The organism is Candidimonas nitroreducens (assembly GCF_002209565.1).
Taxonomy (GTDB): Bacteria; Pseudomonadota; Gammaproteobacteria; order Burkholderiales; family Burkholderiaceae_B; genus Candidimonas; species Candidimonas nitroreducens.
Map to the genome: position 1 here is coordinate 396,847 of NZ_NJIH01000004.1, position 57,671 is coordinate 454,517.

Here is a 57,671-nt window from a genome sequence, read left to right on the forward strand (position 1 = left end):
TGTTTTGCCTGCAATGCAGTAACGGTATTGAAACGTTCCACGAAACAGAAAGAGACTCATCAATAGCGTTCGCACTGCGCATTTCGGAAGATGAATTGGCCGAGACGAAAGCTGTATTTGTCCGGCGCGGATTCATCAATGAGGACTGGACATTGATCAATTGGGAAAGTCGCCAATATGTCTCAGACTCAAGCACAGAGCGGGTTCGCAAGCATCGGCAGGCTAAGAAACAGGCACAAGAAACATGTGAAACGTTACCGGAACGTTCCGGTAACGCCCTAGAACAGATACAGAACAGAACAGATACAGAACAGAAGAAAAACAATAAACCCGCAACGCGTTCCGCGTCGCTGTCTGTTGCTGACCTGAAAACTCAAGACGTTGACGAACAGGTCGCCACGGAATTTCTGGCTATCCGAAAACGAAAACGAAGCCCGCTTACGCCGCTGGCCCTCGATGGCATCTGCCGGGAGGCTGGCCGGGCCGGCATGACGCTGGACGCAGCGCTGCGCAAATGCGTCGAGCGCGGCTGGCAGGGATTCGAGGCCGGATGGGTGAAAAACGAAGGTGCGGGGATGAGCCGGCAAGAAGCGCTTGAGGCGAGAAATCAGGCTGTTGTCAACGAAATGATGAGGACGGCGATATGACCGAATCGGACAAAAAACAGTTCTACACGCTGATGGGCAACGTCTACGCCTTCTATCGCCAGGATACATCGAGCTTCGCCCTGGGCGTGTGGTGGGAGGCTATGAAGTCATTCGACTTCGCCGCCGTGGCTGACGCCCTAAATCGCCATTGCGTGAACCCAGACTCTGGCCAATTCATGCCCAAGCCCGCCGATGTCGTGAAGATGTTGCGGGGCTCTACCCTGGATGGCGCCATGATGGCCTGGTCGAAGGTGGATAAGGCAATCCGGCAGGTTGGTACCTACGCCAGCGTCGCGTTTGATGATCCGGTCATCCACCGGGTACTGCAGGACATGGGCGGCTGGATGGCGCTGGGTTCGAAGGATGAGCGTGAATGGCCGTTCGTCGCGAAGGAGTTCGAAACTCGCTATCGCGGCTACCGCGTGCGCAGCGAGATTCCTGAATACCCCAAGGTGTTGATCGGCATTGCGGAAGCGCAGAACAACCAGAACGGCCTGAAATCGCAGCCGCCAGTGCTGATCGGAAACAGCGAAACCGCAAAGCGCGTGTTGCTGGGCGCCTCAGATAAACCCGCGGTCGGGTTTGAACGGTTGGGCGACGCTGAAATGCTGGCGCTGGCCGCGCCGAGGGCGCAGGCGGCATGACTCCGGGCCACATTCAACTTCTCTGTACCCACGCACCGGCCTATCAAAAAGGCTGCGTGGCCTGCGGCGTCCGGTACATGAAAATGCTCAGAAGCCCGGATGCTCGAGCAAGCCGCAGGCTTCAGGATCAATTCCTGTCGACGCTGCCGGCGCCCCTGAGCGAGCAGATCAAGGAAATATTAAGGGCAGAAAAATGATGCAGATAATCCAATACTTCGAGCGAAACAATTGGGGTCGAGACTTCGCGGTAGGCGATATTCACGGTCATTTCACTCGGTTGCAAAAGGCACTAGATGACGCGGGGTTTGATCCATTGACGGATCGCCTGTTCAGTGTCGGCGATCTCGTTGACCGCGGGCCGGAATGCCAGTCAGTGCTGGAATGGCTTGCCAAGCCCTGGTTTCATCCTGTGCAAGGCAACCATGAAGACATTGCCATTCGCTGCGCTCGGGGAAACCCAATCGACGAGGGCATTTACAGCCGGAATGGCGGCGATTGGTTTATGGCTATGGACTACCGGCATCGGCAGGAATTTGGCGCGGCATTTGAGGCGCTCCCGACTGCGATTGAGGTCGAAACGCGTCAAGGCCTCATCGGAATTGTCCACGCTGACTGTCCCGTTGCAGATTGGAGTGATCTGGAAACGGAATTATTGCTCAATCGTGTCGCTCGGGATCGAGCAATGTGGTCGAGGGGCCGCATTGAATCGGAAGATCGTACTGGCGTTTCTGGAATACGGGCCGTCGTGGTTGGACATACGCCCCTGCGCCGTCCGGCGGTTCTGGGCAATGTTTGGCACATAGACACTGGCGGCTGGCTACCTGACGGCAGTGGTCATTTCACACTTCTGAATTTGGACTCGTTGGAGGCCATCCCGCCGGTGGCGCCGAAACTGCAATGGGAGTCGGCATGATGCGCCTGCCTAAGGCCCAGGAGCGCCTATACGCGCTCGGCCGCCTGAAGCCGGGCCAGATGAACAAAACCGAGCAGGCCTACGCCGCTCACCTATCGGCATTGCAAGCCACCGGCGGCATCCTCTGGCACAAATTCGAGGGCCTGAAGCTGCGCTTGGCCGACAACACGTTCTACACGCCAGATTTCGCCGTCATGAAACCGAACGGCGAAATCGAGCTGCACGAAGTCAAAGGCTTCTGGCAGGACGACGCCCGGGCCAAGATCAAGATCGCGGCCGACATGTACCCATTTCGATTTGTCGCGCTCAAGGTTCGCCCGAAGAAAGACGGCGGCGGTTGGGCCGTCGAGGAGTTTTGACATGCCCAGCACACCGAAAACCGCCCGCATGTACGCAACCCGCCACGTCAAGACGCCCGGCTCCGGCCAGATCGCGCAGCCGCCTTACCATCCAAAGCCGAAGCCCTATCGGCCTTCACCGCATCTGCGGGCTGCGGAGATCGATGCGCTGCCGCGGGCGGTGAGCATGGGGCGCGTTGCCAATGATCGATCCTGACTTCGAGCGGCGGTTGGAAAACTGGGGCGCCTATTACCGGCGCGATGCGGGCGGCGCAGTTTCGAGCCCCACCGCCGAAGTCTGCGAACTGCTCGCGGTCGCGCATGGCCGACAGATCCGCGACGGCTACCGCGAAGTATCGGCCAAGCCAGAAATTGATGAGTCGGACGCGGAAACCATCGAATGGTGCTGGTGCCGCGCTGCCTATCGCATGGATGCGAAACTGCGAGCGCTGCTCAAGGCCCACTATGTGCACGCCAGCGACATGCGCTTCACTTGTCGGGTGCTACAGATCCGGTTTCGGTCGTATGAGCCAATGCGCGCGGATGCGGTGGAGCAATTCCAACGGGTAGTTGCGCTTGCCGAATGCATGGGTGATAATTGCGCCAAGACAATCTGACTACCTGCACGCTGGTGCAGCGACCGAGCCCTTTGGCGGTCGGTTTGCGTCCGATAGAAACGAAGCCCCATGTGAAAACGTGGGGCTTTTGCTTTGGGGCTTGGCTTTTCGGAGTTCCCATGGCTCTCACAACTCAAGATGGTAAAGACTGGTTCCGCGAAGCCGGCCTCAAGAAATCCACGAAATCCAAGGTTTCGCGCCCAGTCCCGCTGCGCCCTCATTCCAAGCATCGCGCCTCGACTCGATCAACGTCCCCCCGCGCCGCGCGCCTGGGAGAGCCCGCATGAGCAAACTATCCACCGCCGCTCGCGAAAAACTTCCCTCTGGCAAATTCGCCGGCCCGGCGCGCAGCTACCCCATTCCCGATAGAAGTCACGCCGCGAATGCCAAAGCCCGAGCCTCGCAGGCGGTCAAGGCCGGACGCATGTCTGAGTCGGAGAAATCCAAGATTGACGCCAAGGCTGACAAGGTGCTAGGCAAGCCCGCGAAGAAATCCGCACCGCTCCCTGGTAAGAAAGTGGGCGAGCGTCTGGCGCAGATGGGGCGATAAATGGCGCGCACAGGCCGCCCCACCCAATACACGGATGCGGTAGGCCAAGCCGTCTGCGAACGCATCGCGCAGGGAGAAGCTGTCCATCAATTCGCTGGGACGGATTGGATGCCGCCGGAGCGGACGATCTATGGATGGCTGGCGGCTCATGAAGACTTTCAGCAGAACTACGCCCGCGCGCGCGAACGGCAAGCCGACAAATTAGCTGCGGAAATCATCGAAATCGCCGACGATGCGAGCGGGGACACCGTCACGCGCACCAATGATGACGGCAGCGAGTATGAAGTCGCCAATCACGAGTGGATAGCCCGGTCGCGGCTCCGCGTGGATGCCCGTAAGTGGGCCGCGTCGAAGCTCGCCCCCAAGAAGTACGGCGACAAGATCGAGGCCACGCATACGGGCGAAGTGGGTCTCACCGTCAAGATCATCAAGTTCGGCGATGCCTGAAATCACCCTTCCCCACAACTGGCAGCCGAGGCCGCATCAGCGCAAGCTGTGGGCCTATCTGGAGTCAGGGGGGCGCTACGCTTACGAAATTGCGCATCGCCGCTGGGGGAAGGATGACGTGGCATTGCGCTGGACAGGCTGTGCTGCATTCGAGCGCCCCGGCAGCTACTGGCACCTGCTGCCCGAAGCTGCCCACGCCCGCAAGGCCATCTGGTCGGCGGTCAATCCTCACACCGGCAAACGCCGTATCGACGAGGCCTTCCCTGTGGCGCTGCGCAAGACGACGCGCGAGCAGGAAATGTTCATCGAGTTCGTGAACGGCGCGACGTGGCAGGTCGGTGGCAGTGATCGATTCAATACCCTGGTGGGCTCCAGCCCGGCCGGCGTGGTGTTCTCGGAGTGGGCGCTCGCGAATCCTGCGGCATGGGCGTACGTACGTCCGATCCTGTTGGAAAACGGCGGCTGGAGCATGTTCATCACCACGCCGCGCGGCCACAACCACGCGGAGAGGATGTACAAGGCAGCGCTGAAAATGCCCGGCGCGCACGCTGAAATCTCGACAGCCACACACACCGGCATTTTCACGCCCGAGCAACTCGAGCAGGAGCGGCTGGCCCTCATTGCCGAGTTCGGCGAGGACTTCGGCAGCGCCATGTTCGAGCAGGAGTATCACTGCTCGTTCGACGCCGCGGTCATGGGCAGCTACTACGGGGCGTGGGTCGCGAAGATCAAAGCCGAGGGTCGCATCTGTCGGGTGCCCGTCGAGCCGGAGCTGCCGGTGCACTTTGCATTCGACTTGGGGCGCACCGACGACACCAGCATCTGGCCGTTCCAAGTGCCCTGGCGCGCGATCCATGTCAACGGATTCCACAGCAGCAACGGCCAAGATGTGGCGTTCTACCTCGACTGGCTGTGGAAGTGGCTCCAGGCTCACGGCGCGAAGCTGGGCAAGCTGTATCTGCCGCACGACGCGAAGGCCAAGACCCTGGCCAGCGGCGGCAAGAGCGTGCAGGAGCAGCTTGTCAATGGCGTCGAAAAGGACGGCCAGCGCATCCCTGGCGTGGGTTGGGATCATGTCGAGATCGTGCCCAGCCTGTCCGTGCAGGACGGCATCCAGGCCGTGCGCGAGATGCTGCCCCGCTGTTGGTTCGACGAAGCATGCGACGTGGATGACGGTGCGGGATTCAGCGGCATGGAGGCCCTGGGTCAATACCGGCGCGAGTGGGACGAGGACAAGAAGGTGTTCCGCGAGCACCCCCTGCATGATTGGTGCTCGAATCCTGCGGATGCGTTCCGCATGCTCGCCGTTTCCCACAAAACCCAGAAGGTCGAGCCGCCCAAGCCCAAACCACGCTGGGAAACGCAACTCACCATTGATGAATTGATCGCCCGGCGCACCGCAAAGCGCCGGGAAATGGAGAACGCATGATGCAGCTCAATGTGGCAACTTACCAGACCGCGGCCGCCATCACCCCCAGCGACACTGCTGTGCAGTCCTACCGCGCCATCTATGTGGGCGGCACAGGAGATCTTACTGTGCGCACGGCCGGCGGCAACGTGGTGACGTTCAAGGCCGTTCCCGTGGGCGCCGTGCTTCCCATCGAGGTGTGGCAGGTGCATTCCATCAACACCACGGCTACCGACTTGGTGGGGCTGGCGTAAGTGGCCGAGTACAACAGCGGCGCCATCAACAGCGTCGATACTCCCGCAGCATTCGGCCAGGGCCAGGATGCGATCGTGCGCCGCTGGATGGTGGAACTGTCGCTTGCCAAAAAGCGGATGAAGCCGTGGCATGATCGCTGCAAGAAGCTCTGGGATCTGTATCACGGCTCATCGGTGGGCCGCAAGAAGAACAGCTACAACTGCCTGTACGCAAACACCGAGATCCTCGCGCCCGCCGTTTACAACTCGCTGCCGCAGCCCGACGTGCGCCGGCGCTTCGGCGATACGGACGCCTTAGGCAAAGCCATTGCCGAGGTCATGAACCGTTCGCTCATGTTCCAACACCAGACCACGGACTTCGATACCGAAATCCGCTACGACGTGTTGGAAATGCTGGTGCTGGGCCGTGGCATTTCGCGCGTGCGCTACGTGCCGGATCTCGTGCAGGTGGGCGACACGGCGCAGACCGGCAAAGAATCCGACGAAACGCAGTGGGATCATGAAGCGCAGGAGGGCGAGCAGAACGAAGAACTGGCTTGGGAGAATGCACCCATTGAGCATGTGGCATGGGACAAGTATCTCTGCGGCCCGGGACGCACGTTCAAGGAAATACCCTGGTGGGCATTCCGACACGACCTCAACCGCGAGGAACTGATACGCCGGTTCGGTAAAGGCATCGGCAATACCATACCGTTGAACGGCGGCCCGGATGACCCTGAACTGCAGCGTGTGACCGATGATCAGACAATGGCGCTCTTCAAGACCGCCGAAATCTGGGAAATCTGGGACAAAGAATCGCGCACGGTGATCTGGGTGTGCCAGCAGTATCCGAAAAACCCCTGCAAAACCGAAGAAGACCCGCTGGAGCTCGACCACTTCTTCCCGCTCCCCGAGCCGCTGCGCGCGCTGGATGATTCCGACACCTTCAACCCCACGGCGCTGTATGACCAATACCGGGAACAGGCCGAAGAGCTCGACCGCATCTCCACGCGCATCAATAAGCTGGTGGACGCCTGTAAGGCGAGGGCGATCTATGACCCGTCGCTGGGCACCCAGATCTCGGAACTCTTCCGGGGTGCGGATAACGACCTGGTACCAGCGGCCGAAAGCGTGCGCCAGCTGTACGAAAACGGGGGCATCGAAAAAGCCATCTGGTTCGCGCCGATTGAGCAGATCGTCGCGGTGGTGAAGACGCTTTACGAGCAGCGCGCGGAATGCAAGCAGGTCATCTTCGAGCTCACCGGCATTGCCGACATCATGCGCGGCGCAACAGATCCAGCGGAAACCTACGGCGCGCAGGCGCTGAAGACCCAATTCGGCATGACGCGCCTGGCGCGCATGCAGCGGGCCGTACAACGCTACATCCGCGACATCATCCGACTGCAGGCCCAGGTGATCTGCAACAAATTCGGACTGGATACGCTCAGGCAGATGACGGCGCTCCCCTTCCCCACGCAAGCGCAGGTCGCCATGCAGCAAGTGCAGTTGATGATGGCAGCCCAGACAGCGCGCGCACAGGGGCAGCAGCCGCCACCCATGCCACCGAAGCCCATTACCTGGGAGGATATCGACGCGGCTCTGAAAAACGACCTGCAGCGCACCTTCAAGGTGGATATCGAGACCGACTCGACGATTGCCGCCATTCAGCAAGAGGATGCGAGCGATCTGGAAACCGTCATTTCCGCCCTGGTGCAGTTGACCAAAGAGGTCGGCCCCCTGGTGCAAATGGGTATTCTGCCCTTCCCTGCCTTCAAGGAAATGATGTTGATGGTGGCGCGCAAGTTCCGCATGGGCAACGCCGTGGAAGACGCCATCGAGACGATGCAGCCGCCGCCCAAGGGTCAACCCCCTCTCCAGCTGCAAGTCGAGCAGTTGCGCCAGCAGGGCAAGCAAGCCGAAATCGCGGCAGAAACACAGGCCGCTGAGCACAAGGCCGCGCTCGATGCGCAGACCGCGCAGGCCGAACAGCAGGCCCAGGCCGCGCAGGCCGCGCAGGAGACCAGCCTCGAAGCCCAACGCAATCAATTGCAGATGGAGCAGGATGCCGCCCTGGAACGCATGCGCGCCGCCAACGAAATGGCACTGGAGCGGTTTAAGGCCGAAATGCAAGCCGCTGTTCAGCAGCAGACCCAGGCCATGCAACAGCAATTCCAGCTGCTCATTGCGGTGCTGAACAACCGTGCCAAGGTCGAAGTGGCTGAGGTGGCCGCTGGCGCCCAACTGGCCGGCACCCAGATCGCCGCTGCGAACGCGGCCAGCGCCGAATCGGAGAACGCATAATGCCCATGTACACAGTCCGCTGCCACGCATGCGGCAAATACGACACCATTTTCCGGCGCATCGCGGAGCGTGACGCCAATCTGCCGCAATGCCATGGGGCCATGCATCGAATCATCGAAGCGCCGACCGTGCAGGCTGATCTGCCCGGCTACCAGTCCCCCATCGACGGCCATTGGGTGGAAGGACGGCGCCAGCGCACCGAGGATCTGCGCCGCAACCATTGCCGTCCCTGGGAAGGTATGGCCGCGGAGAAGCAGGAAGCGCACCGGCGCGCCGCGGAAGCTGACAAAGCCTACGGGGCGGCCGTGGAGTCGGCCATCGTGGACACCTACCGCAATATGAGCCCAGCGAAACAGCGCGCGCTGGAGGGTCTCGCGTCGTGAGGTGCGCCCTCGCCTCGATTTATCCCAACACACCGCCCGCAGAGGCGGTTTTTAACGCCCTGGAGCCCATGAAATGAGTGATATTCCCGACATCGACGAAACGCTGGCCGAAACCTACCGAGAACTGCGCGCCAAGGGCGCCTTTGGCGGTGATTTCGGCGAAGAGCCCCCGACGCCCGCTGAACCGCCGGCGGCTGCTGCGGCGGAAACGCCGGCGCAAACCGATGATGCCAGCGAAGCGGATACGAATGCCGAGAATACGGTCGCCGAGCCGCCTGACGAGGGCGCAGAAGCCAGTGCGGAGAATGGAGAGGAAGACGCAGCCCCGCCAGAATCCGCCTTCCGGCCGCCTTGGAAGAAAGCCGCCCTGGCTGAGTTCGAAAAGCTCTCGCCGGGCGTGCGCGCGGAGATCGAGCGCCGGGAAAACGACTTTCACAAGGGCATCGAGCAGTACAAGGCCGGCGCCGAATCATCGAAGGAATGGGATCGCACGGTGCAGCCCTACCTGGCGACCATCCAGGGCTTTGGCGTGACGCCGCAGCGCGCCGCGCAGGAGCTTTTCAAGGCTGACCACCTGTTGCGCTACTCGCCGATGCCGCAGAAGGTCGGAATGCTCCTGAAAATTGCGGGCGATTACGGTATTGACCTGCCGACGCTCGCCCAGGGCCTCCAGAACATGGCTGGCCAACAGGCCTGGCAGCAACAGAATCCCCCGGATCCGCGCGTGCAGCAACTGCAAACGCAGATCCAGCAAATGCAGCAGCAACAGTTTCAAGCGCAGCAACAAGCCTCGCAAGCCGAGAACTCGGCTATCGACGATGAAATTGCCGCGTTCGCCGCAGACCCTGATCACGAGCATTTCTCGGTTCTACAGCCTGATATGGCCCTGCTTTTGCAGGGTGGTCGCGCCAAAGACCTTGAAAGCGCCTATGAAATGGCAATGCGTGCAAACCCTCAGACGTACCCCATTTGGCTGGCTCAACAGCAGCAGAAAGCGGACGAAGAGCGGCGCAAGAAGGTTCAGAGCGCCAAGAAAGCAGCAGCGAACAATGTGCGACCCAACGGCCGCGCAAGCATTCCTGCCGCACCGGCACACCGAACCATGGAAGAGGACATCGAGGCCACGGCGCGCGAGCTGGGCCTCATCAACTGATATAGGAGCCAACCATGGCATCTCCGGGTCAGTCGAGCCTGTTCACCGCTTTCACCGAACTGGTATCGACCACTTACAGGAACCACCGCAAGACGGTGGCCGACAACACCTCCAAGCACAATGCGCTTTTCCGCCGGCTGACGGAAAAGGGGCGCGTACGCATCGAAGATGGCGGCCTGTCCATCGTCGAGCCCCTGGACTATCAAGCCAACTCGACGTACCAGCGCTACAGCGGCTACGACGTGCTCAACATCAACGCGGTCGATGTGCTGACTGCGGCCGAGTACCCGTGGCGCCAGATCGCGGTCAACGTCGCCGCCTCGGGGCTGGAACTGCGCACCAACGCAGGTGCGCAGCGCATCATCAACTTCACCAAGGCCAAGATCACGAACGCTCAGCGCTCGCTCGCCAACGGCATGTCGGTCGATATCTACTCGGACGGCACCGCGGCGAACCAGATCAACGGCCTGCAGGCGATTGTGGCCGATTCGGGCCAGGGCACCGTGGGCGGCATCAATGCGGCCACCTGGGCCTTCTGGCAGAACCTGGTGCAGTCGGCCGCAGCGCCGATTCAGGGCGGCGGCGCAATCACCCCGAGCGCCACGACCATCGAATCACTGATGCAGCCAACTTGGGTGAAGCTGACCCGCGGCACCGACATGCCTGACATGATCGTCATGTCCGACGATTACTTCGGCATGTACGAAATGTCGCAGACCAGCCTCAAGCGCTATGCGCCCGAGGACAACGGCCAAGGCGGCATGATCTCGATGAAGTACAAGAACGCGGATGTGTTCTTCGATTCGTCGGGCGGCATTCCCGCGGGCCACGCGTACTTCCTGAACACCGACTACCTGGAACTGGTGGCGCACCGTGATGCCAACATGACCATGGAAGACGAGCTACGGTCGGTAAATCAGGATGCCGTGGTCATCCCCATCCTGTGGCAAGGGAACCTGGTTTGCTCGGCCCGGTTCCTCCAAGGCGCCATGCACGCGTAATCGGAGGAAACCATGACTACCGCAGCAACTCAATTCCCGCTGATCGGCTCCCAGCCCATCGGCAATTTCTTCGCGCCCGACAGCACGCAGCGCCAGCCGTTAGGTGCGATTGTCTCGGCCAATGACCCCTATTGGGGCGGCGGCGAGTATATCTACCTGCAGGCGAATGCCACGCTGACTCAAGGCGCGGCCGTCACATGGAATGGCGGCGTGGGGTTCAAGGCCATTGCGCTGCCCGATACGGCCAACCAAGCCGCCGCAGTGGGTTTTGCCATCTACCCGATGGCAAGCGGCCAGTTCGGCTGGTTCAAGATTTCCGGCCAGATCCTGGCCAACTGCACGGCCTCTGTCACCGCAGGTTCGGCTGTCGGCATCACCGCCGCCGGCCAGCTGGGCGCGAGTTCGGCCGGCAAGGAAATCGAAGGCGCCAGCGTCCTAGCTCCTGCCACCACCACCGTCACCAAGGCGAACGCGACCACTCGCGCAGGCTCCAATTTGGTGATCGTATCTGATGCCGACGGCCTCTTCGTGGGCTGCCCGGTATCTGGCACCGGCATCGCGGCTTCCAGCTACATCGGCGCGATCAGCTCGGACGGTCGCACTCTGTCGCTCACGGCTTCGGATCTGACCACGGCGAAAAACGCCACGGCCAGCGGCGCCATCACGCTCACGGGCACCTACAACGACGGTACCACGTACTACAACGTGTTGTACGCAGACCGTCCGACCGCCCAGGGCCGCATTACTTAATTTTCCCTGTCACCTCCAGGGGCCTTTCGCGCCGCATTCCTTTGGGTTTGCGGCGCTTTTTTTGGAGTTACCAGAATGACCGACGAAACCCAAGACGCCGCCCAACAGACCGCCGCAGTCCAGGGGGCAGATACTGCAACGCCAGCGATTGATGCCTCTGCCACGCAGGCCGACGACCCAAACGGCGCTGCCTCGAATGCGGCCGCACCCTCCACCGGCGCACCGACGGCCTCTGCCGAAGCTGCACCCTCTACCGCTGGCGCATCGCCCAGCGACGGAAATTCCGACGATGAATCGCTGACCTTCGAAGAACGGGTGGAAAAACGCTTTGTTGAGCTCGAGCACTTCCTGCTGAAGTTGCCGCGCTCGATCATGCACGCCCTGCATGGCGGCAGCGGTACGCCCGAAGAAGTCGCGCAGCGCGCCACCCAGCACCTGCTGGACAAGAACCAATAACCCGTTCCCTGGAGAATGACATGGCAAACATAGGCATCCAGCAGGCCACGCGCCCGCATGTACGCTTTGAGTCGCGCCCCGAAGAAGACCGGGCTGCCTCCATCGAGGCGGGCCGCAAGATCTACAAAGACGTGGACTGGGTGGTCATCACGCCGGTGGGCGGCCGCGACGTGGTTGAAAACCGCGCCACACTCTGGCTCGCCAATATCCGCGACCGCGCCCAGGTCGGCCAGTACGACGCGGAATGGGTCGAGCACTTTCAGCGCATGTACGACATGTACAAGCAGGGAAAGGAACTGCCCGAGGATGGTACCGCATTACGCATGTGCACCACGCTCTTCACGCCGGCCGAGATCGAAAACTGTCTGTCCGCAGGCATACGCACCCTGGAACAGCTTGCGTCGATTAACGAAGAAGGCATGGGGCGTCTGCACATGATGGGCCGCGCCCTGAAGCTGCGCGCGCAAGAGGCGATCACGCTCGGCGAAGGCCGCGGCGATGCCATGAAGGTCGAAGCCCTCACACTGGAGAATGCCCAGCTCAAGGATAAGGTTGGCGAGTTGACGGAAAAAGTCTCTGCGCTCTCGGAGATCGTCACCGAACTGCAGGCCGAGCGCGCGCTGGAGCCACCCAAGCGCGGCCGACCGGCCAAGAATGAGGCGCTGGCAGCGTAAGGCGAGGCGAGCATGAGCAACTGCCTGTCCATCATCCAAGATGTCTGCCAGCGCGTGGGGCTGCCTGCGCCCAATGCGGCCGCGCAATCCACTGATCCACTCGTTTTGCAGATGGTGGCACTCTCGACCAAAGAGGGCGAATGGCTGTCCAACCAATATGACTGGCAGGCGCTCACGCTCGAGGCGCATTTCCTCACCGTTGCCGATCAGGTGCAGGGGCAGCTTTCCACGATCTGTCCCAACCTGAAAAACATCATCAACGACACGATGTGGAACCGCGATCTGCGCCGGCCGGTCTTCGGGCCGCTGGCGGCGCAGCGCTACCAACAGCTGCAGGCCATGGTGATGCAGGGCCCCTGGAATCAATTCATCATCCAGGGCGACAACATCCTGTTTTTCCCGGTGCCTGTAGCTGGGCAGAACATCTGGTTTCAGTACACCACTTCCAATTGGTGCCAGTCCTCTGGTGGTATTGGTCAGGGCCGATTCAAGGCCGATACGGACATCCTGCTTCTGCGCGAGGACGTGTTCAAGCTCGGCTGTGAATGGCGCTGGAAGAAGGCCAAAGGCCTCGATTACGCCCAGGATTTTGTTGACTACGAAACGATATTGGAAACCGCGAAGGCACGCGACGGCTCGAAAGACGTGATCAACATGGGGGACGTGAAGTACGACATTTATCCCGGCATCCTCGTGCCGTCCGGGAGTTGGCCGGTATGATTCGCCGACCGGTCGCCGCAGTTCGGGCTCAGCAGACAGCGCGAACAGCCATTATCCCCGCACCCGTGGGTGGTTGGAACGCGCGCGATCCGCTGGCGGCCATGGCGCCGGGCGATGCGATCATCCTGAACAACTTTTTTCCGCAGCCGGGCGGGGTGGCGTTGCGCAATGGGTCGCTCACGTGGGCCACGGGCCTGGGTAACCAGGTCAACACCATCATGGGCTACAACCCCGCTGCGGGAATGCCCAAGCTCTTCGCCGCCGCGGGCGGCAGTATTTTCGATGTGACCGCGGGCGGTGCTGTCGGCGCGGCAGACGTGTCGGGATTGTCCAACTCCATCTGGAGCCACCTGAATTTCGCCACCCCAGCAGGCCCGTTTCTGCTTGCGGTGAACGGCCAGGACGGTTACTACATCTACAACGGTTCGGCATGGCAAAGTGTCACAGCAAGCTCATCGCCGATTTCGATTACGGGCGTGGATCCAATCTCGCTGTCAGCAGTTCAGAGCTACGCCAGCAGCGTGTGGTTCACTCAGAAGGATTCGCTAACCGCCTATTATCTGCCCGTGGTAAGCGTCGGGGGTGCTGCGACCGCGTTCCCCATGAATCAGATCTTCCGCCGCGGCGGCCGGCTGGTGGCCATGGGTGTCTGGACTGTGGACGGCGGCTATGGCATGCAGGATTATCTCTGCTTCGCCACGAGCGAAGGCGAGATCGCCATCTATGGGGGCACCGACCCTTCGCAATCGTCCACATGGTCGCTGGTGGGCGTCTATCAGGTGGGCACGCCCATGGGGGCGCGCTGCTTCATGAAGTACGGCGGCGATCTGCTCTATATCGGTAAGGATGGTCTGGGCCCCGTTTCCAGACTGCTTGGGTCTTCTCGCGTGAACACGGAAACGCAGCTCACGTACAAGATTCAGGGCGCGATCTCGCAGGCGACCGCCAGCTACGCCACGAATTTCGGATGGCAGATGATGCTGCATCCGCTGCAAAACCAACTCTTTCTGAACGTGCCGATTGCGCTGGGCCAGCAGCAGCAATATGTGATGAACACAATCACGGGCGGTTGGTGCAACTTCACCGGCTGGCCGGCGAACTGTTGGGAACGCTGGCAAGACCGCCTCTATTTCGGCGCGAATGGAAAGGTAATTCAAGCCTGGACGAATAACCTGGATGACGACGGCGAACAGATCCAAGGGGAGGCGTTGCAGGCGTTCCAGACCTTCGGTAGTGGCCAGCTCAAGCAATTTCTGATGGCCCGACCCATTCTGCAGGGGTCTGGCAATTTCGGCACGCTTCTGGGCGTGAACGTCGATTTCGATACCGGCTCGCCGGTCGGCAATCCATCGTTCACACCATCCACGGCGGGCCTGTGGGATCAAGGCTTCTGGGATCAAGCGCTCTGGGGTGGTCAGTTCGACATCGCCAAGAATTGGCAGCAAGCCAATGCCATGGGCACATGGGGTGCCGCGCATCTGCGCATTTCGGGCCTGGATGCTTCCATCAACTGGACGGCCACGGAATACCTGCTTCGTGATGCGGGGGTTCTGTGAAGCGCATCCTCTGGAACGAGCCGGAACGTGTTGAGCGCTTTGTGCGCGAAAGGCTCGATTGCCGGCCATTCAAGGAATATGCGGCCATCGGCATCGAAGATGACGGCGAACTGATCGGAGGCATCATCTTCGACAGCAAGTGGGGCGCCTCCATTCAGATGCATGTGGCCTCCAACGGCTCGCGCCATTGGATGACGGCTGCGGGGCTGGCCGCATGTTTCGGCTACGCCTTCAATCAGGAAAAAGTAAACATCATCGTCGGCCTCGTGAGGGCCGACAACATCGAGGCACGGCGCTTCGATGAGCATCTCGGATTCAAGCAGTGCGGACAACTCCCGCTGGCCTGTACCGATGGAACGGACTTGATTGTCTACGGCATGCGCAAAAGCGACTGCCGCTATCTCCAAGGTAAATACCATGCGGAACTTATTGCTGAGCTGCGGGATTCCGGATCTTCCGGCCCGCGCCTTCCGACGTAGCCCTCGCGGAGGCGTGTCCACTCTCGAGGGTGGCGGCAAGGGCGGAAGCGCTCCCTCCTACCCCGATCCCTATCAGGTCGCGGATGCGACGACGCAAACCAATCAGGCGAGCGCCGCCTATAACAAGGCGTTGAACCTGAACAACAATACCAACGCGTTCGGGTCGCAGACCACCACACAAACGGGCACCGATCCCAACACGGGCGCGCCGATCTACACCACCTCCAATCTGCCGAACTCGCAGCTCGCGGGGCAGATCAATTCGTTGTTGGGACAGGCCGGCAACAGCGGCGCGATCAACAATCAAGCGATGGGGCTGCTCAACGGCTTGACGGGCACCTACGGCCAGAACAGCCAGAACGCGCAGACCCTATTCAACAACGCCCAGAACCTCCAGGGGGGCCTGCTCGGACTCGGTTCACAATACTCGGGTCTCAATTCCAGTCTCGCTGGCTTAGGCTCGACACTGAGTCCAGAGGCCGCGCAAAATGCCCAGCAGCAAGGCCAGGATGCCGCCTACAAGGCCTCCATGGGATACCTGCAGCCGCAGTTCAACCAGCAGACACAATCCCTCTCCGCACAGCTTGCGAATCAGGGCATACAGGCCGGCTCTCAAGCCTACACGAATGCCACGCAGAACCTGGGCCTCCAGCAGGGCCAGCAGCAACAGGAAGCGCTGAACAATGCGGTTCTGACCGGTTCCCAGATGGGTACGCAGAACCTGCAAAACCAGATTGCCGGCATCAATACCCAAGCGGGTCTGCTGGGGCAGCAGGCCTCGAATCTTGCGGGTCAAGGCGGCTTGTACACGGGCGCCGGCCAGATCAACAGCGGTAGCGCGCTTGGCATCAATGCGGGCAACAGCTCGGCCGCGGGCTTGGCTGGGCTCGCGGGCCAGATGTCGGGGCTCGGCCAAGTGCCCTATTCAGATCTAGGTTATCTGAGCAGTCTCGTGCCAGGATACTCGGGCACCGGCAGTTCCTCGTCATCGCCTGCTGACATCGCGGGCTACACCAACAACGCTTACCAATCGCAGTTGGCCAACTACAACGCGAATGTTCAATCCCAGAATTCCATGATGAATGGGCTTATGGGCTTGGGCGCGGCCGGCATGCTCGCATTCTTATAGGAGAACATGATGGCAGGCTTATTTCAAGCTGGCGTGCTTCCGCAATATGCAGGAACCGCCTACGGCCTGAGCCAGCAGCAAATGCTCGCCCAGGCCCTCATGCGCAACGCCATGCAGGGACAGCAGTTGCCGGCGACGGTGGGCTCTGGCGGCTCGCAGAATTATCAAGTGGCACCGCGCTATTCGCTGGGTGCCGGGCTCGCGCAATTGGGCCAGGGCGCGCTTGCCGGCTCGGCCATGAACAATGTGGCGCAGGGCATGAACAATCTGGGCGCGGCGCAGTGGCAGTACCTCACGGGCGCCAACCCCTACGGCGCCAGCATGGGGGGCTCATCCTCCCCTCTTCAGCAACCCCCAGCAGGTCAACCCGCAAGCGGGACTGCTGGGGGCGCAGGCGTATCCGGTGGCTCCGCAGGTCAATCCGCTGGCGCGGCCGCTGGGATGACGCCGCGGCCGTTTCTGGCTCCCGGTGGCGCAATGAACCCGGGCGGCATGCCTGTGAATCAAGCCGCCATGCAGTATTTGACGCTGGGCCCAGAGGAATACAGCAAAGAGTTCGTCGCGCCCTACTACCAGCCGACCGAAATCGCACGCAACATGCGCGCTGCGGGCATCGATCCTAATTCGGCGCTCGGACGCCAGATTATGCAGCAGCAGGTGGCCAAACAGAATTACATTGCGCCCACGTCGATCCGTGCCAATGGCGGCATGTACAACCCCGCGACCGGCGAAATCACCATGCTTCCCGCCGCGGCGCCCGCTGGATACCAGAGCGTTCGGGATCCACAAACCGGGCAATGGAGCTACCAGCCCGTGCAAGGTGGCGCTGCCGCCGTGGCTGGCGCGGAACAGGCCCACCAGACCGGCAAAACGTTGGGCTCCCCGACGGAGGTGTATTCGCCGAATGCGGACGGCCAGGGGCATCCCGGGATGGTGCGCGTACTCGGCTCGCAGGTGTATGGAGCGCTTGGCGCCCCGACCGCACCGGGAAATCCTACACTCCCCGCGCCGCTACGCAACAACAACCCCGGCGCGCTGATGCCGGGCGGCAAATTAGCACAGTACCCGACGATGGAAGCCGGCCTCGCAGCTTTGGATGGGAATCTACAGTCTTACGGCAAGCAGGGTGTCGACACGCTCTCGGGCATCATCAAAAAATGGGCGCCTCCGAACGAGAACAATACCCAGGCCTATATTCAGGACGTGAGCCAGCGCCTGGGGCTCTCACCGGCCCAGAAAATAGATCTTTCGAGTCCGGCGGTTCGTCAGGCGATCGCCACGGGCATCATGCTGCATGAAAATGGCGCGAACGGTGTGTTTGCGGCGCCGACAGCGCCCACAGCTTCTACCCCCATGGCCGCACCGCCACTGGGCGCGACGCCAGCCGCCAATGCCGCGCAGAGCGCCGCACCCGAGTCGATGCAGAAAGACTATGAAGGCATGCTGGAAGATGGCCCACAGCAGCAACAAGCCATCGACGCGCTCAATACCATGATGCAGTTGGCCAAGCAGAAAGGGCCGCTCATGGTGGGGCCTATCGGGGCCTACGCTGGCAATACGGGCCTGAGCACCAGCGCAGCCGAGTACGACAAACAACGCGCGAACGTCATTGCATTGCTCGGCAAGAGCCTGGGAAGTGGGGGCACAGACGCGGGCCGGGCCAACATCGCCGAGTCGATCCCGGACTACGGCAAGCCCCAGCACGCGATGATCGAGGGGATCCAGACCCAGATCAATCAGCTAACCGCCGGTCTTCTGCGGCGCCAAGTGCTCACGAACGCCTACAACGCAGGCAACTCGACCAACTACACCGCATTGGCCAACGGCTTTGACCAGAACATCAAGCCGTCGATGATGCCCATCTTGAGGATGTCGGGTACGGCGCAGCGCACAGCCGTTCAGGCAGCCCTCAAGGCCAATCCCGCGCTGCGGTCGAGCTTCGAGTGGGCCTACAACCACGGACTGCTGAAATGAGCGGATTCGACGACTACCTGAATACGGCGCCCGCAGCCACGGGCGCGCCCTCTTTCGATGCGTATCTGGGGGCGCCGGCTCAGGCTGCGGCTCCAGTGGGTGCGGCGCCTTCTGCGGGCGCACAACCCGGTTGGCTTGCTTCCTTGGCTGCTGGTCTAGGGCACGGCGTGGGTGAGGGAATTCTTGGGCTCGGGCAAACCGCCGGGGACCTCTTTGGCAAGACAATAAGTCCCGAGGCCGGGCAACTTGTCATGGACACTACCAACACCGGACTCAAGAATTTGAATTCTTGGTACTCGCCCTATCAAAGCGCAAACCCTACTGCCGCCGCAATCGGAAACGTTACAGGCCAAGTTGCCTCGACTGCCCCCCTTGCGTTGGCGGCTCCCGAAATGGGGGCTGCCTCCTTTCTGGGTCGAGCGGGAACGGGTGCGGCTTTGGGAATGGGGTCGGCGGCATTTTCTCCCGTAGATCCATTGCAACCTGGACAAAATTTCACTGACCAGAAGTTGGGCCAGATCGGTACGGGCGCCGCAATTGGCGGCATTGCGGCTCCTCTTGCCGGCATGCTGGGAGATGTAATTCAGGGCGCAGGAGGGCCAGCTCAGCGCGCACTCGCGCAAGCTGGCGTTCCCCTTACTCCAGGCCAGATTCTAGGAGGGAGACTTGCCACCATGGAAAGCAAGGCTACGAGTTTGCCTCTCATCGGCGACATGATTAAAGGGGCTCAGAATCGCTCTGTGCAGGGTTTTAACCGGGCAACCTATGATCAAGTCCTCGCCCCGCTGGGACGCACCTACAGCGGGCCGGTGGGTCAGGATGGCGTCAATGCCGTGCGCCAGACCATTGGGGATGCCTACAATTCGGCACTCTCAAATATGACGTTTCGGGCGAATGATCCGCAATTTAAGACCGACATTCTCCAATTGGGACAAATGGCGGAAGGACTGGGAGCACCCCAGAAGCAAACCTTCTTGAACACAGTGAAAACGCAGATATTCGGCAAACTCAGTCCTCAGGACACCATGGACGGCCCGCAACTACAGGGCGTTCAGTCCGAGCTCGGCAGGCTCGCACGTGGGTACCAAGGCGATCCCTCGTTCGATAATCGCCAGCTCGGCGCAGCGATTGGGGAAGTCAAGAATGCAATCGACCAATCGCTGCCACGCTACAACCCACCGGAAGCCGTCGAAAACCTCTCGAATGCGAATGCGGCTTGGTCCAATTTCACGCGCTTGCGCACAGCCGCCGGATCTCAGGGCGCCATGAATAATGGAGGGGTATTTACGCCGGCTCAACTGCAGAACGCCGTGCGTGCTGGCGACAGATCGGTGGGAAAAGGTGCTACAGCAGCCGGAACGGCTCCGATGCAGAATTGGTCGCAGACTGGCATGGAAGTGTTGGGGCGTGGATATCCCGATTCAGGGACGGCGGGGCGCCTAGGGACGGCTGGCGTGATCGGCGCCATAGCGGGACACCCCGAAATGTTGCTGAACCCAGCGACCTATTTGGCAGCAGCCCCCGCCATGGCTTATACCCCCTATGGACAGAAACTAGCCCAGGCGCTTCTTATGAACCGTCCCGCCAGTGCGCAGGCGTTGGGCGCCGCTGTCAATCGCTTCGCTCCCGCTGTTTCTGCCCTGGGCCTTCCTGCGTTCGCGGGCCTCCCGCAACAGTGACCGAACGGTAGGAATAGATGCCACGATGGCCACTGCAATCATTCGTTGAATATCCATTGAATCTCTCCAACGGCTGCCATGTGTGGCCGTTTTCATTGTAGGAGACTGAAAAATGCCTCGCAACGGCTCCGGACAATATTCTTTGCCTGCTGGCAATCCAGTGGTGACCAATACGGTCATTTCATCCTCAGGATGGGCCAACCCGACGCTTTCTGATTTGGCGGCTGCCATTACCGATTCTATCGCAGCAGACGGCCAGACGGTACCCTCGGCCAACTTGCCCATGGGAAACTACCGGCACACGCAAGTTGCCAACGCGCAAGCGCGTGACGACTATGCGGCCGCCGGCCAGGTGCAGGACGGCGCATTCACGACACTGGCGAACGTTGCCGGAAGCGCTGATGCGATTACCGCGACCGTCGGGCCCCCTATCACCAGTTACGCTACCGGCGCGAAATTTACCTTCACAGCTGCAGCAGCCAATACCACGACGACGCCCACGCTCTCCATCGATGGATTGCCGGCCGAAACCTTGGTGCACGCGGATGGATCTGCGTTGGCAGCGGGAGACATCCTCGCTGACGCCACGGTGGAGGTTTATTTCGACGGCACGAACTTTCGCATACTCGGCATGTATTCGCAGAGTGCCGAATTTGATCGGATAGTGGCGCCGGGTGGTACCGTCACTGGCGACATTTCGATGAGTGGAAATCTCACGATATCGGGAAGCGGCTCATTGACTGACCCCAATGCGCAGTGGCTCGGCAAAGCTGTTGGCGAAGTTTTCCCGCTGATGACCTATCTTACTGGCGTCACGGAACCTCCCACGACTAGCAGTCTATTTCGATTCATCAAGCTCACCGCCAGCGACAGCTACAACGCCGGCGTATTGACCAGCGAGAGCGTCAGTGGCAGCGACCCGACCATTACGGCAACGGCGGTTGTTTCACTTACCGGCAGTCCATTGAACGGCAGAACGGTGCATTTACTGAACACTGAACGGTATTTTCTGCGTCCAGGAACATCGGGGGTCGGGGAGAACAGCGCGAACCTATCTCACTCCCACACTGGCGGCGCCGTTTCGGCAGGAAACCACGCGCACACAGGAACGACGGATTCTGCGGGCAATCACAGCCATACAATCCCCAACACCAACATCGGCCAAGCGGGGGGCGGCTCGCTCATTCTTGGCAGCACGGACGTTAGTTATACAGGCAATGCGGGCGCGCACACGCACACGTTTACGACGGGCGCAGCCGGCACTCACACTCATGACATCACCATCACCAGCTCGGGCGGCTCAGAATCTCGGCCTCGCTATATCGGCGCAACTTACTACATGAGGATCTTATGACCTATTACGCATCCGCTGGTGCCATCAGCACCGATCCCCTCGAGGGTGGCATCGAAATCAGCGAAGACCAGTATCGCCAAGCACTGGCCGCGATGATGGACGGGAAAGCCGTGGCCATCGATGGCGGCTTTCATCTGGTCGAGCCGCCCGCGCCAGCGCCCACACCGGCGCCTCAGCCGTCCACGGTCATGTCCACGCTGGACTATTTCAACCGCTTTACGGACGCCGAGTACGCGGCAGTCAAAAGCGGCCCGATGGCGATTCAGCGTGGCTTGGACATGCTGATTGCGGCGCAGTACATCGATGTGACTGACCCCAGGGTGACCCAGTACCTTGATGCGCTGGTGACTGCGGGCATCATCAACGAAGCGCGCAAGACCGAGCTGCTCGCGCCGCCGGCGTGACGTTACCCGACCGAACCTGACAGCCGCCCTCGAGGCGGTTTTTTATTAAGGAACCCGCAATGAAACTGGACGCGGCAATACTGGATGCCACGGTAACCACGATAGCGAGCCGCACGACTTATGGCGGGGCGGGCGCATCAGCTGTCGGCTGGGCGGCGAATATCGACTGGCTGACCGTTGTCGGCGTGGCCGTGGCGGTGATCGGCTTGGCCGTGAACGTGTATTTCCAGATCCGACGCGACCGGCGCGAGTCCGTACTGAATCAGGCGCGCATCGCGGCGCTGCGGGAAAAGCAATGATCCCGGCCAGTCTGAAGGCGACTCTCCTGCGCCTGATCGCTACAGGAGCGCCTGCCGTTCTCATTGCGGCGGCGCTGATTGGACATTCCGAGGGCACGCGCTACACGCCCTACCGGGATGTGGGCGGGGTGCTCACGGTCTGCGAGGGACACACAGGGCCTGATGTGATCGAGGGCAAGACCTACACGCCGGGCGAGTGCGCAACCCTCAGGAACCGCGATATCGCCGCCGCGGAAGCGGCCGTGGATCGCCTTGTGAAGGTGCCCATCAGCACGACCGAGCGCGCGGCGCTCATCGACTTTGCGTACAACGCGGGCGCGGGCAACCTTGCACGCTCTACGCTGCTGCGCAAACTGAACGCAGGAGACCATGCCGGGGCCTGCGCCGAGTATCGACGCTGGGTGAATGCCGGCGGCCAGGTGCGCGCCGGGCTCGTCAACCGCAGGGAGGCCGAGACATGGCTCTGCTCAATAAATACACCATAGCCACGGCCGCGCTGCTACTCGCCCTGGCCGCCCTATGGGGCTACGGACGCTACCGATACCACGAGGGCGTCACCGACACTCAGACCGCCGCCAAGATCGCCGCAGCGGCCCAATATGCCCAGGACGTGGCTCGCATCAATGCGCAGGCCGCAACCCTGCAAGCCAAGCTCACGGAGTTGGAAAATGCTTCCCCCAAGATCGTCACACAATACCGGGATCGGGTTATCAAGGTTCCTCTGCCTGCTGATTGCCGCATTGATCCTGACCGGCTGCACAACCTGCAGGCTGCCGTCCAAGCCGCCAACGCTGCCCGCTGATCTGGCCGCGCCGTGTCCGCGGGTGCCCGGGTTCGATTCCGAGTCGTGGGATGATCTCGGGCTTGCATATATTGGACTGACGACGCAGTATGCGCAGTGCGCCGCGCGGCATGATGCTGTAGTGGGGGCTTGGCCGAAGTGAGGCTATACTGGACGCTCATCGGCCGCACGTCGTTCGCAAGCATTACGCAAATGGTGCCAAAACCCGCATGGATTCAAGCAATTCGATTCCGGCCCCGGGCACCAACGACTTGTCCCATACAGGTTCAAGTTGCACCAAACTCTCAAGAAAATCATGTGGCTAGAATAGAAACTTAGCCCATGAGGTTCCATCAAGTTTCAGTAAATCCCGACGTTGCGTGCCCCCCCAAGGTGTACCTAGACTGGTCGTACCCAGTTTTCTTTTTGCAGGGGTACACCTATGGGATTCCCGACTGACCTGAAGATCCGCACCCTCTCGTCCGACGCCAAAGAGCAGTTGCTGAATGACGGCGATGGCCTCTACCTGCGCGTGCGCGCATCCAGTAAAAGTTGGCTCTACCGCTACAAGTCCGGTGAGAAGCAGATCAAGATCGGCCTGGGTGCCTATCCCACCGTCACCCTCGCGATGGCGCGCGCACTCACCAAAGAGGCAAACGCGCTACGCGCTCAAAGCATCCACCCACAGGACGCTCGGTGAGAACAGCAAGAGCAAGCCAAGATCGCCAAGATGAATACTTTCGAGCTGATGGCGCGCGCCTGGCTCGAAAGTGCAAGTAAAGATCGCGTCTGGTCTGCCGGCTACAAAAGCAAGGTGACTCGCCACCTGGCGCACGTATCGAAGGAAGAGCTGGGCGCCAGCTACGACCGCGCCACATTCCTGGCTCAGAGCAAGATGATGGTGCAGCAGTGGACGGATTTTCTGGATGAGCTGGAAGCCGGCAAGATGCCCAAGCTTGCGGAAAACGTCCTTTGGCTCAAGCAGGCGTAGAACTGCCTTGGGTTGCAATCCGTAGCCTCATCATCCCAGAAATGGTATATTTACATGAAGCCTTCCACCACAAAGCCGCTCTTCTGGCTTGGCAGCAGCAAGAAAGACCTGCTGGCCCTTCCCGTCGCTGTACGAAAGTTTTTCGGTCATGCACTTGATTTCGCCCAGCGTGGCGAACAGCACGAAGCGGCGAAAGTGCTAAAGGGCTTTGGCAGTGCCGGCGTACTGGAAATTGTTGAAGACGACACCGGCGGCACTTACCGAACCGTCTACACCGTGCGCTTCGCTGAAGCCGTCTTTGTGCTGCATGTCTTCCAGAAGAAAAGTAAGCAGGGGATTGAAACCCCTAAGCGGGACATGGACATCATCCATCAGCGTCTGAAGGCGGCTGCAATCGTTGCGCAGGAGTTGAGAAATGAATAAACGCATCGTTGCGGGTATAGAAGTCGAAGCCAGCACAGGTAATGTGTTTGCCGACCTGGGCCTGCCCGACGCCGAAAAGCTGCAGATCAAATCAGGGCTGACCGTCGAGATTGCCAAGGCCATTCGTGAACGAGGACTCACCCAGGCCGAAGCCGCACAACGTATGGGCCTTACCCAGCCCAAGGTGTCGAGTCTGCTGCGTGGCGAATTCTCGAACTTTTCCGAGCGCAAACTCATGGACTGCCTGAATCGGCTGGGTTATGACATAGAAATCCGCGTGCGGAAAACGCCGGAACCGGTCGGCCACCTGGTGCTGACTCACGCTTGAGGCGCTGACTCGTTTGTGGCCGCAGCAACGCGCCTGACGCACCCGCCGGCAGAGCCAGTTTCTTGCACACAATGTGTCAACGGTCGATAACCACTGCATCAGGCAGGGCGATCACGGATCCGTCGCCAGTACCCCCTCGACACGCCGTTGTGGCGCGCACTCCGCCGGAGGGTCGGAAAAAATTCCAGTGGCGAAGGAAGAGCGGCTCACTCCAGATTTCGAGCAACTACCATCTGCGCTTAAGCTCCAGCATACGTATTGCATTGCAAAGTGCGTCACCGCCTCCGAAGAGATAAACACAAACATCCACGCCCACTTCTCGACAACGCTTGTCATCTGCGGGGAAATCCGAAACGAAAACAACGGCCTGTTCATTAGGGAGACTACTGACTGCTGCCGTGATGGCAAATACATCAAAATCCGGATCATCTGTGCTGCCGTCAATTACTACCACACGCCAACGTTTGCTTGGCCTATAAATTTCTTCAGCACTTGTGGCTATCGACGTGTGATAGCCCGCGTTGAAAACGAAATCGTGCAGGTTTAAATATGCGTCATATTTCCCCTGAGACCGTGTACTCAGGAGCAAAAACACCACATCGAAATCGCTCATAATTTCTTCATCACATCCGCCTAATAACACAGTATTAATGAAAGCCCTTGCCTTCCTCTGTCCACCAAAATCGTACACGCCACATTCCTCGCCATCGACAAATTAGTTATGGCGCAGCGACGATGTGACCCTCTAATGGAATTCCAGGTGCGGGATACTGTTTTTATAAATTTCAGTCATGCCCATTCCAATTCGCACGACGATCGTTCCCCAATCGTTTGGATGCGGCTCGATATGATGCCCGCCCAATCAATGCTACGGGTATGGTTTGGGTTAAAAATTGAGTTACATTCACACCGGCAGAATGACTGTCAACGTAACTATTACCGACTAGATGTTAGAGGCAATTCGTAGTTTAAATAGTGAACAATATCAACGTGTATGTTCTTCAGTGTCAGCCGTTCCCATTTGATTTCATGAAAATTCCCCGCGGGTCTAGGCTGAATTTCATGTGGCGCTCAGATGTGCCTCTCTTCCGTCGCGCCCTCTCGATTATCGGAAAAGCGGCTTAATTTCCTAGGCGAAGCAGTAGCGCTAGCGACGTCCCGCATCGACACCCAGACGGGCGCAACGGCTTTCATACAGACTGAACACGAAAACACCTCAGACAGTGGGCACGACGCTCCGATGTCTTGGATGACAGATCTGTACCGAGACATCCAAGGCGCTCTTATCGAAGCGCAGCGGGAGTGCCGCGTTATGCCATGACCCCGTCTATCTGGAAAATGGCATTGATTTGTGCCTGAAGCGAGTCCTTGCCGAACATGCCTCTGAACAAAGCGCTACCCACCGTAAAACCCCAGGCCTTGGCCTCAATCACGGCCCTAACGCGCTCTTCGCCGTCGATACTACCGGCAGCGATAACCGGAATCCGTGCCGCCTTCCGTACTCGCCGCAGCAGCTCCGCCGGTTCACCCGCGCCAGCAAACCGGTAAGCAAGCAGATCGAGCCCGTGCACACCAGGCATGGACGCAATGCGACGTGCGTCCTCGACGATCTCGTCCATTGTTCCTTCAAGCACTGTCGGGTGCCCCACTGTACGGCCAACAAAAGGAAAATACTGGATAGGAGAACCTTGCAGCATCGCCAATGCCTCCTCCAAGTTACAGCCACCAAGTAAGTAGTCGACATTCATATCAAGCGCCGCTCTAATCGAATCGAGCTCGCCCTCACGATTCGTCGCTACTACTTCGAGCATGGCCTTTCGGCCATCTGCGCGAATGCGTTGGGCCAATTTCTTGAGCGAGCGCACGGGCAAACCAATATCCTTGAAGCCGACATAGAAAACGGAACTATCGCGCAGACCGTCATAGACCTCCAGCGCGTCAGGCACCGTCGCGTCGTTTTCCGTCAGCATCAGGATGAAATGGGAAGACACGTCAAACTCCTTTCGAACAAGGGAGATTGGCCCGGAAGCCAACAAATTGATGAGCGGTTTGAAGCGCAGTCCGAAAGTCAGGCAAGAGCATCGCATCGGGGGGCTCAAGCACGTCAAGTACGTCGGGCCGCATACGGGCATCGGCCAACATGTTTATTTTGCGAACTTCCAGCGACAGGCCGAGCGTCGAGACAGTTCGCGACAATACGCTCGCATCTCCTATGACGAACGAAGGATGCGCTGCGATGAAATCCTCATCGGCAAAAATTTCCGCGATGATTTCCAGGCCAATACCGGCGGCATCGCCCATCGTGATGGCTATTGGGAAAATATCCACGTTAGGACTCTCATGGAAGGCTCGAGACATCAAGGCGTGCTCGCAGCACATGCTTGTCGCCAAATCCCCCAGCCTTGACAATCATCGGAAAGACACGGCCTGCCATACAGACTCCACGAGGGGAACGCCTGGCATGACCACGGGCGCAGGCGATATCGAGCTATGCTCGCGACTGCGGATTCAAGCTACCGACGACAAGCCATGGCGCGCTGCAGCGCCGGGATGGAAAGTTGCGGCGTCGGTTCAGGCCTTGGTAGCATGCGGGCAAGCGCACGTAACAGTCCGGTGGAACCGGCGAACTACACGTCGCGTGAACCCGCGAATAAATCCACCAACTCATCGAGATCACTCCCAACATGAGCGCCTATGACAACGTGGTCGTACTGGCGCAGCAGGATTTTCGCAGGTGCCGCATTCCGCGCGATAGCGACTTCTACGCCTTCTGCGAAAAACACGCTTCCGCTAAGGCCATAGGCAAAGGAGTCAGCTCGTCGACCCGAGCTGACTCCCTTATGGGCTGCCCAAACAAATAGCCCTGAACGAAAGGCACGCCCAGATTTTTTATGGCAGTCCGCTTTTCCTCCGTGTCAATATTCTCGGCCACGAGCTTTCCGCCGCGACCGTCAGTGGCCAGGCGCAGATGGTTAAAGCGCTGTGCGTTGGCCTTACCGGCTAAAACGAGATCGACAGTCCTGCCAGAAACCTTCACGAAATCTGGCTCCAGTTCGTGTATGTGCTTTATTTGGAAATGTCCGTTTTCAACATCGTCAAGTGCCACTCGCGCATTAGCGCGTTTGACGCAATAAATGAAGTTTTTAAGCGTGTCGCTGTCGGTAATCTGAACGGTTTCCGTTAGTTCAAAAATCATCCTATCGACTACATCCACATGTTGATAGAACTCTCCCAGGAGCAATCCCAAGTGACGTTCAACTGTCAAGATCGAGATGTTAACCCCGGCAACTAGATCGGGTTGCAGACGAAGCCGCGCCGCCACCTTGCGGAACATCGCCTTATCTATCAAATGAATAAATCCGAATTCTTCGCCCGCTGCGATAAATTGCCTATGCCGGGTTTCATCTTCACCCGATTCGCGTATTCGAGCCAGCGCCTCCCAGTAAAGGACATTGCCACCGTCTGATTCGACTACCGGCATGTACGCCACTGAAAGTAAATTTTCCATCGAATGGCCTCACCGCATTCAGCGTATATATGACCCAATCTGAATTGACAGAGGTTCAATGAGTGACCTGACCGACCCATCGCAAATGGTACGGAAAACCCTCCTCTTGCTCAGCGACGGCTGACCTCACTGGCATCAAACGGAATCCCTGCCCGTAGACACTGCTCAACTGCAAGCCGTTCTCGGGCTTCAGGGACAACTTCATCCTCAAGCGGTAGATATGTGTGTCCAATGTCTTGGACTCAAACTCCAGAGCACGCCCCCAAATGGCTTTTTCAAGCGCAGTGCGCGGCACAATGCGCCCTATATTGCAGAAAAAGTACAGCCCCAAATCAAACTCGAGGCGCGATAATTTCAAGGGCTTGCCCCGAAGCATGATCGTACGATACGCGGGATCGAACACATAGTCTCCGACCCGAATGAGATCGGCCGAAAGCATTGACTCCGGATAGGCCCGACGCAGCAACGCAGCAACCCGCGCCGCGAACTCCCCGGCACGCACCGGTTTGCTCACGTAGCCGTCCGCACCGACTGTAAACATCTCAGCGACATTGCTCTCATTGAGATCTCTTGCTGTCAGGAGCAAGATTGGTTTTATCCAACCCGCGACGGCTCGAACCCTGGCAACCATCGCCATGTCCATACTGTCGGCGCCAACGTCCAAATCGATAATGAACATGTCGTATTCGGTGACATGGCCTGACTGCAAGAATAGATTTCCCTGCGTCTGGATTGAATATTCGTGCCCCATTGCACTGAGCTGAATGGCCACATGCTCAACCTGCCCATGCTTGCCACTCAACACTGCTATTTTCATGACTTCACCTCTAAACACCGTACATATGGGACGATTGACCCGATGCTCACAACTGCAGCAAAACCGCGTAATCGAAGCCCAATTCCTTGCCGCATAAAAGCATCCCAACTGTCAAGAATCGATAAGAGTGAAAACTCCCAATCGGGAACAGCGGTATCCCGCTATGCGTGACAGCGACGAACAACAAATCACATCGAAAAACTGCGATTACACCGCCGAGGAATAGGCCGCGACACGCCAAAACAACAGGGCATAGCAATATAATGACGTTCAATTAGACGCCGCATTTTTTACGACCGTTTGTTACTCACGAGCCACTACTCTAAACAGAGTGATGCATCGCAACAATCGACAATGCAGCCCCCTCCTATGACCTGACGGAATAGCTTTCTGGCCACTTTCATGAGACTGCAACTTCCTTCTATGCCCGAACTCCATGCCTTTCTCGCGGTCGCAAGCACGGGGAGCTTTTCCAGCGCAGCACAAACGCTATTTGTCACGCAAGGAGGGGTCAGCCGTTGTGTGCAGCGCCTGGAAGACCATTTGGGTGCTCCGCTCTTCATGCGCAACGGCCGAGGCGTGTCGCTGACGCCAACCGGACAACAGTTCTATGAAAAAATTGCACCCGCCATGCAGGCGCTGGCCGATGCGGTCGCTGGCGTCCAAGGCCATGCGGATCCTAGAGGTGTTCTGCGCCTGCGTACCGTGTCCACGCTTTCCTCGCGCTGGCTGGTGCCTCGCCTGCCGCGATTCAATGAACGCCTACCCGGCGTGCGCGTAATCATCCAGCCCAATCTACTGGATGACGATTTTCTGGATAAGGAAGTGGACTGCTGGCTCCACTGGCGTAAATCGGCTAATAGTCCCTGGCCCAGGCATATACGGGCGACGTACATCAGCGGCCACGAGATAGTGCCGATCTGCCATCCCTCCGTACTGGCCGCCATCAAAACGCCGGCAGATCTGCTTCGCTATCCCTTGCTCTACCATGTCGAGGCGCCCGAACTCTGGCTTCAATGGTGCAAGGCCCACGAACTGCCGCCGCCGAAAACGTTGGACTCTCAATTCAACATCATGGCCGTCGCCATCGACGCTGTCGCGAATAATTTGGGCATTGCCTTGTCTCCGAGCTGCCTCGTCCAGCAGGACGTTCAGTCAGGCCGTGTCGCCGTACCACCCAAAATGACCTATCACAGCCGTCGCGGCTACTATTTGTGTACGCCGAAGGCCCGCGACGACGACCCAGTCATCGACGCGTTCCGGGACTGGCTGCTGGAATGCGCCGCCGCCGACTTTCAGGAGAAATAGAAAACTGGATATATCCCGCGCCGCTCTTACAGGCAGCGTCGGGAGATTCTGTTAGTTGAACTGAACGTGGCAGCCAAAACGCCATGCGATCTGCTGGTGAATCGAAAGGCAATGCATGTCGAGACCGGTCGTCGACGCCGGGAAATGATTTTCGGAAGAAGCCTCACTAGGGCCCAGCAAGATTGCAATGCCGCATCTTCGCTGGGCCGTATCGCTGTACTTCTCTTGACCTGGTTATCTCACGTCCGAGCAGAGCGTGGAAGCGGTTCTGGATGCGTACTGCCCCAACCTGTTTCCTATTTTCCAGGTCGCGTTTTCGCAAGTTTCCCCAGAAATTACCGGCACGCCGCCGCGCTCATGACTGCGCGGCAGCCTCGCGTGTGGGCTTGTCGGCGGCCGGGACGCCTGTCGCCGGTTCCTGCTCGGTCATGGAGAGACGATTGCGCAGGTGCAGCAGGAACTCTTGGATCAGCCGATCCCACAGCTCGATCGTCGAACGCAGGTGGCGCTCCGACACGCCGCCTGCGACAACTACATCCATCTCCAGCGCGAGAAACTGCCCGTGGCTCGCGAGCCGTGCGAATCGCTTGCTGCGGTTCCAGTCCGCGACGACCTCCGCCGGAAGGTCGCCCTGTACTTGGAGCACGCACGACAACGTGTAGTCGATGTACGGCTGCGCGCCCGATTTGGTATTTCGCGGCGCTAACTGGGCGGCCGGATTGCCAAAGCGCACCGTGAAGCCAACCCCCTGGCTCGCGCTCATCAATTGCACCAAGCCATTTTGCTCGGTGGCCGTCACGCGATAGCCGGTGGCGCGCAGCACGTCGGCGAGCAGATCGGCGCTGATTGTCTCGATCTGTGCATTTTGAGGCGTGCGCTCGTCGCCGATATTTTTCAAATGGCTGTCCTGCATATCCGTCTTCCTTGTATTCAATGAATCAATCGGTTCGATCCGGGGCGCGTGATCCGCGAGTTGTTATCGAATCTGTATACGCGGCCAGGGGCGAAGAACCTCGCCACCGGATGCGCAGTTGAATGGAGGGCCGACGATTGGTCACTCGATTACCACTTCATGCGGAAGCCGACGGTACCGGCGATGGATCGGCTGGAACCGACATGGTTGAGGCTGGTGCCAACCGTGCCCTGGCCGTAGAGCGAGAACTTGTCCCCCCCCCAGTTGTAGGAGACCCCCGCACCAATCTCTGCCCATAGTCTCTGGGGCCGGCTCGAGAAGTCGACGCTCGCCACATTGACCGTCGAACCCTTTCCGAACTCATAGAGCAGGTTCGCAAGACCATAGATGTGTGTGCGGCTTATGGTTCCGTCGCTGGCGATCCACGAGTTGTTATGGTCGAGCGACACGCCGAGTCGGCCGCGCAAGCTATCACCATTTTTCAAGCTCACAGCGGCATCAAACGGATCTGTGAAGCTGTCGAACTTGACCCGGGAGTAGGTGAGCTGCGCCTGGGGCGTCAGCGTAAAGCCGTCGCCGACACCGAGTTTCTGACCGGCTTCTAAAGAGAATGCATAGCCCGATCCACGATTGCCCTTGGCGATCGTGCGATTGGAGGTCGACGACGAGAGCGTCGAGTCATACCGCGTCACCTGCGCCTGGCTGTCGACATAGAAGCCGTTCGTCCCGTACCAGGTCAGCGTGCCGCCGACACCGTAGCCGTCGGTCGAGATACCGCCGTTACCACTCGGCGAGGTCACGTCGCTCCGGCCGTTGACATAGTGGATCGTCATGCCGCCGATCAGTTTCCCGGCATCGCGCTGCGCAAGCGGAATATCGAGGCCAGCCTGCATGCGGGTCGTGGTGAGGTCATAGCGCGCATTACTGGTCGAAAGACCCGGCTTGAAGCGGCTTTGCGTGCCTTCGACCCGGGCCCAGATACCTTGCCCTTCGATCTGCGGATTACCCGTCGTCGAGGTCTCACCGCCCGCACCGTTGCCCCAGAACCGGTTGCCGACACGCTGTTGCAACGTGGGCAGGCTGTTCATCGCGAGCAATTGCTGCGGATAAGTTTCCAGAACAGGCGCGCTCGGATTGAACTGCTTGCTCGGCCCCCCACCTCCGGCTGCGAGCTCGGAGCGCAAATACCAGTCTCCGTCATTCGGCGTCGAGGTGCCGCCCTGGAACAGACGATAGGCATAGGCACCGGCGACGACCGACGGATCCCCCTTGTAAGTGTAATCGCCAAGAAGCCTGAACTGGCCGTTGGAGGCGCCACCGACCTGGATAAGCTTGATACCTTCACCGGTCTTAAGACCAGGGCCACCGCGGTTGATCACCTTGACCTGGCTAGATCCCGACGTATCGCCATGGATGACCAGGCGATCGGTCGGCGAGTTGTCGTCGCCGAGATAGGTCGAAAACAGCAGGGTGCCGCCATTGCCGACATAGTTACCGGCGATGGTGAGCGTCGTGCTGGCAATGCTGCCCAGTGCCACCGCGCCCGCATTCGACAGGCCGGCGATCTTCTGGTCGTAACCCTGCAGATCGAGGCGAGCGCCGGACAGAACCGACACGGCCGAGGCCGCGCTGAAGGTGTTCGTGGCAGCCGCCGCAAGCGTGCCAGCATTGACCGTCGTCGCGCCACTATAGGTGTTGGCGCCCGAGAGCATCGTCGAGCCAGCACCATTCTGCGCGAGGGTGCCGGTTCCCGAAATTACGCCGCCGAAGGCGACATTATCCGAGCGGTTAAAGACCAGTGCACCGTTATTGGCGACATCGCCGAGGATCGAGCCCGTGGTACCGCCATTGCCAAGCTGCAGCGTGCCGCCCGCGATCTTCGTGCCGCCGGTATAGTCGCTTTCACCAAGCATGGTCAGCGTACCTTTTCCTTCCTTCGCGAAGCTGCCAGCGCCGGTCATGCCCTGCTTGAGCGTCGAGTCGAAGGTCTGGGTGTCGATCGTTCCACCGGGCGCGTTGAGCACGATGTCGCGCTCCCCATCGATGTCGAAGCTGCTGGCGAGACGGAGCGTGCCACCAGCGAACGAAAGTCCGCTGCCGGCCGCGCCGAGGTTACCATCCTTCGAGATCTGCAGCACGCCGCCATTGATCGCTGTGCCACCGGTATAGGTGTTGTCACCATTGAGAACGAGCGTGCCGAGATCGGTTTTCTGGAGCTGGGTCGAGCCCTGCAGCACCGAATCGATCGTCGCCGTGAATCCGGCACCGACGCTGCTGCCATCTCCAACGCGAATGATTGACGTCGCGCCGCCGGCCAGCGTCAACGAATTACCCGTGACCATGTAACCGTCGCTTGCGAACTGCATACCCGCGGCAGACACCTGACCGTTGATGTTGTCGACGGACACTGTTCCAGGCTTGGCCATGAAGACGGCGAACGCCTTGTCCTGCCAGCGTGCGTTGATGGCGCCGGTGTCGTTGGTCCAATTGTCGAGAGTTCCGGTGTTCTGCCAGACCCCGGAGCCGCCATTCACCGCACCATTGTTCTTTGCGCCGGTCGCATCCCAAAAATTCAGGGACATACCGGAAGCATTGGCGAGGTTGACTTGCCCGGCGACCGACGTCTGCACGAATACGGAGCCCGGCGCCGCACCGGCCGGCAGTGTGCCGATATCGAGACCCTTGTTGGTTAGCGTGCCACCGTAGTCCAGCACACGATAGACGCCCGGATCGAACGTCCCTCCCGGAGTCAACGCCACATTGATCGTGCCATCGAGCGTAAGGTCGCCCTTGACCGAGGTGAGGTCGTTCAGCAGGCCACCCGGCACATTGGACTGGCCGAAGCGATAGCCCAGTTCGGAGCCTTGGCTGAGACCAAGCGAACCGTTGATCGTCAGCGTGCCGGGATTTGCGCCCGGAAGTCCAGGCGCCAACTTGCCGCCGTCGGCAATGGTTACGTTGCCACCGATGATGCCCGTACCGCCGATGGTTGCGCCACTCGCGACATTGGTCGCGCCCGCCGCACCACTCTGGTCGCCATTGACGAGCAGCGTGCCTGCCGCAACGGTCGTTGTTCCGTTGTAGGTATTGGTACCGGAGAGCGTCGAGATGCCCGATCCGACCTGCTGCACGGAACCTGTGCCGGAGATGACACCGCCAAAGGAGATATTGTCCGAACGGTTGAACGCGAGCGTGCCGTTATCGACGACGTCGCCCGCGATCGAGCCGGCCGTGCCGCCGTTGCCGAGCTGCAGCGTGCCGGCGGTGATCGTGGTGCCGGCGGTGTAGGTGTTGGCGGCGGTCAGCGTCGTCGTTCCCGAGCCACGCTGCTCGAACTTGCCGGTACCTGAGATGACACCATTGAACGCGATGTCGTCGCTGCGGTTGAACGCAAGCGTCCCGTTGTCAACGACGTTACCGGTGATCGAACCGGATGTGCCGCCATTGCCGATCTGCAGCGTGCCCGCCGAGATCGTCGTGCCACCGGCATAGGTATTGGTGCCGGCAAGCGTCAGCGTGCCCGCACCAGCCTTGGTGAACGCGCCCGCGCCGGTCATGCCTTGCACAAGTGTCGAATTGAACGCCTGGGTGTCGATCGTGCCACCGGGTGCATTGAGCACCACGGCGCGGCCGTTACCAATATCAAAGCTGCTGCCGAGCCGCAGCGTGCCGCCATTGAAGGTCAGCCCGCCCGATGCGGCGCCGAGGCTGCCGTCGTTGGCCACCTGCAGCACGCCGCCATCGATCGCCGTGCCGCCCGTATAGGTGTTGGCAGCGGTGAGAACCAGCGTACCGAAATCGGTCTTGTCGAGCTGGGTCGCGCCCTGCAACACTGAGTCGATCGTCGCGGTGACGCTAGCCCCCGTCGAGGTGCCGTTGCCGACGCGGATGATCGACGACGCGCCGCCAGCCAGCGTTAGAGCGTCGCCTTGGATCAGATAACCGTCGCTGTCGAACTGCATGCCGGAGGCGCTGACCTGGCCGTTGCCATTGTCGACCGTGACCGTACCCGGCTTCGCCTGGAAGATCGCGAAGCCATTCGACGCCCAGGCAGCGTTGATCGCACCAGCGGGATTGGTCCAGTTGTTGAGCGAGCCGGTGTTCTCCCAGGTGCCGGTGCCGCCGTCGACCTTGTTGTTGTTCCGTGCCCCGTCTGCGTCCCAGTAGGTCAACTGAAGACCCTGAGTGTTGACAAGGTTGACCTGGCCGGAGACGGAGGTCTGGACGAAGATCGAGCCCGGTGTGGTGCCTGCCGGCAGCGTGCCGATATCGAGAACATTGTCGGTGAGCGTACCGCCGTAATTAAACACGCGGTAGGTGCCGGGACCAAACGTCCCGCTCGGAGTCAACGACACATTGATCTTGCCGTCAAGGGTCAGATTGCCCTTGACGTCGGTCAGGTCGTTGAAGGCACCGCCAGCAACATCCGCCTGGCCAAAACGGTAGGCAAGCGTCGAGTCCTGGTTAAGGGCCAGCGCGCCGTTGATCGTGAGCGTGCCCGGTGTGGCACCCGGCAGGCCCGGCGCCAGCGTCGCTCCATTGGCGATGGTCACATCGCCGCCGATGGTGCCCGTGCCGCCCAGCGTCGCGCCGCTGGCGACGCTGGTCAGGCCCTTCGCCGCGGTCTGGTCACCGTTGACGAGCAGCGTGCCCGCAGAAACCGTCGTCGCGCCGCCATAGCTGTTGGCGCCGGTCAGCGTGGTCGTGCCCGTGCCGATTTGCTGGAGCGAGCCAGTGCCCGAGACGATGCCGTCGAAGTCGACAGCATCCGAGCGGTTGAAGGCGAGCATGCCATTGTTCGTCACATTGCCGGTGATCGAACCGGACGTGCCGCCGTTGCCGAGTTGCAGCGTGCCAGCGGTGATCGTCGTGCCGCCGGTGTAGGTGTTGGCGGCCGTCAGCATGGTCGTACCCGTGCCGATCTGCTGCAGTGAGCCATTGCCCGAGACGAAGCCGCCAAACTCGGCAGCATCCGACCGGTCGAAGGCGAGCGTGCCGTTGTTGGCGACGTTGCCGATGATCGAACCGGTGGTGCCACCATTGCCGAGCTGCAGCGTGCCCGCCGAGATCGTCGTGTCACCAGTGTAGGTGTTGTCGCCTGCAAGGGTCAGCGTGCCCGTCCCAGCCTTGGTGAACGCGCCGGCGCCAGTCATGCCCTGGCCCAGCACCGAATTGAAGGCCTGGGTGTCGATCGTGCCGCCCGGTGCGTTCAGGGTGATGGCACGGCCCCCATTGATATCGAAGCTGCTCGCCAGCTGCAGCGTGCCGCCATTGAAGGTCAGCCCGCCCGATGCGGCGCCAAGGTTGCCGTCGTTGGCCACCTGCAGCACGCCGCCGTCGATCGCCGTACCACCGGTGTAGGTGTTGGCACCGGTGAGGACCAGCGTACCCGCGTCGGTCTTGTCGAGCTGCGTCGAACCCTGCAGCACCGAGCTGATCGTCGCAGTCATGCCAGTGCCCGCACCCGTGCCGTCGCCGACACGGATGATCGACGACGCACCACCGGCGAGCGTCAGCGCATCGCCACTGATGACATAGCCATCGCTCGCGAACTGCATGCCGGAGGCCGACACATGGCCGTTGCCGTTGTCAACGGTGACCGTCCCCGGCGTCGCTTGGAAGATCGCGAAGGCGTTATCCTGCCAGGGCGCATTCACCGCACCGGTCTCGTTCGCCCAGTTGTCAAGGCTGCCGGTATTCTGCCACTTGCCCGTGCCGCCATCGACGGCGTTGTTGTTCTTGGCGCCCTTCGCATCCCAGTAATTGAGAGTGAGACCCGAGGTGTTGGCGAGGTTGACCTGGCCGGCGACGGACGTCTGGACATAGATCGAGCCCGGCTTCGTGCCTGCCGGCAGCGTGCCGATATCGAGCCCGTTGTTGGTCAGCGTGCCGCCGTAGTTGATCACCCTGTAGATGCCAGGGCCGAAGTTGCCTCCCGGCGTAAGAGCGACATTGATCTTGCCGTCGAGGGTGAGATTACCCTTGACGTTGGTCAGGTCGTTGAGCGCGCCGCCAGGCACGTTGGCCTCGCCGAAGCGATACGCGAGGATCGAGTCCTGGTTAAGCCCCAGCGCGCCGCTAATGGTAAGCGTGCCCGGCGTAGCACCCGGCAGGCCCGGTGCCAGCGTCGCGCCATTGGCGATGGTCACATCGCCGCCGATGGTGCCCGTGCCGCCCAGCGTCGCGCCGCTGGCGACGCTGGTCAGGCCCTTCGCCGCGGCCTGGTCGCCGTTGACGAGCAGCGTGCCGGCCGAGACCGTCGTCGCGCCGCCATAGCTATTGGTGCCGGTCAGCGTCAGGACGCCATCGCCGAGCTTCTGAACTGCGCCCGTCCCCGAGATCACGCCACCGAAGGCGATGTCATCCGAGCGATTGAAGGCCAGCGTGCCGTTATCGGCAACGTCGCCGGCGATCGAACCGGTCGTGCCGCCATTGCCAATCTGCAGCGTGCCCGCCGAGATCGTCGTACCGCCGGTATAGATGTTGGCGCCGGTCAACGTGGTCGTGCCCGTACCCTTCTGCTGGAGCGAGCCAGTGCCCGAGACCACGCCGCCATAGACGACCGCATCCGAGCGGTTGAAAGCCAGAATACCACCGTTGGCGACGTCGCCGAGGATCGAACCGGACGTGCCGCCGTTGCCAAGCTGCAGGGTGCCGGCGGTAATCGTGGTGCCACCGGTGTAGGTGTTGGCACCGGTCAGCGTGGTCGTGCCCGAGCCGATCTGCTGGAGCGAACCATTACCCGAGACGGCGCCGCCAAACTCGGCAGCATCCGAACGGTTGAAAGCCAGAATACCGCTGTTGGCGACATTGCCGACGATCGAACCGCTCGTGCCACCATTGCCGATCTGCAGCGTGCCCGCCGAGATCGTCGTGCCGCCGGCATAGGTGTTCGATCCGGTCAGCGTCAGCGTTCCGCTTCCAGCCTTGGTAAAGGCGCCCGCGCCGGTCATGCCCTGGCCCAGCACCGAATTGAAGGCCTGGGTGTCGATCGTGCCGCCCGGTGCGTTCAGGGTGACGGCGCGGCCGGAGCCCAGATTGAAGCTGTTGCCGAGCTGCAGCGTACCGCCGTTGAAGGTCAGGGCGCCGGCGGCATCGCCGAGATTGTTGTCGGCCGTAACCTGCAGGACGCCTGCGTCGATGAAAGTTCCACCGCTATAGCTATTGATGCCGGAGAGCGTGGTGACGCCGCTGCCGATCTGTCGGACCGCACCGGTACCGGAAATGCTGCCGGCCACCGTGATGTTATTGGAGCGGTTGAGGGCGAGTGTGCCGTTATCGACGACGTTTCCAAAGATCGAACCGGCCGTGCCACCATTGCCGATCTGCAACGTACCGGCTGCGATGTTGGTTCCGCCGGTATAGGTATTGGTGCCAGTCAGCGTCAGCGTGCTGCTTCCGCGCTGCTCGAGCGTACCGCTGCCAGAGATGACACCGCCGAACGCGATGTTGTCAGAACGGTTGAAGGCAAGCGTTCCGTTATCAACCACGTTGCCAAGGATCGAGCCGGATGTCCCGCCGCTGCCAACCTGCAAGGTGCCCGCAGCGATGGTCGTCCCGCCGGTATAGCCATTGGCGGCAGTAAGCGTCAACACGCCGTTGCCTGCCTTGGTAAAGGCGCCTGCGCCGGTCATGCCCTGCACGAGCGTCGAGGTAAAGCCCTGCGTGTCGATCGTGCCACCCGGTGCATTGAGCACCACGGCGCGGCCGTTGCCGATATCAAAGCTGCTGCCCAGCCGCAGCGTGCCGCCATTGAAGGTCAGCCCTCCGTTCGCGGCGCCGAGGTTGCCGTCGTTAGCCACCTGCAGCACGCCGCCATCGATCGCCGTACCACCCGTATAGGTGTTGGCGCCGGTGAGGACCAGCGTACCGAAATCGGTCTTGTCAAGCTGGGTCGCGCCCTGCAGCACCGAGCTGATCGTCGCGGTGACGCCAGCCCCCGTCGAGGTGCCGTTGCCGACGCGGATGATCGACGACGCGCCGCCAGCCAGCGTTAGAGCGTCGCCTTGGACCAGATAACCGTCGCTGTCGAACTGCATGCCGGAGGCAGATACCTGGCCGTTGCCATTGTCGACCGTGACCGTACCCGGCTTCGCCTGGAAGATCGCGAAGCCATTCGACGCCCAGGCAGCGTTGATCGCACCAGTGGGACCGGTCCAGTTGTTGAGCGAGCCGGTGTTTTCCCAGGTGCCGGTGCCGCCGTCGACCTTGTTGTTGTTCCGTGCTCCGTCTGCGTCCCAGTAGGTCAACTGAAGACCCTGAGTGTTGACAAGGTTGACCTGGCCGGAGACGGAGGTCTGGACGAAGATCGAGCCCGGTGTGGTGCCCGCCGGCAGCGTGCCGATGTCGAGAACATTGTCGGTGAGCGTGCCGCCGTAATTGAACACGCGGTAGGTGCCGGGACCGAAGTTGCCTCCCGGCGTAAGAGCGACATTGATCTTGCCATCGAGCGTCAGGTTGCCCTTGACCTCGGTCAGGTCGTTGCGCGCACCGCCGGCAACGTCCGCCTGGCCGAAGCGATAGGCCAGTGTCGAGTCCTGATTGAGTGCCAGCGCCCCGTTGATGGTGAGCGTGCCCGGTGTGGCACCCGGCAGGCCCGGTGCCAGCGTCGCGCCATTGGCGATAGTCACATCGCCGCCGATGATGCCCGTACCGCCCAGCGTCGCACCGCTGGCGACGCTGGTCAGGCCCTTCGCCGCGGTCTGGTCGCCGTTGACGAGCAGCGTGCCGGCCGAGACCTTCGTCGCGCCGCCATAGCTATTGGTGCCGGTCAGCGTCAGGACGCCATCGCCGAGCTTCTGAACTGCGCCCGTCCCCGAGATCACGCCACCGAAGGCGATGTCATCCGAGCGATTGAAGGCCAGCGTGCCGTTATCGGCAACGTCGCCGAGAATCGAGCCGGTCGCACCGCCGTTGCCGAGTTGCAGCGTGCCCGCCGAGATCGTCGTGCCGCCGGTGTAGGTGTTGGCGCCGGTCAGCGTGGTCGTGCCCGTGCCGATCTGCTGCAACGAGCCGTTGCCCGAGACGATGCCTCCAAAGCCGACAGCATCCGACCGGTTGAAGGCGAGCGTGCCATTGTTGGCCACATTACCGAGGATCGAACCGGTGGTGCCGCCGTTGCCGATCTGCAGCGTCCCGGCGGTGATCGTGGTTCCGCCGGTATAAGTGTTGGCGCCGGTCAGCGTGGTCACGCCCGTGCCGATTTGCTGGAGCGAGCCATTGCCCAAGACGATGCCGTCGAAGCCGACAGCATCCGACCGGTTGAAGGCGAGCACACCATTGTTGGTCACATTGCCGACGATCGAACCACTCGTGCCACCGTTGCCGAGTTGCAGCGTGCCAGCGGTGATCGTGGTTCCGCCGGTGTATGTGTTGGTACCGGTCAGCGTGGTCGTGCCCGAGCCGATCTGCTGGAGCGAACCATTGCCCGAGACGGCGCCGCCAAACTCGGCAGCATCCGAACGGTTGAAGGCGAGCACGCCATTGTTGGCGACATTGCCGACGATCGAACCGGTGGTGCCACCATTGCCGATCTGCAGCGTACCGGCCGTGATCGTCGTTCCACCGGTATAGGTGTTGGCGCCGGTCAGCGTCAGCGTACCCGTCCCAGCCTTGGTGAACGCGCCCGTGCCGGTCATGCCCTGCGCGAGCGTCGAGTTGAAGGCCTGGGTATCAATCGTGCCGCCGGGAGCATTGAGCACCACGGCGCGGCCGTTGCCGATATCGAAGCTGCTCGCCAGCCGCAGCGTGCCACCATTGAAGGTCAGCCCGCCCGATGCGGCGCCGAGATTGCCGTCGTTGGCCACCTGCAGCACGCCGCCGTCGATCGCAGTGCCGCCCGTATAGGTGTTGGCGCCGGTGAGGACGAGCGTACCGGCGTCGGTCTTGTCAAGCTGGGTCGAGCCCTGCAGCACCGAGCTGATCGTCGCGGTCATACCGGAACTCGCACCCGTGCCGTCGCCGACACGGACGACCGACGATGCGCCACCACCGAGCGTCAGCGGATCGCCCGTGACGATGTAACCGTCGGTTGCGAACTGCATGCCCGAGGCAGACACCTGCTTGTTGCTGTTGTCGACCGTGACGGTTCCCGGCGTCGCCTGGAACACCGCGAAGGCGTTGTCCTGCCAGGGCGCATTCACCGCACCGGCGTCGTTCGCCCAGTTGTCGAGCCCGCCGGTATTCTGCCAGGTGCCCGTGCCGCCATCGATTGCGTTGTTGTTCTTGGCTCCCTTCGCATCCCAGTAATTCAAGGTGAGACCCTGGGTGTTCGCAAGGTTGACCTGTCCGGCGACGGAGGTCTGGACATAGATCGAGCCCGGTGTGGTGCCTGCCGGCAGCGTGCCGATATCGAGCCCGTTGTTGGTCAGCGTGCCGCCGTAGTTGAACACACGGTAGATGCCGGGGCCGAACGTGCCGCCCGGGGTCAGCGACACATTGATCTTGCCGTCGAGAGTGAGATTGCCCTTGACGTTGGTCAGGTCGTTGAGCGCGCCGCCCGGGACGTTGGCCTGGCCGTAGCGATAGGCGAGGATCGAATCCTGATTGAGCGAAAGCGCGCCGTTGATGGTCAGCGTGCCCGGGGTCGCGCCAGACACGCCCGGCGCCAGCGTCGCGCCATTGGCAACCGTCACATCGCCGCCGATGATGCCGGTACCGCCGAGCGTCGCGCCGCTCAGGACACTGGTTGCGCCCGTCGCTGCGGTCTGGTCACCATTGACCAGCAGCGTGCCGGCCTTGACGGTGGTCGTACCGGTATAGGTGTTGGCGCCGGTGAGCGTGGTCGTGCCCGTACCGCGCTGTTCAACCCGGCCGTTTTCCGAGATGACGCCGCCAAAGCTATAGCTGTCGGAACGATTGAAGGCGAGCGTGCTCCCGAGAGCGCCGGTCATATCGAGCACCTGGACATTGCCGACAATGGAACCACTCGTACCGCCATTGCCGAGTTGGAGAGTGCCGGCGGTGATCAAGGTGCCGTTGGTATAGGTGTTGTTGGCGGTAAGCGTCGTCGTCCCGCCAACCCCGATCTGTTGCACGCTACCGGTGCCCGAGATCAGGCCGTTGAACACATAATTGTCCGAGCGGTTGATTCTGAGAGTGCCAGTGTCACCGGTGATGACATCGCCGACAATCGAACCTGTCGTGCCGCCGTTGCCGAGTGTTATCGCACCGTTCGAGATCAGCGTACCGCCGGTATAGGTGTTGTCCGTCAATAAATTAACGTAGCGTCCCCCTTTCTGCTCCACCTGCCCGGTGCCGGAGATGACGTTATTGACGTTCATGTTGGTCGAGCGATTGAACACGACCTTGCTGTTGTTGATGATCTTGCCGTTTCCGGTGAGACCTCCGGTGGTCGAGCCATTACCGATCTGCAGCGTGCCGGCAGAAACCGTCGTATCGCCGGTGTAGCTTTGGTTGGCCGCGAGGATCGTGGTTCCGATCCCGTTGACCTGTACCGACCCGGCGCCCGAAATGACGCCGCTGAACAGGGCTTCATCGGATCGGTTGAACGCCAGAACACCGGCGTTGGCGACATTTCCGGCAATCATGCCCGACGTGCCGCCATTGCCGAGTTGCAGCGTGCCGGCGGCAATCGTCGTACCGCCTGTATAGGTGCTGTTGCCAGTGAGGATCATGGTGCCGGTGCCGAGCTGCTGCACATTACCAGCGCCCGAGATGACGCCGTCAAGGGTGGCTTTGTCGGAACGGTTGAAGGCGAGCGTGGCGCTGGAGGTCTTGGTGGCGTTGATTGCGACGTCACCGACGATCGAGCCCGACGTCGCACCATCTCCGACCTGCAGGGTGCCCGCCGTGATCGTCGTGCCGCCGGTATAGGTGTTGGCGCCGGAGAGGACGAGCGTCCCCTTTCCGGCCTGCAAGAACTTGCCGGTGCCCGAGACAACGCCGGCGTACGTCGCGGTGTCGCTGCGCTGGAAACCGAATGTGCCGGGGCCTGTAACCGTGACGTCGCCCGCCCACGAGCCAAGGTTGGTGTTGGTGCTGTTGTTGCCGTTGTTGCCAACAAGCAATGTGCCATTGTCGACGGTTGTGCCGCCGGTATGAGTTGCATCGGCGGCGTAGGTGAGGGTTCCCGCGCCAGTCTTTACAACATTACCGGTTCCCCCGATGCTGCTGCTGTTGGTGTAATCGTTGGAGCGGTTGAAGATGAGTGTGCCGTAATTGGCAATGCCGTTATTGATCGCGCCGGTCGTTCCGCCATTGCCGATCTGCAACGTTCCTTGCGCGATCGTCGTACCGCCCGCCGTGAGGCTTCCGGTCAGGGTCAGCATACCCGAGCCAGTTTTGGCAAAGGGGCCCCAGCCGTTAATTCTCTGGGTCATCGTGACGTCGTAGTTTTGGACATCGACTGTCCCGCCGGGGACATTCAACGCAACCTCATGGGTCATGTCGAAACTGTTGGCGAACTGCAGCGTGCCGCCGTTGAAGGTCAGCAATCCGGACGAGGCCCCCAGGCCTGCGTCGCTCGATACGTTGAGGATGCCCCCTGACAACGTCCAGGGCGTGACGGCGGTCGTCTCTCCGGTCAGGGTCCAAAAGCTGCCGTCGGTTTTCTCGAAATTGCCGAAGCCGCGATATTGTGCCGAGGGACCGACCTTAGACGCATCGAATGTGCCATCGACGGATCCGCCGACACCAAGCCAGTCGGTCGCGCCGGCAGTTGCGAGGCCGTTGATCACGTAGCCTGTCCGCAAATCGAGGCGATTGTTGCCGTTCTTGAACTCAACGGCGCTGCCGAGCGAGCCGTCGCCGTTCTTGCCGGCGTTGATCACGGCGAAATTGAGGATGTTGGCGTAACCGAGACCGGTGACCCCGGCACCGCCGGCGCTGGAGGTACGACCAGCGGCGCCGTCGCCGCCGCTAATCGTGCCGTAGTTCACAAGATTACTGACTGCAACATTACTGCCTGTAACCGTCGCGCCCGATCCCCCGCGGCTTCCGCTCGTGGGATCAGGAGCAGTGCTCAGAATAATATATGTGCCGTTAGGACTAACATATTTACTGCCGTCAGGATTAAGTTGATATTCAGCTGTAAATCCACCTCCCGCCAGGCCGCCGCCGCCGGTAATCGTCGCGCCTTGATTATTTTGCAGCTTGGCGCCGCCGGTCAGGATCAAACCGGCCCCCCCTTGACCGCTGCCGCTGCCGCCAACGTTCAGCCCGTCGCCTCCTATGCCGCCGAGCATCGATCCATTATTGATGTGAATGTCGGCGCCGCCATCGAGCGCTGCTCCGGCGCCGCCCGCCCCGCCGAAGAGATTGTCGACGGAGCCGACGGTCGGCCAGTTGAAGACCTTCCCGCCGGTACCGCCGAGCAACGTACCGTTGTTGACGAGCGTTCCCCCGCTCGCCGTGACGCCGTTGCCGCCGGCACCAGCCTGAGCTACCTGGTCCCCGCCCTGGTACTGCATGTCATCATAAGTACCGCCGATGCCACCCTTCATGACGCCGCCGGCGTTATTGACGATGGCGGTGTTCGTGGCGTTGGCGCCAGCGCCGCCCTGCCCTGTGGTGCGAAGTACTCCGGAGGGGAAGGCCTGGTAATCCGTTGACCCGCCGTTGCCTCCGGTAAGCGTACCGCTGTTCGTCAGGGAAGCTGTGCCGCCCACCACCCCCGTCTGGACGAGGCCCGCCCCTCCCTGTTGCGTGCTTTTGGCGGGCGCGGCGTCGCCGCCGATGATATTGCCGTTCCCAACAATGGTGATAGATCCCCCGGCAAAAACAGCCGTGGAATTGCCAGGTGCGGTCGGATCGGTGATCCCGGGGGTGGACAGCGTGAACGAACCCGTATCGATCGTCAGCGGCTTGGTAGCAGCCCCGAAGCCGGTCGTGCTTGTCAGAACGATGTTGTTGGTGAGCGTGATGGTCGACGAGGGGTCGCCATCGGCGTTTGCCGCCGTGATCGCCTGCCGCAGGGTTGCCTCGTCGCTGGCCTGGTAGTTGGCCGCATAGGACGGCGCGGCAAACAAAAGACCGACGCTGGTCGAACAAAGCAAATGGACCGTGAGCGGGAAATTTGCAATGCCAATGGCCGAACGGATACGCCGCACAATGTTCGTGACTGCGAAAGGAGCCTCTAAGCGTGCGGCCGTGTTTGCAATCTTGTCCGACTTGCTTTTGGTTTTCTTCAAATTCATCGACACGGTTATGTACTCGCCCTTAAGTTCTATTCTGTTCGGTCACGCATAGCGCAATCACGTGTGGCCCGAAATCGGACATCTCAAAGACAACTGCAATTTCGGGGCAGGGCCCCGCGTGAACTGCAGCGCTTTAAGCACTCAAGCTCCTACCGGTTGTTGCGCTCATATCGCGCCACCATTTCCGCACGGAGCACCCTCGGCATCGCCACTGCAACAGTGGGTCTATCTCTTTCATCGCCGAGCACAAATACCCCGCGCGCTTAGTCACTCATCCACACAAACAAGTCGGAATGACTGACACGGACTTTTCCCAAGAACAGCGCCCAGCGTGCTGAGCGTATCGAGCTTGTGCTGGAAGACGCGCATGCCATCGCCTAAAAGCGACGGAGCGGTCTGGTGGCGAGCATCGTGAAACTGACGTCGATGGATACCTTGCCGCACGGATTGATCCTGCCAGCACTCAACTCGATGGCGTGACCTGACTCGGGGCAGTCCTCTGCCAAAAGCACTGATGGAAAAAAAGCCCTATTCCGAACGCACAGACAACGGATAGCGCACAGCGTGCAACGCTCGACAAATCAAAAAACGTCGGACATTTCACTTATTCCTGGGGTGAGCTTTTTTGGCCTTCTCACCTTGATCTATTCCTGGCGGCAACACGCCGCCATCGAGCGCGGTCAACGCTGCCCGGAATCCCTCAAGAGAGATGTCGACCGTCACAGACTGTCCGTTCGTCAGGTCGAACTTCGCATGTGCTTGCTTGCCAGCCTTGAATTCCGACTCCAACCGAGTTGCCGGCTGAGGCGAGGCGACACATCCATCTGCTCGACAAAAATCGAATGCCAGCGTCAGGGGAGCCTTGTCTCCCGCCCACAACGCAAACCCCGGCCGCAGAGCGATCCCCACCGGCGCGACTGCTCCCACCTTATGATCGGAGCTACCGACCTTTTTCGAGAAAACCACGGTGACGAGCGGCAACTGACGCCCCTCCTGCTTCGAGGTCGCGAAAATTTGCTGCATAATGGCGCATTCGCTGGTGGCGGTGCCATTTGGCGGCGTGGACTCCTCACAACGATAGAGCCAATCGCCGTAATGCTTCGCAAAAGCCCAAGAATCCGGATGTTTCGAGTTGGAAGCGCCTGCCTCCGCCGCCGTAGATTTCGGAGACGGCGAGGCCGGATGACCGGTTGCGGCTAGCAAGGGTGCCGCAACCGCCAGCACAATGGCCACACATAGCACCGAGACCACACGTCCGACGCCCATCGAGCACAGGTTATTCAGCACGGACGACGCAGCCGAACCGATACCCGCCGTAACCACTGGACTGCCTCCCGGCTTATGCATCACTTTTCTTCCATTCAGTTTGTCGCTGCCAACACAGCAATCACTGAATGCATACTAGATGTAATTCGTAGTTTTAAAAGTGAACAATATCAACGCATTTCTTTACGAAGCAGGACGAGCGCCGACTTTTTCCTCAAGCGGCTCCGCCAGGATGACACGCCAGGCTTGCAGTGGGATGGCGGCAAAAGCGATGTCTGCGAACGCCGCTGCGTCGGCAACCGTCCTAGATCGTTTCCGCGAAGTGCCGCAGCTCGGCCGTCTCCGGCACGCTCAGCCGCGACAGACGCGGTGACGGTATTGGTCGTAGTCGTGTTTGCCAGGCCTAGCCCGACACCGGCCAGCACGCAACCCGGCAGAATCAGCCTGCCCGGTTGTGCGGATACGCTACCGATCTTCATCAGCACAAAGCCCAGGCCAATGGTGGACATTCCCATCGGGATCACGATGCCGGCCTGCCAGCGTAGAGCAAGATGTTCGGCCAGTTGCGTGACGACGGCCTAGCATCCAGCGTGGCCACTATCGAGCAAGGCTCTGGGGGTGAATTGCTCTATCCCAATGTAGCCGACAGCAAAGCCTCCGGCTCGCCACTTACTCTAAGCTGCGCCACGGTTTTTTCCCCGCGTTGATCCAGCGCGAACTGATACCGGTTCGGATAGCGCAAGGCCAGGCGGCGGCACAGGGTGCCTAGGCCGCCGCCGCCGCGCGCCAGGTCGAAGGGCGCACGAAGCTGGCCGACGTTGCTGACCAGGACGAGCAGCTCGTCTTCCTGCATGTGCGCGTCGATGTCGATGACAAAGCTCTCTTGCCTGGCACGCATGCCATGCTTGATGGCGTTTTCCACCAGCCCCTGCAATGTCATGTGCGGCAGCATTTTGTCCAATGCCGCCGGGTCTACCCGGCACCGGCATTCCAGTCGGGTATCGAAGCGTATTGCCATGATGCGCACATAGGTTTCAGCGGCTTCGATTTCTTCTTCAAGCCGGCACAGACCATGGCCACGTTTGTCCAGCGAGTAGCGCAGGTAATCGGACAGGCGGCGCGTCATTTCTTCGGCAGTGGCCGGGCGTTCGGCAATTTCGGCCACTATGGTGTTAAGTGAATTGAACAGAAAATGCGGTTCGATCTGCTGCTGCAGGCGCTCTAGCTCCATCCGCAAGGCTCGCGACTCTGCCCGCATTCTGGAATGCACAGCCGACACGCCGAAATAAATCAGTGACCAGATGGGCAGTACTGCCATGTAATGGAACACGCCCAGCCTGAACTGATGCCGCGGTACGGCTTCGATTACGGAGGGCACCAATAACTGGTGGATGGCATAGCCCGTGCTGGCCAGCAAGGTAGACGCTCCCATGCAAAGCAGGACGACGCATACCACCACCAGCCCTGGCGGGTTGGCCTTGGAGCGGCGACGTTCGTACAGCACTGCGGCAACGCTGGTCAAGCCAAAGCCCAATGGCTCCTGGCAAAGCGTCAGCCATATCGCTGCCTCGACGTTACCGAAAAATGCCATCCGGCCGACGAACCCGAACAGCGCGAACACGATCCAAATAGCGATCTGGGCTCGCCAGAACCCCCAGGTGAGATCTCCCTGGTTGAAGTCCGGAATGACGGAGGCAGGCGTCATGGGTGCTTGTCCAAAAGCGTTATAAGCCGTTCCGGGGAAAACCGGCTCGGTATGAGTAGTGGTTTATTATTGTTTTAAAAATATACAGTTGATAGGTCAAGCTCCGGGGGGAAAGTATGCTAAGTGTACTGATCGTAGATGATGAAGCGCCGGCGCGACATTATCTGCGCAGGTTGCTGGAAGCCACGCCCAGGGTTCGTGTGGTGGCCGAAGCCGCCACCATCGAACAAGCCAGACAATTGGCGTGCGAAACCCGCCCCGACGCCGTTTTCCTGGATGTCATGCTGACCAGCGGTACAGGCTTCGATCTGCTCGATGACCTGGCGCCCGCACAGGCGCCCGCCGTGGTCTTCGTCAGTGCTCACGATAGCCATGCGGCCCAGGCCTTCGACGTCGAAGCCACGGACTACCTGCTCAAGCCCGTCAGCCCGGAAAGGCTGGCGAAGACGGTCTCCAGGCTGATGCCGCGTGCCAATGGCCTGGACTTGCGCACCACGTCGGGCAAGCGTTTTCTTAAGGTTCAAGACCTGACCATCGCTCAAGCGCAAGGCGACTATGTGCGTTTGTGCGGCGCCACGCATGCCAGCGAACTGGTTCACATGACGCTCAAGAGCCTGGCGGCGCAACTGCCTACGCCGCCGTTCTACAGTTTGTCGCGCTCGCTCATTATCAACCTTGATCATATTTCCCATATTTCGCAGCAGCCAAGTGCACAGGTCGAGGTGGTATTTTCCAACGACGTCGATCCGCTGGTGTTGGGCCGCACGGCGTCGCGACGCCTGCGGCGCATTATGGCGGGTGATCATCAGAACGGCACCACTACTTTCAACATGGCGCTGTGACTCTTCATATGGGCGGCAAACTGGCCGTCATATTGCTGGTGGAAATCCACCGCGCCCGTCTTGGTGACTGACAAGCCCGCTCCTATCTTGGTTGCTACATTATCGATGGGCAAAGAAGTCTCGAACGCTTCCGCTTCCGCGCCAGCGCCTTGCAGCCACGCGCTGGACGCCTGGGCCGGACTGTCTATGTCAGCAGATTGGGTACCTTTTAGCGTTCACTGAGCGGGAAAGGTTGGATTTTTCGACGAAACGGCAAATTTCGGCGATGAAAGGGGAAAAGCGGGGTGTGACGGCGTCGATACCCATATTGGGTTTTGTCATGCGCGGTGCGCGTCATCACGGCGAACCACTGTGGGCAGCATCGTGTCGGCATGGCGCCAGTTGATTGCGACCAGGCCAAGAGCCAGGGGAGCTGGACGGCGCTATCTGCACAGAACAGTGTGCCACTTGATTCCACCACCTTTATTTCGGGGCGATGCTCCGATGGTTCGAAGTCCCCGCCCTTGCGCTCCGCCGGGAATTTGCAGCGATTACAGGGCAGCTCCTTAGCGGAGCAAGCCAGAAATAAAGCCAGCTTAGCAAGGCCCGAGCCAGGCATAGCCTCCCCATTCCGGGCCTGAACGCACAGCAGCTCGACAACCAGCCCGGCAAGGATCAAAATAGCGCCTTTCGCGCCGTGTCTACCACCTCCCCGCCCCCCTCCGAACCGCTCCATTCGCTCGAATATTCGGGCGCGGTATTGTTGTGCGTGCTGTGCATGCTCAACCATGTGGTTTTGACCGGCGGGCGGATCGCGGTGTCCCTGGCGGCGCTCAGCATGGGGTTGTCCACCTTCATGGTGGGGCTGCTGATGGCCATGTTCGCCTTCCTGCCCATGCTGCTTTCAGTGCGCGCCGGGCGCCTGATCGACCGCATCGGGGTCGGCCGGCCCCTGCAGGTGGGTACGGCCCTGGTCAGCGTGGGGGCCGTCATGCCCTTCATCTGGCCGGCCCAGGTGACCTTGATGATGGCGGCCGTCGGCATCGGCATCGGCTTCATGTTCTACCAGGTGGCCACCCAGAACTTGCTGGGGCAGGCCGAGCCGGAGGCCCGGCTGCGCAATTTTTCCACCATGGCGCTGATACTGTCGATGTCGGGCTTCGGCGGCCCGCTGCTCGCCGGTCTGTCGATCGATCACCTGGGGCATCGCTATGCCTTCGGGCTGCTGACCTTGGCGCCGCTGCTTTCGGCCGGCGGCCTGTTCCTGTTGTGGCGGCGCCTGCCACGGCCCGCGGTCGAGCCCAAGCGGCCCGCCGTGCCGCCGCGCCTGGCCGACCTGCTGGCCACTCCGGCGCTGCGGCGGGTGCTCATGGCCAATGTGGTGCTGGCCGCCGCCTGGGACACCCATACGTTTCTGGTGCCGATCTTCGGCGTCTCGATCGGGCTGACGGCCACCACGATCGGCCTGGTGCTGGCGGCCTTTGCCGGCGCCACCTTCGTCATCCGCTTGGCGCTGCCGATCATTCAGCGGCGCGTGCGGCCATGGTCGCTGATCGCCTTCGCCATGTTCGGCGCCGGCGCCGCGTACATGCTGTATCCCTGGTTCACGGACGTCGCCATCCTGACCATGATTTCCTTCGGCATGGGGCTGGCGCTCGGCGTCAGCCAGCCCAGCATCCTGGCGCTGCTGCACCAGCATGCGCCGCAGGGCCGCGCCGCCGAGGCGGTCGGCCTGCGCACCGCCATGGTCAATGGCAGCCAGGTCACGCTGCCGCTGGCGGCCGGCGCCGTAGCTGCCGCCGTGGGCGTGGCGCCGATCTTCGGCGCCTGTGCGCTGGCGCTGGCGGCCGGCGGCTGGACAGCCCGCAAGGTTTCCGTCGCCGCCAGAGCCAAGCGCTCCACCCCTCAGGAATGACGCCTCGCGGCCGTCCCCGGCCGAACCGGCCTTCCGGCCAGGCCGATCTGCGGAAAGAATACAGGCATTGCCGAGAGCCGCAGCGCGAACTGCTACGGCCGGGCTCGGCCGCATGCCGGAAGCTGTGCCAGGCCAGCCCTTACGGGCTGGAGCCCCGGACACGGCTTCTCCCGACAAGATGCGGCCGGCTCATAGTTCGGTGTATTTTTTTGCGCTGCCCCTGGCTTTGTCTATCGGATATTTTGCTTCGTTGCGCTCGATTTTTTCCAGGACAATTTTTTGCACGTCGAAGCCGTACGCGTCTGACAGCAGCAGCGCGTAAGCCAGAACATCCGCCAGCTCTTCCTTTACTTTTTCGGGGTTGGCAGCCTCGGGCGCTTTCCACAGGAAGGCTTCCAGCAGCTCGCCGGCCTCGATGCTCAGGGCCACAGCCAGATCTTTGGGGTTGTGAAACTGCTTCCAGTCGCGATCATCGCGAAACTGGCGCAGCCTTTGCATGACTTGATCCATTTCCTCGGCCGACTCTGATTCGACGGGTTGAAGGGATGATAACTTGCCCGAATGCGGGCTGCACTCAACATGGCTTTATTTCCGTGGCGTCAGCCCGCGCTCTCCAAGCAGGGCGCCAGCACCTCGGCCAGCCAATCACTGAACACCCGCACCCGTCTCGACAAATGGCGCCGGTGCGGATACACGAGCTGCACGGGCATCGCCGGCGCCGGCCAGTCGGGCAGCACCTCGACCAATTCGCCGCGTTGCAGATGCTCTCGCACGTCGAAGGCCGGGATCTGGATCAGGCCCGCGCCCGCCAGGCAGCAGGCAATGTATGTTTCGGCGTTATCGACCACGACCCGGGCGCGCATGGCAAGGGTGCGTGCCTGGCCGTCGGCCATCCATTCCCAAGGCGCGACCCGGCCGCCGGCCGGCTGCGCATAGTTGACGGCAAGATGCTGCGGCAGTTCGGCCGGGGTCTGCGGCACGCCGTGGCGATGCAAGTATGCCGGGCTGGCGCAATTGACCAGCCGGATCACACCCAGCGGGCGCGCCACCAGGCTGCTCGCCGGCAGTTCGCCCACCCGCAGGGCGCAGTCGATGCCCTCTTGCACGAGGTCGATGGCACGGTCGCCAGACCCAAGGTCGAGTTCGATGCCGGGATGGCGCTGGAAAAAGCCCGGCAACGCCGGCGCCACCAGTCGCCGGGCAACGCGGCTGGGCATGTCTACGCGCAGGCGTCCCTGCAAGGCGCCGGGTTGCGGCCGGAACTGCTGCTCGAGTTCGTCGCTGTCGGCCACCAGGGCGATGGCGCGTTCCAGCATGGCTTCGCCGTCCTGCGTCAGGCTTACGCGCCGGGTGGTGCGACTGAACAGGCGCGTGCCCAACCGCGCCTCCAGTTGCTGGATCGCCAGCGAAACCGTGGGGCGGGGCACACCAAGCTGGCTGGCAGCCAGGCTGAAACCACCGCAGTGCGCGACGCGCAGGAAGATGCGGAGCTGGTCGATGCGATCCATGGCATAGCTACGCGATTGGTAATGAATTATGGATAGTCTATACGTAAACCATGGCTTTATTCCAGTTCTTCTGCCATATAGGATAAAGAGGCATCTCGTTTCAACAGGAGTTTCGATGTCCACGCACAGTATTCAAGGCAAGGTTGTTCTCATTGCCGGCGGCGCCAAAAACTTGGGCGGGCTGATTGCGCGGGATCTTGCGCAGCAAGGCGCCAAGGCCGTGGCGATCCACTACAACAGCGCCGCGACCAGGCCCGACGCCGAAGCAACCGTAGCCGCCATCAAGGCCGCGGGCGCACAGGCGATCGCACTACAAGCGGATCTGGCTACGGCAGGCGCCGTCGAGAAGCTGTTCGCCGATGCGATTGCGGCGTTCGGCAGGCCGGATATCGCGATCAATACGGTGGGCAAGGTGCTGAAGAAGCCCCTCGTGGAAATCAGCGAAGCGGAATACGACGAGATGGCCGCGGCGAACTCGAAGTCGGCATTCTTCTTCCTTAAAGAGGCCGGCAAACATGTCAAGGACAATGGCAAGGTCGTCACCCTGGTAACGTCTTTGCTGGGGGCCTTCACGCCGTTCTATGCCGCCTATGCGGGAACCAAGGCGCCGGTGGAACACTTCACGCGTGCGGCCGCCAAGGAATTCGGCGCACGCGGTATTTCGGTGACGGCGGTCGGCCCGGGGCCGATGGACACGCCGTTCTTCTACCCGGCCGAAGGCGCCGATGCGGTGGCCTACCACAAGACGGCGGCGGCCTTGTCCGGGTTCAGCAAGACCGGCCTGACCGACATCCAGGACGTGGTGCCCTTCATCCGCCATCTGGTCAGCGACGGCTGGTGGATCACGGGCCAGACCATTCTGATCAACGGCGGCTACACGACCAAGTAAGGCTGCACGGCGCGGAAGAGCTGCCGCCACAGGCCATGCTCATGGCCGGCTTCCGGGCGCCAAGCAGTTACTTCGCCAGCGTATCCGCCCAGTCGGCAATCGCATCGGCCGTCTCGATGGGTTTTTCCGCCGGCAGCGCATGGCTGGCATCGGCGATGACCTTGACGCTTACCCGGTCGCCGAACTGCTGCTTCAGCTCGTCGCGCGAGGACGCCGGACGGAAGGGATCGGCGCCGCCTTGCAGGTCGAGCATGGGCACGGTGCCGCCGGCCCACCAATCGTCCCGGTTAGTCAGTTTCCGGGCTGCCCGCTGGCTTTTGGTGACGGCCGGGTGCCAGCCTTGCAGCCAGGGCGCGGGGTCGCTGCCTTTGGCAAAAAAGGCCAGCCTCAGGCCTTGAAGGCGCTGCTCGCGCGTGGACGCGGGGTCGTTGATCATCGTGATGGCCTCGCTCAGCTCTTTGGGCCACGCCTTGGCCCCGGCCGCGATCAGTACCACGCCGCGCGCAAGCTCGGGATGATCCGAGGCAATGGTGCGAGCGATCCAGTTGCCATAAGCGTGGCCGGCAAGAATGGCCTTGCCGCCTTCGTTCCTGATGACCGCGGCGAAATCGTTCGCGAAGTCGTGGAACGACACCTCTTCCATCGGCCCCTGGCTTGCGCCGATGCCGCGCGGTTCGGGCCTCAGGACGCGGTAGCCGCGTTCGGCAAGTCGTTCGGCCAGTTGGCCGAATTCTTCCGTTCCCCGCCCCGTCGAGGCGATAAGCAGTACCAGCGGCCCCTGGCCTTGCGCGCGATAGCTGATGGTGGCCGCGCCATTGCGCACCGACTTCAGGGCGGGCGCATCGGCCCGGGCCGCGCCGGCACCCAGCATCGCGGCCATACCTATGGCAAGGGCGGATGCGCGAATCAGCGTTTTCATATCAAGTCTCCGTCTGCATTTAATGGGGTCGTGCGAGTCTGCACGCTTCTTTCGCAATATCTGCCAGCCACGCTGGCACGCGAGCCTGTCGCTGCGCATGCCGGATTTCGCGGGCGGCAGCGCCGCTATCCCCATTTGTTGCCGCCGATGCTAGCAGTTCTACTTTTTAATGTCAAAAGGTCAGCTTATTATCCTATTTGATATTCAAGACCCGCCAAAGAAGCGCCAGGCTTGAATTTCGAGACGTATTTCTCTACACCTTTCCTACGCGCCCCCTATGCGCGCACGCGAGCCCGGCGCTACCGTCGTATCGGCCGGCCTGCTTGCTCCACCCGCTTCCAAGACGGCTTCCAGCCCCGCCGGCCCGCGGGCGATGGGTATTATTCGCGTGGTACCATGCCACGGAGCACGGCACTAGCGGGATGTTCATCATGCCGGATCAAGATTCTCGAACACCGTCACAGGGCGTGTGTCAGTTGGGCCGCACCCTGTGCGACCGATGGCGCAGCGCGTGGCGCGAGATTGCGGCGGCAACGATTGCCGCGATTGTCGCCTGGGTGGTTGCGCAGCATTTATTCGATCATCCCCATCCGATATTCGCCGCGGTAATTGCGATCGTCGCCCTCGGGCCGGGCATTCCCAGCCACCGGAAGCAGGCCTGGGGACTGGTTCTCGGGGTGGCGGTAGGCATTCTGGTCGGCGAGGTCGTACGCTTCATTCCCGAGCCGGCCGTGGCCATGGGGGTTGGCGTGTTCGTTTCGATGATGATCGCCACGTCCTTCGGCATGGGGCCGGTGGTGCCTATCCAGGCTGGGGTTTCGCTGCTGCTGGTGCTTACGCTGGGCACGCAGACCGCGGGCTATGTGCGCATGATCGATGTGGTGATAGGCGCCGTAGTCGGGCTGATATGCGGCCGGCTGCTGCTAAGGCCGAAACAATGAAAGGACAGCCTGTGGGCCGTCCTTTTTTTCTTTCCGGCACCGAAGCCGCAGCCGGCACCCATGCCGCCGCCAACGCAACAAGCACCAACGCCAACGCCAACGCCAAAACATCCTGGAGCATTTGATGAAGGTCACACTGGATCTGGACGAGCTGCTGCACAAAGGCGACATCACCCAGGCCGAGCACGACAAGCTGAGCCGGCTCGCAGCGGCAACCACCGGCTCACTGGCCTTCAACTTATTGGTCGGCTTCGGCATTGTCGCGGTTGCCGCTGCGGCGCTGGCCCTGGTTCCCACACCGCTTACCGCCGTAGTGATAGGCGTGTGCCTGCTGCTGGCAGGCATTGCACTGTACCGGGCCCAGCTGGCGCAGTGGCAGTTGCTGGCCAATATCTGCATCTTGATCGGCGCGCTGATGGCCGGGGGCGGCCTGATCGTCGGCGACGACGGCAGCCTGGCCTCTATGTTGACGGTAACCGTGGCTTTTGCGCTCGTTTCGGTGTTTGCCCGAAGCAGTCTCATGGCGGTGCTGGCGACCCTGATGCTGGCGGGGTGCATCGGATCCAGCACCGGCTACTTCCATGCGAGTTATGGCCTGGAGATCCGGAAGCCGATCTACACCATCGTGCTCTTCGCTTTGATTGCGGCGGGCCTGTACCGGCTTGCCCGGGTAATGCCGGCCGCGTACCTGAAGATCAGCGAGGCAGCCATGCGCACCTCGGTGTTCCTGGTCAATTTCGGCTTCTGGGTAGGGTCGCTGTGGGGCGACCATCTGGGCCGCGCTTCCGCGGCGGAACCCACACTGGCCAATGGCTATATCGGCGCGCCGGTCTTCGCGGTGCTGTGGGCCCTGGCGCTGCTGGCCGCCGGCATCTGGGCCTGGCGGCGCAATCGCCGCTGGGTGCTGAACACCGTGGCGGTGTTCGCGGCGATCGATCTTTACACCCAGTGGTTCGAAAACCTGGACGCCGATGCGGGCAGTGTGCTGCTTGCAGGCTTGCTGGCACTGGCGGCGGCTGTGGCGCTAAGCTTCGTCAATACCGCCATGCAGCGGCGCAAAACCAGCCTGGGCGTGTGAAGGCGTAGAGACGGGCCGCCAGCCTTCCGCCCCATATGGGTTGGCGGTCGAAAAGAGAACAAGGCGCAAAGCCCGAGAACTATACAAATAGCATGGCAAGGCGCGGCAACGCCGTTATCTGAGCGCGCTTGCCGTTTCGATCGCAAGCCCGTATCAATTCGCCTTCGCGTCATCCTCTAGCAGAACGCAGCGCTTCGGATCCACCGACAGGAACACTTGCTGTCCTTCGGCCATCTGGTCGAGCGCCGAACGGCGGATGATGAGTTTGCGGCCGCCCCAGTTGACGTGGATTTCGCTCAGGTCGCCCAGGAAGACCGAACGGGCAATGGTAACGGGCCATACGTTGCGCTCGCCCTCGGGGCGCTGGGTGTGCAATTGCAAGTGCACCGTGCGCGCCGACAGCGTAGCCTGCTGGCCCAGCTTGCGCCCGTGGGCATTGCCGTGCACCAGTTCGCCGCCCGCGGTTTCGAGGACGACGTCGTCGCCCGAGGAAAGATCCGCGCGCACCTTGCCGGAGATAAGATTGGATGAACCGACGAAGTCGGCGACGAAGGCCGTGCGCGGGTAGTTGTATATCTCGTAGGGGCTGCCGGACTGTTCGATGCGGCCCTTGTTCATGACCACGATGCAGTCCGACATGGCAAGCGCTTCTTCCAGGTCGTGCGTGACGTAGATGGAGGTTACGCCCAGGCTGTGCTGCAGTTCGCGCAGTTCGATGCGCATGTCGCCGCGCAGCTTGGCGTCGAGGTTCGACAGGGGCTCGTCGAACAGCAGAACCTCGGGGGAAAACGCGCAGGCGCGCGCCAGGGCCACGCGCTGCTGCTGGCCGCCGGAAAGCTGCGAGGCGGGGCGCGATGCAAAGCCTTCCATCTGCACCAGGGCCAGCGCGCGCTTGACGCCGGCCTCGATTTCTTCACGGCTCTTGCGGCGCACCTTGAGGCCATAGGCGACGTTGTCGAACACCGTCATGTGCGGCCAGATGGCATATGACTGAAACACCATGGAAAGCCCGCGATCCTCGGCGGGAACATTCAGGTTCTCGGCCGAGGAATACATGTTGCGATTGCCGATCTTGATGACGCCCCCGGCCGGTTTTTCCAGGCCGGCAATGGCACGCAATGTGGTGGATTTCCCGCAGCCGGAGGGGCCGAGCAGGGTGAATTGCTGGCCCTTGGGCACGGAAAAACTGACGGGCCCGACCGCGGCCACGGCCCCGTAATTGATCCGCAGATCCCGAACCTCGATCGCGGTCTCGGCCGCGGCTCCGTTATTTTGCGCTTGCGCTTGCGTTTGCA

Annotated in this window: 53 protein-coding genes (2 of these 53 only partly in view); 40 read left to right on the forward strand and 13 right to left on the reverse strand. The window is 61.1% G+C overall.

The window, feature by feature from the left end; genetic code table 11:
- From CEY11_RS25540 to CEY11_RS09515, 34 genes are all read left to right on the forward strand, one after another.
- A protein-coding gene (locus CEY11_RS25540; protein WP_198958867.1) for a hypothetical protein crosses the window boundary here: on the forward strand, positions 1-647 show its 3' portion. It extends 88 nt beyond the left edge of the window; the window shows 647 of its 735 coding nt (coding positions 89-735); its start codon lies beyond the left edge, outside the window; the stop codon is at positions 645-647.
- Positions 644-1,291, forward strand: a complete 648-nt coding sequence (locus tag CEY11_RS09360; RefSeq protein WP_088603093.1) for a DUF6475 domain-containing protein — start codon at positions 644-646, stop codon at positions 1,289-1,291. The genes CEY11_RS25540 and CEY11_RS09360 overlap by 4 nt, the downstream gene beginning before the upstream one ends.
- Positions 1,292-1,484: 193 nt before the next feature.
- Positions 1,485-2,204, forward strand: a complete 720-nt coding sequence (locus CEY11_RS09370; RefSeq protein ID WP_198958868.1) for a metallophosphoesterase — start codon at positions 1,485-1,487, stop codon at positions 2,202-2,204.
- The gene (locus CEY11_RS09375; RefSeq protein WP_233154811.1) at positions 2,201-2,563 is read left to right on the forward strand and encodes a PDDEXK family nuclease; all 363 of its coding nucleotides are present in this window, start codon (positions 2,201-2,203) and stop codon (positions 2,561-2,563) included. The genes CEY11_RS09370 and CEY11_RS09375 overlap by 4 nt, the downstream gene beginning before the upstream one ends.
- A gap of 1 nt (position 2,564) precedes the next feature.
- A complete protein-coding gene (locus CEY11_RS09380) occupies positions 2,565-2,759 on the forward strand; it encodes a hypothetical protein (RefSeq protein ID WP_088603095.1) in 195 nt (64 codons plus the stop codon).
- The gene (locus tag CEY11_RS09385; protein ID WP_143322755.1) at positions 2,746-3,159 is read left to right on the forward strand and encodes a hypothetical protein; all 414 of its coding nucleotides are present in this window, start codon (positions 2,746-2,748) and stop codon (positions 3,157-3,159) included. The genes CEY11_RS09380 and CEY11_RS09385 overlap by 14 nt, the downstream gene beginning before the upstream one ends.
- Positions 3,160-3,278: 119 nt before the next feature.
- Complete coding sequence (locus CEY11_RS25375) at positions 3,279-3,446, forward strand: hypothetical protein (protein ID WP_158215254.1); 168 nt, start codon at positions 3,279-3,281, stop codon at positions 3,444-3,446.
- Positions 3,443-3,709, forward strand: coding sequence for a hypothetical protein (locus CEY11_RS09390; RefSeq protein WP_088603097.1), 267 nt, complete (start codon positions 3,443-3,445; stop codon positions 3,707-3,709). The genes CEY11_RS25375 and CEY11_RS09390 overlap by 4 nt, the downstream gene beginning before the upstream one ends.
- Positions 3,710-4,156 (forward strand): terminase small subunit-like protein, encoded by a 447-nt coding sequence (locus tag CEY11_RS09395; RefSeq protein ID WP_088603098.1) that lies wholly within the window; start codon positions 3,710-3,712, stop codon positions 4,154-4,156.
- Entirely contained in the window at positions 4,149-5,585 is a 1,437-nt protein-coding gene (locus CEY11_RS09400) for a hypothetical protein (RefSeq protein WP_088603099.1), read from the forward strand. The genes CEY11_RS09395 and CEY11_RS09400 overlap by 8 nt, the downstream gene beginning before the upstream one ends.
- Positions 5,582-5,818: a spike base protein, RCAP_Rcc01079 family gene (locus tag CEY11_RS09405; RefSeq protein ID WP_088603100.1), complete on the forward strand. Its 237-nt coding sequence runs from the start codon at positions 5,582-5,584 to the stop codon at positions 5,816-5,818. Before CEY11_RS09400 ends, CEY11_RS09405 begins: the two co-directional genes overlap by 4 nt.
- On the forward strand, positions 5,819-8,098 hold the full coding sequence (locus CEY11_RS09410; RefSeq protein WP_088603101.1) for a hypothetical protein: 2,280 nt from the start codon (positions 5,819-5,821) through the stop codon (positions 8,096-8,098).
- Positions 8,098-8,481 (forward strand): FmdB family zinc ribbon protein, encoded by a 384-nt coding sequence (locus CEY11_RS09415; protein WP_088603102.1) that lies wholly within the window; start codon positions 8,098-8,100, stop codon positions 8,479-8,481. Before CEY11_RS09410 ends, CEY11_RS09415 begins: the two co-directional genes overlap by 1 nt.
- Positions 8,482-8,554: 73 nt before the next feature.
- Entirely contained in the window at positions 8,555-9,634 is a 1,080-nt protein-coding gene (locus CEY11_RS09420) for a hypothetical protein (protein ID WP_088603103.1), read from the forward strand.
- A gap of 14 nt (positions 9,635-9,648) precedes the next feature.
- Positions 9,649-10,635, forward strand: coding sequence for a phage major capsid protein (locus CEY11_RS09425; protein WP_088603104.1), 987 nt, complete (start codon positions 9,649-9,651; stop codon positions 10,633-10,635).
- A gap of 12 nt (positions 10,636-10,647) precedes the next feature.
- The gene (locus tag CEY11_RS09430; RefSeq protein WP_088603105.1) at positions 10,648-11,385 is read left to right on the forward strand and encodes a hypothetical protein; all 738 of its coding nucleotides are present in this window, start codon (positions 10,648-10,650) and stop codon (positions 11,383-11,385) included.
- A gap of 75 nt (positions 11,386-11,460) precedes the next feature.
- Positions 11,461-11,841 (forward strand): hypothetical protein, encoded by a 381-nt coding sequence (locus tag CEY11_RS09435; RefSeq protein WP_088603106.1) that lies wholly within the window; start codon positions 11,461-11,463, stop codon positions 11,839-11,841.
- 20 nt (positions 11,842-11,861) lie between these two features.
- A complete protein-coding gene (locus tag CEY11_RS09440; RefSeq protein WP_088603107.1) occupies positions 11,862-12,515 on the forward strand; it encodes a hypothetical protein in 654 nt (217 codons plus the stop codon).
- Between the two features lie 12 nt (positions 12,516-12,527).
- Positions 12,528-13,235 carry a hypothetical protein gene (locus CEY11_RS09445; protein WP_088603108.1) on the forward strand — a complete coding sequence of 236 codons (708 nt, stop codon included), beginning with the start codon at positions 12,528-12,530 and terminating at the stop codon, positions 13,233-13,235.
- Positions 13,232-14,791 (forward strand): hypothetical protein, encoded by a 1,560-nt coding sequence (locus CEY11_RS09450; RefSeq protein ID WP_143322757.1) that lies wholly within the window; start codon positions 13,232-13,234, stop codon positions 14,789-14,791. The genes CEY11_RS09445 and CEY11_RS09450 overlap by 4 nt, the downstream gene beginning before the upstream one ends.
- The gene (locus CEY11_RS09455; protein ID WP_198958869.1) at positions 14,788-15,270 is read left to right on the forward strand and encodes a GNAT family N-acetyltransferase; all 483 of its coding nucleotides are present in this window, start codon (positions 14,788-14,790) and stop codon (positions 15,268-15,270) included. The genes CEY11_RS09450 and CEY11_RS09455 overlap by 4 nt, the downstream gene beginning before the upstream one ends.
- A gap of 13 nt (positions 15,271-15,283) precedes the next feature.
- The gene (locus tag CEY11_RS09460; RefSeq protein WP_088603110.1) at positions 15,284-16,399 is read left to right on the forward strand and encodes a hypothetical protein; all 1,116 of its coding nucleotides are present in this window, start codon (positions 15,284-15,286) and stop codon (positions 16,397-16,399) included.
- A 9-nt stretch (positions 16,400-16,408) separates the two neighbouring features.
- Positions 16,409-18,373: a hypothetical protein gene (locus tag CEY11_RS09465; RefSeq protein WP_088603111.1), complete on the forward strand. Its 1,965-nt coding sequence runs from the start codon at positions 16,409-16,411 to the stop codon at positions 18,371-18,373.
- Positions 18,374-18,624: 251 nt separating this feature from the next.
- Positions 18,625-20,052: a hypothetical protein gene (locus CEY11_RS09470; protein ID WP_143322762.1), complete on the forward strand. Its 1,428-nt coding sequence runs from the start codon at positions 18,625-18,627 to the stop codon at positions 20,050-20,052.
- Between the two features lie 112 nt (positions 20,053-20,164).
- Complete coding sequence (locus CEY11_RS09475) at positions 20,165-21,406, forward strand: hypothetical protein (protein ID WP_143322763.1); 1,242 nt, start codon at positions 20,165-20,167, stop codon at positions 21,404-21,406.
- Positions 21,403-21,810, forward strand: a complete 408-nt coding sequence (locus CEY11_RS09480; RefSeq protein ID WP_088603114.1) for a hypothetical protein — start codon at positions 21,403-21,405, stop codon at positions 21,808-21,810. The genes CEY11_RS09475 and CEY11_RS09480 overlap by 4 nt, the downstream gene beginning before the upstream one ends.
- Positions 21,811-21,869: 59 nt before the next feature.
- Positions 21,870-22,109: a holin gene (locus tag CEY11_RS09485; protein WP_088603115.1), complete on the forward strand. Its 240-nt coding sequence runs from the start codon at positions 21,870-21,872 to the stop codon at positions 22,107-22,109.
- Positions 22,106-22,594 (forward strand): lysozyme, encoded by a 489-nt coding sequence (locus tag CEY11_RS09490; RefSeq protein WP_088603116.1) that lies wholly within the window; start codon positions 22,106-22,108, stop codon positions 22,592-22,594. Before CEY11_RS09485 ends, CEY11_RS09490 begins: the two co-directional genes overlap by 4 nt.
- Positions 22,567-22,911, forward strand: a complete 345-nt coding sequence (locus CEY11_RS09495) for a hypothetical protein (protein ID WP_088603117.1) — start codon at positions 22,567-22,569, stop codon at positions 22,909-22,911. The genes CEY11_RS09490 and CEY11_RS09495 overlap by 28 nt, the downstream gene beginning before the upstream one ends.
- On the forward strand, positions 22,850-23,053 hold the full coding sequence (gene lysC, locus CEY11_RS26155) for an Rz1-like lysis system protein LysC (protein ID WP_456297772.1): 204 nt from the start codon (positions 22,850-22,852) through the stop codon (positions 23,051-23,053). Before CEY11_RS09495 ends, lysC begins: the two co-directional genes overlap by 62 nt.
- 279 nt (positions 23,054-23,332) lie before the next feature.
- On the forward strand, positions 23,333-23,590 hold the full coding sequence (locus CEY11_RS09500) for an Arm DNA-binding domain-containing protein (RefSeq protein ID WP_088603118.1): 258 nt from the start codon (positions 23,333-23,335) through the stop codon (positions 23,588-23,590).
- Between the two features lie 30 nt (positions 23,591-23,620).
- On the forward strand, positions 23,621-23,881 hold the full coding sequence (locus tag CEY11_RS09505; protein ID WP_088603119.1) for a hypothetical protein: 261 nt from the start codon (positions 23,621-23,623) through the stop codon (positions 23,879-23,881).
- A 54-nt stretch (positions 23,882-23,935) separates the two neighbouring features.
- A complete protein-coding gene (locus CEY11_RS09510) occupies positions 23,936-24,304 on the forward strand; it encodes a type II toxin-antitoxin system RelE/ParE family toxin (protein WP_088603120.1) in 369 nt (122 codons plus the stop codon).
- Positions 24,297-24,632, forward strand: a complete 336-nt coding sequence (locus CEY11_RS09515; RefSeq protein WP_088603121.1) for a helix-turn-helix domain-containing protein — start codon at positions 24,297-24,299, stop codon at positions 24,630-24,632. The genes CEY11_RS09510 and CEY11_RS09515 overlap by 8 nt, the downstream gene beginning before the upstream one ends.
- A gap of 226 nt (positions 24,633-24,858) precedes the next feature.
- Here the strand turns inward: CEY11_RS09515 and CEY11_RS25105 are convergent, their stop codons facing one another.
- The 5 genes from CEY11_RS25105 to CEY11_RS09540 form a co-directional block, all read right to left on the reverse strand.
- The gene (locus tag CEY11_RS25105; RefSeq protein ID WP_143322766.1) at positions 24,859-25,323 is read right to left on the reverse strand and encodes a hypothetical protein; all 465 of its coding nucleotides are present in this window, start codon (positions 25,321-25,323) and stop codon (positions 24,859-24,861) included.
- A 619-nt stretch (positions 25,324-25,942) separates the two neighbouring features.
- Positions 25,943-26,623, reverse strand: coding sequence for a beta/alpha barrel domain-containing protein (locus tag CEY11_RS09525; protein ID WP_233154812.1), 681 nt, complete (start codon positions 26,621-26,623; stop codon positions 25,943-25,945).
- 1 nt (position 26,624) lies between these two features.
- Complete coding sequence (locus tag CEY11_RS09530) at positions 26,625-26,960, reverse strand: hypothetical protein (protein ID WP_143322769.1); 336 nt, start codon at positions 26,958-26,960, stop codon at positions 26,625-26,627.
- A 433-nt stretch (positions 26,961-27,393) separates the two neighbouring features.
- Complete coding sequence (locus CEY11_RS09535; RefSeq protein ID WP_088603124.1) at positions 27,394-28,140, reverse strand: EAL domain-containing protein; 747 nt, start codon at positions 28,138-28,140, stop codon at positions 27,394-27,396.
- Positions 28,141-28,195: 55 nt separating this feature from the next.
- Complete coding sequence (locus CEY11_RS09540) at positions 28,196-28,957, reverse strand: response regulator transcription factor (protein ID WP_088603125.1); 762 nt, start codon at positions 28,955-28,957, stop codon at positions 28,196-28,198.
- Between the two features lie 402 nt (positions 28,958-29,359).
- Between CEY11_RS09540 and CEY11_RS09545 the strand changes: the two genes are divergently transcribed.
- Positions 29,360-30,265 (forward strand): LysR substrate-binding domain-containing protein, encoded by a 906-nt coding sequence (locus CEY11_RS09545; protein ID WP_088603126.1) that lies wholly within the window; start codon positions 29,360-29,362, stop codon positions 30,263-30,265.
- A gap of 355 nt (positions 30,266-30,620) precedes the next feature.
- On the opposite strand, the gene CEY11_RS09550 is transcribed toward CEY11_RS09545, so the two are convergent.
- From CEY11_RS09550 to CEY11_RS09565, 4 genes are all read right to left on the reverse strand, one after another.
- The gene (locus CEY11_RS09550; RefSeq protein ID WP_088603127.1) at positions 30,621-31,178 is read right to left on the reverse strand and encodes a YbjN domain-containing protein; all 558 of its coding nucleotides are present in this window, start codon (positions 31,176-31,178) and stop codon (positions 30,621-30,623) included.
- A 149-nt stretch (positions 31,179-31,327) separates the two neighbouring features.
- Complete coding sequence (locus tag CEY11_RS09555; RefSeq protein WP_088603128.1) at positions 31,328-45,334, reverse strand: autotransporter-associated beta strand repeat-containing protein; 14,007 nt, start codon at positions 45,332-45,334, stop codon at positions 31,328-31,330.
- Positions 45,335-45,934: 600 nt separating this feature from the next.
- On the reverse strand, positions 45,935-46,621 hold the full coding sequence (locus CEY11_RS09560) for an invasion associated locus B family protein (protein ID WP_158215255.1): 687 nt from the start codon (positions 46,619-46,621) through the stop codon (positions 45,935-45,937).
- A gap of 607 nt (positions 46,622-47,228) precedes the next feature.
- Positions 47,229-48,305 carry a sensor histidine kinase gene (locus CEY11_RS09565; RefSeq protein WP_088603130.1) on the reverse strand — a complete coding sequence of 359 codons (1,077 nt, stop codon included), beginning with the start codon at positions 48,303-48,305 and terminating at the stop codon, positions 47,229-47,231.
- A 116-nt stretch (positions 48,306-48,421) separates the two neighbouring features.
- On the opposite strand from CEY11_RS09565, the gene CEY11_RS09570 reads away from it, so the two are divergent.
- Positions 48,422-49,147: a LytR/AlgR family response regulator transcription factor gene (locus tag CEY11_RS09570; RefSeq protein WP_088603131.1), complete on the forward strand. Its 726-nt coding sequence runs from the start codon at positions 48,422-48,424 to the stop codon at positions 49,145-49,147.
- A 676-nt stretch (positions 49,148-49,823) separates the two neighbouring features.
- Positions 49,824-51,041, forward strand: a complete 1,218-nt coding sequence (locus CEY11_RS09575; protein ID WP_198958870.1) for an MFS transporter — start codon at positions 49,824-49,826, stop codon at positions 51,039-51,041.
- 189 nt (positions 51,042-51,230) lie between these two features.
- On the opposite strand, the gene CEY11_RS09580 is transcribed toward CEY11_RS09575, so the two are convergent.
- Together CEY11_RS09580 and CEY11_RS09585 are read right to left on the reverse strand one after the other, a co-directional pair.
- Positions 51,231-51,551, reverse strand: coding sequence for a nucleotide pyrophosphohydrolase (locus tag CEY11_RS09580; RefSeq protein ID WP_088603132.1), 321 nt, complete (start codon positions 51,549-51,551; stop codon positions 51,231-51,233).
- Positions 51,552-51,640: 89 nt separating this feature from the next.
- Positions 51,641-52,549 (reverse strand): LysR family transcriptional regulator, encoded by a 909-nt coding sequence (locus CEY11_RS09585; RefSeq protein WP_088603133.1) that lies wholly within the window; start codon positions 52,547-52,549, stop codon positions 51,641-51,643.
- A 115-nt stretch (positions 52,550-52,664) separates the two neighbouring features.
- Here CEY11_RS09585 and CEY11_RS09590 point away from each other — a divergent pair, with 115 nt between their 5' ends.
- Positions 52,665-53,438 (forward strand): SDR family oxidoreductase, encoded by a 774-nt coding sequence (locus CEY11_RS09590; RefSeq protein WP_088603134.1) that lies wholly within the window; start codon positions 52,665-52,667, stop codon positions 53,436-53,438.
- A gap of 67 nt (positions 53,439-53,505) precedes the next feature.
- Here CEY11_RS09590 and CEY11_RS09595 read toward each other — a convergent pair whose 3' ends face one another.
- Complete coding sequence (locus CEY11_RS09595) at positions 53,506-54,357, reverse strand: alpha/beta fold hydrolase (protein WP_088603135.1); 852 nt, start codon at positions 54,355-54,357, stop codon at positions 53,506-53,508.
- 431 nt (positions 54,358-54,788) lie between these two features.
- On the opposite strand from CEY11_RS09595, the gene CEY11_RS09600 reads away from it, so the two are divergent.
- Both CEY11_RS09600 and CEY11_RS09605 read left to right on the forward strand, forming a co-directional pair.
- Positions 54,789-55,298 (forward strand): FUSC family protein, encoded by a 510-nt coding sequence (locus tag CEY11_RS09600; protein WP_158215256.1) that lies wholly within the window; start codon positions 54,789-54,791, stop codon positions 55,296-55,298.
- 124 nt (positions 55,299-55,422) lie between these two features.
- Complete coding sequence (locus tag CEY11_RS09605) at positions 55,423-56,376, forward strand: hypothetical protein (protein WP_088603137.1); 954 nt, start codon at positions 55,423-55,425, stop codon at positions 56,374-56,376.
- A gap of 153 nt (positions 56,377-56,529) precedes the next feature.
- Here CEY11_RS09605 and CEY11_RS09610 read toward each other — a convergent pair whose 3' ends face one another.
- Positions 56,530-57,671, reverse strand: partial view of an ABC transporter ATP-binding protein gene (locus CEY11_RS09610; protein WP_088603138.1) — the 3' portion only. 1 nt of this gene lie beyond the right edge of the window; only the last 1,142 of its 1,143 coding nucleotides appear in the window; its start codon straddles the right edge of the window (only 2 of its three bases are visible, at positions 57,670-57,671); the stop codon is at positions 56,530-56,532.

What these genes read in the sequence shown, in the direction of transcription:
- CEY11_RS09360 (WP_088603093.1), top strand. Translation starts at nt 644, where the DNA reads ATGACCGAATCGGACAAAAAACAGTTCTACACGCTGATGGGCAACGTC.
- CEY11_RS09370 (WP_198958868.1), top strand. Translation starts at nt 1,485, where the DNA reads ATGATGCAGATAATCCAATACTTCGAGCGAAACAATTGGGGTCGAGAC.
- CEY11_RS09375 (WP_233154811.1), top strand. Translation starts at nt 2,201, where the DNA reads ATGATGCGCCTGCCTAAGGCCCAGGAGCGCCTATACGCGCTCGGCCGC.
- CEY11_RS09380 (WP_088603095.1), top strand. Translation starts at nt 2,565, where the DNA reads ATGCCCAGCACACCGAAAACCGCCCGCATGTACGCAACCCGCCACGTC.
- CEY11_RS09385 (WP_143322755.1), top strand. Translation starts at nt 2,746, where the DNA reads ATGATCGATCCTGACTTCGAGCGGCGGTTGGAAAACTGGGGCGCCTAT.
- CEY11_RS25375 (WP_158215254.1), top strand. Translation starts at nt 3,279, where the DNA reads ATGGCTCTCACAACTCAAGATGGTAAAGACTGGTTCCGCGAAGCCGGC.
- CEY11_RS09390 (WP_088603097.1), top strand. Translation starts at nt 3,443, where the DNA reads ATGAGCAAACTATCCACCGCCGCTCGCGAAAAACTTCCCTCTGGCAAA.
- CEY11_RS09395 (WP_088603098.1), top strand. Translation starts at nt 3,710, where the DNA reads ATGGCGCGCACAGGCCGCCCCACCCAATACACGGATGCGGTAGGCCAA.
- CEY11_RS09400 (WP_088603099.1), top strand. Translation starts at nt 4,149, where the DNA reads ATGCCTGAAATCACCCTTCCCCACAACTGGCAGCCGAGGCCGCATCAG.
- CEY11_RS09405 (WP_088603100.1), top strand. Translation starts at nt 5,582, where the DNA reads ATGATGCAGCTCAATGTGGCAACTTACCAGACCGCGGCCGCCATCACC.
- CEY11_RS09415 (WP_088603102.1), top strand. Translation starts at nt 8,098, where the DNA reads ATGCCCATGTACACAGTCCGCTGCCACGCATGCGGCAAATACGACACC.
- CEY11_RS09420 (WP_088603103.1), top strand. Translation starts at nt 8,555, where the DNA reads ATGAGTGATATTCCCGACATCGACGAAACGCTGGCCGAAACCTACCGA.
- CEY11_RS09425 (WP_088603104.1), top strand. Translation starts at nt 9,649, where the DNA reads ATGGCATCTCCGGGTCAGTCGAGCCTGTTCACCGCTTTCACCGAACTG.
- CEY11_RS09430 (WP_088603105.1), top strand. Translation starts at nt 10,648, where the DNA reads ATGACTACCGCAGCAACTCAATTCCCGCTGATCGGCTCCCAGCCCATC.
- CEY11_RS09435 (WP_088603106.1), top strand. Translation starts at nt 11,461, where the DNA reads ATGACCGACGAAACCCAAGACGCCGCCCAACAGACCGCCGCAGTCCAG.
- CEY11_RS09440 (WP_088603107.1), top strand. Translation starts at nt 11,862, where the DNA reads ATGGCAAACATAGGCATCCAGCAGGCCACGCGCCCGCATGTACGCTTT.
- CEY11_RS09445 (WP_088603108.1), top strand. Translation starts at nt 12,528, where the DNA reads ATGAGCAACTGCCTGTCCATCATCCAAGATGTCTGCCAGCGCGTGGGG.
- CEY11_RS09450 (WP_143322757.1), top strand. Translation starts at nt 13,232, where the DNA reads ATGATTCGCCGACCGGTCGCCGCAGTTCGGGCTCAGCAGACAGCGCGA.
- CEY11_RS09465 (WP_088603111.1), top strand. Translation starts at nt 16,409, where the DNA reads ATGGCAGGCTTATTTCAAGCTGGCGTGCTTCCGCAATATGCAGGAACC.
- CEY11_RS09470 (WP_143322762.1), top strand. Translation starts at nt 18,625, where the DNA reads ATGGACACTACCAACACCGGACTCAAGAATTTGAATTCTTGGTACTCG.
- CEY11_RS09475 (WP_143322763.1), top strand. Translation starts at nt 20,165, where the DNA reads ATGCCTCGCAACGGCTCCGGACAATATTCTTTGCCTGCTGGCAATCCA.
- CEY11_RS09480 (WP_088603114.1), top strand. Translation starts at nt 21,403, where the DNA reads ATGACCTATTACGCATCCGCTGGTGCCATCAGCACCGATCCCCTCGAG.
- CEY11_RS09485 (WP_088603115.1), top strand. Translation starts at nt 21,870, where the DNA reads ATGAAACTGGACGCGGCAATACTGGATGCCACGGTAACCACGATAGCG.
- CEY11_RS09490 (WP_088603116.1), top strand. Translation starts at nt 22,106, where the DNA reads ATGATCCCGGCCAGTCTGAAGGCGACTCTCCTGCGCCTGATCGCTACA.
- CEY11_RS09495 (WP_088603117.1), top strand. Translation starts at nt 22,567, where the DNA reads ATGGCTCTGCTCAATAAATACACCATAGCCACGGCCGCGCTGCTACTC.
- CEY11_RS09500 (WP_088603118.1), top strand. Translation starts at nt 23,333, where the DNA reads ATGGGATTCCCGACTGACCTGAAGATCCGCACCCTCTCGTCCGACGCC.
- CEY11_RS09505 (WP_088603119.1), top strand. Translation starts at nt 23,621, where the DNA reads ATGAATACTTTCGAGCTGATGGCGCGCGCCTGGCTCGAAAGTGCAAGT.
- CEY11_RS09510 (WP_088603120.1), top strand. Translation starts at nt 23,936, where the DNA reads ATGAAGCCTTCCACCACAAAGCCGCTCTTCTGGCTTGGCAGCAGCAAG.
- CEY11_RS09515 (WP_088603121.1), top strand. Translation starts at nt 24,297, where the DNA reads ATGAATAAACGCATCGTTGCGGGTATAGAAGTCGAAGCCAGCACAGGT.
- CEY11_RS09535 (WP_088603124.1), bottom strand. Translation starts at nt 28,140, where the DNA reads ATGGAAAATTTACTTTCAGTGGCGTACATGCCGGTAGTCGAATCAGAC.
- CEY11_RS09540 (WP_088603125.1), bottom strand. Translation starts at nt 28,957, where the DNA reads ATGAAAATAGCAGTGTTGAGTGGCAAGCATGGGCAGGTTGAGCATGTG.
- CEY11_RS09545 (WP_088603126.1), top strand. Translation starts at nt 29,360, where the DNA reads ATGAGACTGCAACTTCCTTCTATGCCCGAACTCCATGCCTTTCTCGCG.
- CEY11_RS09550 (WP_088603127.1), bottom strand. Translation starts at nt 31,178, where the DNA reads ATGCAGGACAGCCATTTGAAAAATATCGGCGACGAGCGCACGCCTCAA.
- CEY11_RS09555 (WP_088603128.1), bottom strand. Translation starts at nt 45,334, where the DNA reads ATGAATTTGAAGAAAACCAAAAGCAAGTCGGACAAGATTGCAAACACG.
- CEY11_RS09565 (WP_088603130.1), bottom strand. Translation starts at nt 48,305, where the DNA reads ATGACGCCTGCCTCCGTCATTCCGGACTTCAACCAGGGAGATCTCACC.
- CEY11_RS09570 (WP_088603131.1), top strand. Translation starts at nt 48,422, where the DNA reads ATGCTAAGTGTACTGATCGTAGATGATGAAGCGCCGGCGCGACATTAT.
- CEY11_RS09580 (WP_088603132.1), bottom strand. Translation starts at nt 51,551, where the DNA reads ATGGATCAAGTCATGCAAAGGCTGCGCCAGTTTCGCGATGATCGCGAC.
- CEY11_RS09585 (WP_088603133.1), bottom strand. Translation starts at nt 52,549, where the DNA reads ATGGATCGCATCGACCAGCTCCGCATCTTCCTGCGCGTCGCGCACTGC.
- CEY11_RS09590 (WP_088603134.1), top strand. Translation starts at nt 52,665, where the DNA reads ATGTCCACGCACAGTATTCAAGGCAAGGTTGTTCTCATTGCCGGCGGC.
- CEY11_RS09595 (WP_088603135.1), bottom strand. Translation starts at nt 54,357, where the DNA reads ATGAAAACGCTGATTCGCGCATCCGCCCTTGCCATAGGTATGGCCGCG.
- CEY11_RS09600 (WP_158215256.1), top strand. Translation starts at nt 54,789, where the DNA reads ATGCCGGATCAAGATTCTCGAACACCGTCACAGGGCGTGTGTCAGTTG.
- CEY11_RS09605 (WP_088603137.1), top strand. Translation starts at nt 55,423, where the DNA reads ATGAAGGTCACACTGGATCTGGACGAGCTGCTGCACAAAGGCGACATC.